Below are 57,483 nucleotides of genomic sequence, written 5' to 3'. Positions count from 1 at the left end.
GGTGCGGTTAAGGTATATCGACCATTCGACCCAGAGCCAGCGCCAAAAGCCGTTAAACGTGAACGTGCAGCTTGAACTTGGATTTGTGCTTGGCGATAGGCATTGTAAGCACGTTGGTATTCTTGCTTAGCTGAAATTCCTTGTGACCATAAGCTTCGTTCACGCTCATAATCTTGCTTTGCAAGCTCCAAATTGGTTTGCGCAATTTGCAAGTTGGCTTGTTGATCAACCAAATCTGGCACGAGAAGATTTGCCAATGCTTGACCACGTTTCACTTGTTGCCCTAATTCGACATAAACCGATTCAACTCGTCCCGCAAAACTTGGTGACACATGAGCTTGTCGATCCGTATTAACAACCAGTTTCGCAGGATAACTTTGAATCTGATTGACCTCACCCATAGCCACCTGAGCAAGCTTCAAGTTATGCTGTTGCATTTGCTCTAAGGTCAAACTCAGACCATCTTCATCATGCTCCCCTGCTGATGCATCATTTGTATGTTCATCTGCTTCATTTTCCTGATGAGAATGACCTTGTTCGCTTTGTGGCTTACTGCCTTTTTCCCAGAGTAAAACTGTTGCGAGAAAACCTGTAACAACAAGGATGACTACAATCCAAACCCATTGCTTAGGCATTTTTGATTTCATCTTCATTACATTATTCTCCGACTTGGCTTGGGAAAGCACTTGCTTGTTGCCACATGCGTTGGTTGAGTTGCATCAATGCATCTTTAGCAGTGATCTGATCTGAGGAAAGCCCCATACGTGCCGTTTGCACATCGATATTGAGTTGCCATGCTTGCTTGAGCAGTTGGACTTTACGCAAACGAACGTCTTGTAGCTGGATTGTGGCTTGCTGAACATCTGTCACGGAAAACTTACCCAACCGAAAACCTTGCAAGGTTTTTTGTTGAACTTGTATCGCTAACGGTATTTGCTGATCACTCAATTGTTGATATTGGCTTTGCAAGGCTTTTAACTCAGTCATGCGAAGATCGATATCCAACTGATTTTGCTGACGATAAAAACGCTGTTGTTGTTGAATTAAGGTCTGTTTAGCTTGCGCAATTTGGATTCCATATTTTTGTGAATTAAAAATATTGAGTGGGATCTCTACGCCTAATCGAATTTGACTTTCAGTATTTTGGTCTGCCGAACGCGTACGATTTACCCCCAAAGTCATCGTTGGTTGAGGACGCGACTGCGCTTTGAGCTGCTCAATATGCGCCTGTTGACGCTGCGTTTCGAGCTGTAAGCCTTGTTCAAAAAGGTTCTGATTTTGTTCAGACACAGTTTGAATGGTCATTGCCTGCGTCCAAAGCTCATTTACATTGGGCTGAATCGAAAAAGATGGCGTGCTTTCCCCCCATAATCCAGCCAACTGTTTTTGCGCAACTTGGAGCTGTAAATCTGCTTGTTGGCTAAGTCGCTGGTTCTCAAGATGTGCCATACGAACCCGCTCAACATCAACTTGGGCAATACTCCCAGCTTGATAACGTTTTTCAGTTGCCTCTAAGTTCTGCTGACTCACCTGTAATTGCTCAGCGATCGCTGCCTTTTCCAATTGCAATAACGCGACTTGAGACCATACATATTCAACAATTAATTCCAATTCAGCGTTATAACGCTGCTGTGACAAATCTACTTGGTGAGCAGAAAGCTTCGCGACCTTTTGCGCGGCCTTTCGCTGCCCAAATAGATCTAAAGGTTGTGAAATACCAATCGACAGTTCGCGATCCTGATCACTTTGCAAGCCTGTTTGTTCGACCGAAAGACTAGGATTGGCCCACAGAGCACTTTGCTTAAGTTGCACACTCGCCATTTGTTGCTGTGTTTGCCAACTGGATTGTTGATTTTGATAGTTGCGAACGCGCGCTAACACCCCGTCAAAGCTCGCATTTTGCTGTGCGATAGTGATCGATGATTGATTCGCATTTAATAATGATTCCGCCAAAACGGATTGGCTGGAAAGCACCGCAATTAAAGCCAATACCGAATATTTCAAAGCAATGGAATGCGTCGCAGGATTGAGCGTGTGATTTTTCAACGTACCGATACGCTGAGATAGATTAAAAGACATATAAAGCCCCGCAAATAAAAGAAGATGCGGTGGGCTATTTTTCGGCTACCCCACCTATAGCGGGGTTAGTAGCGGCGGCGGATTTAATCCAGATAGATGCGGAGACTGATAAGAATTAGACCAATAATATTTTTGCTTTGTCTCATGATCACTCAAAACAAGATGATCAAGCTGTTGCTGTGCTTCAGTAACCACCACATGAAAACAGGATGGCAAATGATCATGGTGATCTTGCAAACTTAATGGCATCGGCAAATCACTTGAATCTTGATTTATCTTCAAGACAGATATTTCCGTCACATCTATATTTTCTGGTACATGATGACCGAAATGACCAACAGAAACAGTTTGCTGCGTTGTACTTTCATGACCACAATAAGCTGCCGCCACATTCCAAAGGCTTTGGAATATGAAAAGGCTGAGCAAGACGGTTATAAAAATACTTGATCGACGCAAAGTTTTCTCTTTAGTCAAAAATTGCACAACTGAACTATAGCAAGGAAGTTTGATGTAATAAAATTACATCTCTCCATTCAGCACTAAAATCTTTTTTAAAAACGCAAGATTCACAAAAACTAATCAATACATTTTGACAGTCGGGGACTGCTCACTTGCCGAGCAGTCCCCTAAAAAATTAACCCGATGATTTACACTTATGCTTGGTGTTGCTGTGCTTAATGTCATGTTCGACATTTGCTTTCATTTCTTGCTGAGACTGAAGATTTCTTTCTAAGAAAATCAAACCTCCATCTGCATTTGCCAAGCTTGCTGAAAGGAATAGCACCATAAAACATAGTTTTTTATTAAATTGAATTGACATCATCTTCACCTGATTTAAATGTTTTTTGATTCATCTGATTCGAGGATTTGACCTCCAAACAAAATGAATAAAATTGTTCATTTATGATCTACTTCAATCATTTACCTAGCAAAATGGTGAAATGACGTATTGAAATAGAGAGCTTTCTGGTGAGTATTTTGAAACTACCCCACCAATAGTGGGGCAAAGACTGGAGGGGGATTTAAGCTTGTTAGATATGGCGACTGGTAATGATTGGACCAGTTATATTTTTGTTCTAATTCATGTATCCGTAGAATTGGTTGCTTCAATTGCTGTTGTTCTTGAATAACAATTGCATGAAAACATGTTGGCAAATGATCGTGATGATCTTGCACGTTCAACAACCATGAAGCATCGGCCTCTTGAACTGCGACTAAAGAATTCGTTTGCTCTTTAGAATTATCCAACGCATGATGACCAAAATGATTAACCGAAACGGTCTGCTGAGTTGTAACTTCATGACCACAATACGCGGCCGCCACGTTCCAAATACTTTGGAACATGAACAAACTTAGCAAGAGTGTCATGAATACAAGTGAACGTCTCATGTTTGATCAACTGTTCAAAATCAGATTAACTATAGCAACGAAGGCTGATGTAATAAAATTACATTAAACAAAAACTAAATAATTTTAAATTTTAGGCCTAAACTATCAATATTTCCCTCTGCTCAAAAATAATAATTTTCTTATGCATATCAACCCCGACCACTATTTAGAAACTGTCGCTGGTAGAGTCTTCACAAGTGAACGAAATCAGATGGCATGGGCAAAATGCTTTCATGACTTGGAAAATGAAATCATTAATAACTCAAGCGTACAAATCGTTTATGTCTTGATTGGTTGCCAAGCTACTGGTAAAAGTACTTGGGCTGACAAAAAAATAAAGGAAGAGCCTTATAATATTATTTTTGATGCCATCTTAGTCAAAAAAGAGGAAAGAGCACCTATTCTAGAAATCGCACGTTTCCATAATATTGAATGTGTGGCAGTGATGTTCAAAACCCCTTTATCGATTTGTCTAGAGCGAAATAGCACAAGAACATTAGATACCAAAGTTGATGAACAAGCTCTCAAGAATGTTTTCGCAGCCATAGAATCCCCAACACTAGATGAAGGATTTACAAGTATCATTTTTGTATAAAAGTAAAAAACCAGCCCTCAGGCTGGTTTTTTATCAATCAGGTCTTAGCCCGAAATTTTCTTATATTTAGAGCGTTTCGTTGTTGCAGCATCACCCAAACGTGACTGACGATATGCTTCATATTCTGCATAGTTACCTGTGTAGAATTCAGGCTGCTCATTTTCAAATGACAGAATATGCGTTGCAATACGGTCAAGGAACCAACGGTCATGCGATACCACCATCACAGTACCAGGGAATACAAGAATTGCATCCTCAAGTGCACGTAAAGTTTCGATATCCAAGTCGTTTGATGGTTCATCCAGTAAGATCACATTTGCACCCATCTGTAAGATCTTCGCAAGTTGTAAACGGTTACGTTCACCACCCGACAATTCACCTACGCGTTTCTGCTGATCTTGACCTTTAAAGTTAAAGCGACCGATATAAGCACGTGATGCAATTTCGTAATCACCAATTTTCAGGATATCTAAACCGCCAGAAACTTCTTCCCAAACCGTTTTGTTGTTATCCAAGGTGTCACGAATCTGACCGACATAAGCGACTTTAACTGATTCACCTAAAGTCACAGTACCGGTATCAGGTTGCTGTTCACCAGTCATCATACGGAATAAAGTGGTTTTACCCGCACCGTTTGGACCAACGATACCCACAATTGCTGTTGGAGGTACACTGAAGCTTAAGTTTTCATACAATAAGCGACCATCGAATGATTTGCTGATCCCTTCCACTTCCACAACCTTGTTGCCTAAACGTGGACCAGGTGGAATATAGATTTCAGACGTTTCATTACGTTGTTGGAATTCTTTAGAGTTAAGCTCTTCAAAACGCTCCATACGTGCTTTGTTTTTCTTCTGCTGGCCTTTCGCATTTGAACGAACCCATTCAAGTTCTTTTTTCAATGCTTTTGCAAAAGATTCTTCTTGCTTCTGTTCCTGCTCTAAACGCGCATTTTTCTGTTCAAGCCAAGAAGTATAGTTGCCTTGGTATGGAATACCATGCCCACGGTCAAGCTCAAGAATCCACTCAGCAACGTTATCCAAGAAATAACGGTCATGCGTAATCGCAACGATCGTGCCAGGGAAATCTTTCAAGAAGCGTTCTAACCACGATACAGACTCTGCATCCAAGTGGTTCGTCGGTTCGTCAAGAAGCAACATATCTGGCTTCGAAAGCAATAAGCGGCACAACGCAACACGACGACGCTCACCACCTGAAAGTAAGGATACGTCTGCATCCCATGCAGGTAGGTTCAAAGCACCTGCTGCGATTTCAAGCTGATTATTGAGGTTATGTGCATCCCAAGCATGGATGATGGATTCTAATTTTTCTTGCTCTTTTGCAAGCGCATCAAAATCTGCATCAGGATCCGCATATTCAGCAAAAACTTGGTCAAGACGTTCTAAAGCATCAAGCGCTTCACGCACGCCATCTTCAACGTTACCACGAACATCTTTGGTTGGATCTAATGGCGGCTCTTGCTCTAAGTAACCGATTTTGATTCCAGGTTGCGCGCGTGCTTCACCTGAGAAATCTTTATCTACGCCCGCCATAATACGGAGCAAAGTAGATTTACCCGCACCGTTTAAACCAAGCACACCAATTTTTGCACCTGGGAAAAATGATAAAGAGATGTCTTTTAAGATTTCGCGCTTTGGCGGAACCATTTTAGACACTCGGTTCATCGTATAAATATATTGGGCCACGCAGGACTCCTCAATTGAAAAACCAACACATCGCAAAAAGCGAAAAATAATCGCACGTATTATACGCTGAAAACCCAATCAACATGAAGTTAAGTTAGATTTTGTTTGGGACAAATAAAAGGATTTTCTATTTCAAGACATTACGCGGTTGCTTTGGACAGATAAGCCAAAACTCATAGGAAGATAAGCTGCTATACATATCATTAAAAACGCAATAAATCGCATAAATTGTGCACCATTTTGGACAGATTTTCGGCTACACTCGATCATTATTTAACTCACATAGATGATGTAAACATGACTTATAAAGACGAAACTTTAGCCATTCATGCGGGATATTCACCAGAAGCAACCACCAAAGCAGTCGCAGTACCCATTTATCAAACCACGTCTTATGCCTTTGATAACACACAACATGGGGCAGACTTATTCGATTTAAAAGTTCAGGGAAATATCTACACTCGGATCATGAATCCAACCACCGCTGTGCTGGAGCAACGTCTCGCAGCGCTTGAAGGTGGTATTGGCGCTTTAGCTTTAGCCTCTGGTATGGCAGCAATCACTTACTCGATTCAAACGATTGCTGAAGCAGGCGACAATATTGCTTCTGTTTCAACTTTATACGGTGGGACCTATAATTTATTTGCCCATACTTTACCGAAACAAGGTATCGAAGTACGCTTCTTTGATTATCAGAATCCAGAAGCATTACGTTCAATTATTGATGAGAAAACCAAATTAGTTTTTGTGGAATCAATTGGTAATCCACTCGGTAATATTATTGACCTTGAAGCGATCTCAAAAATTGCGCATGAATATGGCGTACCCGTGATTGTGGACAATACCGTGGCAACGCCTGCCCTACTCAAACCATTTGAATTTGGTGCCGATATCGTAATTCATTCACTCACTAAATATATCGGCGGTCATGGCAATAGCATTGGCGGCATCATTGTGGATAGTGGGAAGTTTCCTTGGGGTAAGTATCCAGAACGTTTCAAGGCATTAAATACCCCTGACCCAAGCTATCACGGCGTCAATTATGTGGAAGCACTTGGAGAAGCTGCTTATATTGCACGCGCGCGCGTCGTTCCATTACGTAATACAGGCGCAGCAATTAGCCCTTTGAGTGTGTTCTTAATTCTACAAGGATTAGAAACTTTAAATCTTCGTATGGAACGTCATACTGAAAATGCAATCAGAATTGCGGAATATTTAAAACAACACCCAAAAGTAAAATGGGTGAACTATGCAGGTTTAGAAGATCATCCACAGCATGATTTGGCACAAAAATATGTGAAAGGGAAACCTTCTGCGATCCTCTCATTCGGTGTCCAAGATGGATTAGAAGGTGGAACTCGTTTTATTGATGCATTACAGCTATTTACCCGCCTTGTAAACATCGGTGATGCAAAAAGTTTAGCGTGTCATCCTGCCACCACAACTCATCGTCAATTGAATGCAGAAGAACTTAAATCGGCAGGTGTCAGTGAAGACCTAGTACGCTTGTCTATTGGCATTGAGCATATCGATGACCTCATTGCTGATCTTGAACAGGCTCTCGCACAGGTTTAATCGCATTGAAATCAATGAGCCTCCTGATGGGGGCTTATTTTTTGTTCAAACCAAGCAGAATATGATTGCTTTTTCAACTATTACAATATCTTGTTTTAGAGTTTTTACTCTAAAAAACTATTATTTTTCAAATATTTACACTAGACAAACAAAAAATATCGGTTAATATTAATACAAAATAAAGTGCAATGTTTAATCGCAACAAGGATACATTGCAAACAACAGCTCGATTAATGTAGGACACTTACATGAACGCAAAACTCAAAAAACTTTTTCAGCAAAAAGTCGACGGGAAAACAATCATTGTCACAGGTGCTTCAAGTGGTATTGGTTTAACGGTTTCAAAATACCTTGCTCAAGCAGGCGCACATGTCTTATTGATTGCTCGTACCAAAGAAAAGTTGGATGAGGTAAAAGCTGAGATTGAAGCTGAGGGCGGCAAAGCAACTGTATTTCCATGTGATTTGAATGACATGGAATCTATCGATGCCGTTTCAAAGGACATCTTAGCGGCTGTAGATCATATTGATATTCTTGTAAATAATGCAGGACGCTCAATCCGCCGTGCAGTTCATGAATCGATTGATCGTTTCCATGATTTTGAACGCACCATGCAACTCAATTATTTTGGTGCAGTCCGTTTGGTGTTGAATCTTCTTCCACATATGATGCAACGCAAAAATGGGCAAATCATCAATATTAGTTCAATCGGTGTTCTCGCAAATGCAACGCGTTTTTCTGCTTATGTTGCATCAAAAGCCGCTTTAGATGCTTTTAGTCGTTGTTTATCTGCTGAAGTACATTCACATAAAATCGCGATTACTTCGATTTATATGCCTTTAGTACGTACGCCAATGATCGCACCGACAAAGATTTATAAATATGTACCAACGCTTTCTCCAGAAGAAGCTGCGGATCTGATTGCGTATGCAATCGTGAAACGTCCGAAGAAAATCGCAACCAATCTTGGACGCTTAGCTTCAATTACTTATGCTGTTGCTCCAGACATTAATAATATCTTGATGTCGATTGGTTTCAATTTATTCCCAAGCTCAACTGCATCTGTCGGTAAGCAAGAGAAGCTCAATCTTATGCAACGTGCCTATGCACGTTTGTTCCCAGGTGAACATTGGTAATCTGATTGTGAACAAAGACCTTTCTCTCTGAGGAAGGTCTTTTTTTATTGATCTTCAAAATGTGTATAAGTTTAAACTTATCCACAAGTTTGTTGTTTTAATCGGCAACTAGCTATGTTGATAAATCCATTGACTGGTCTTTGTTAAAGATTTCTCCAAATCAGACTCCTGAATATTCCACTTTTGAATCAAAGTTTTTAGTTCAGAAACATTCAATGGTTCTGTTCGAATAAAATCCAACATTTCTTCAGACATTTCTAATTTCTGCGCCAGCCATTTCCATTTCAAAATCATTCTTAATAAATCTAACGAAACATATCGAGTTGGAGCTTTTTGACCCACTTGTGCAGCCATAATATTAAACATGTCTGCAAGCGTTAAACGTTGTTCATGAGCAACCAATAATTCAGATCGAGCTAAACGAGTTTCAGTCGCTGCATAACCTATTACTTTGACTAAATAATCAATACTAACCAAAGGCAAATAATGTTGTGGTGTTGCTGGAATTGCACTCATTTTCTTTCGCTTTAATAGACTAATCATGTGTGCAATCGGTTGATTAACTGGTATTTCCCCAGTGACTTCATCACTAATCACCGTTGCAGGATGAATAACGGTCCAGTCTAAACCCAAGCTTTGCGCTTGTTTAATCCACGCATAATGCGCTTCGATCTTAGAAGCTTCATATGTACCTAATTGCTGATAAACCCATTGCCAATTGGTTTGTTCAGGTTGATCAATACAGACACCAGCTTGGCGTAAATGATCTTGTAATGTCAGCATATAACCAGACACATGTACCACACGTACTAGATCACAATGTTGATTTACACAGGTTAATAAATTCAAAGCACCTTCTACATTTACCCTTCGTCCTTCACGCATACTCAGATTCCATGCAAACAATGCACTTGCGTTATATAAGATATTGACTGTTGTAAGTTTCTCCCAGTCTTTTGGATTAATTGCCAGATCTTCTTGCGTAATGTCCCCTTGAATGAATCTAAGCTGATCAAATGCGATATTTTTATTTTTTAACCAGTTTTCCATATCTTTTTGCTGCTTTGCTCGATCACGAACAAGTGCGAAGACCTGATGGCCTTGACTAAGTAATTCAGCAATGAGGAAACGTCCAATAAAGCCTGTTGCTCCAGCCACTAAAGCGATCTGAAACTGATTAAATTGGGTTTGCTTATTCTCCATCTTTATAACTCCTATTTTTAAAGATAGGTATAGGCTAAAGGATGGAGTACACTCAAAGGTCAAGTAGTTTTTATCACAGACATATAATAATGGTGACCTCATGTTGATTGGAGAATTGGCAAAACAAGCCCAGTTAAGCAGAGATACGATTCGCTTCTATGAAAAAATAAAATTAATTCAATCTATTACACGAAATAATGGATATAAAGATTATCCCGAGCAAACACTGCAGCAATTACAATTGATTCGTACCGCTAAGCACCTAGGTTTTTCATTAAGTGAAATTCAACAAATTCTACAAATGACTGAACAAAATGAAATTCCAGCCCCCCAAGTTCAAAATATCTTTCAAGAAAAACTAAACATGATTGATGAAAAAATTGCACAGTTAAATCAAATTAAAAATATGCTCAATCGATTTACACAAGGCGAAGCCTGTCCCTTAAGAAGAGATTGTACAGTTCCCCAAATAGATTGATTCATTTCAACCCAATACCTAATCACATCGTTTTCATGCTGATGATCTCTGTCTTGAAAAACTTATAATTTAAAATACGATCACCCTTGTGACTGAATCATTGAGCTAAACCAGTTTTGTTCTCACAAGATCATTTTTGCCTCAATCATGATAAGGATTAAAACGAACCAACTGCTTAAAACCACTTTGAACTACCATCGCTGTACGCGATTTTGGTCGAACAAGTGCTTCATGTTGGGTAAATTCAATCATCTGCTGATTAAAGTCCAAGCGCGGATATTGTGCATATAATTGTTGTCTAAATTGCGTAGAAAACTCAAAACCCCGACTTCCAATCACATCACAACTGGCTGCTTGTTGCAGTAAATGTGCTTCGATCCCTTCATCAACCGCAACATAAGGATTCATGTGCATACTGATCACATCAAATAATTGCTCAGCACGTGGTGTTTGCCATCCTTGCACTAAAGACCAGTCCTTTGCAGCATAAGCCCCCTGTCCTGCAAAACAACGACAATTTTCATGATGCTGATAATGCGGTTCCGTCATCCCCAAGTCATGTAGTAAACACGAGACTGCCAATAACTCCTCATCATGGCTCAAGCCTTGTAACTTGGAAAATGCTACAGCGTAATACCATGTTCGTAAACAATGATTCTGCAAACTCACTGAACTACAGGATCGCATCTTTTCGATCGCCTGTTTGACATCACAACTATCAGGCAAATGTAAATCCTCTACACTCAAAAGCTGCTGAGCGTTCAGCTTGGAACGACCTGCTAACGCATACATCTTGATGCTTTGTTTAAGTACTGGGAATAGGCTATGACGTAATAAAGCCATCCGATCTTTTAAAGACAAATCGCCTGAAGTTTGAGCCACCCATGCTTGTCGACCTATGTGCATTTTTATCCACCTATAAAATTAGAGTAATTACTCTAATTTTTAGTTTTACTGTAAATTTTTCTCCATGTCAAAGTGATCTGAGGTATTGTTCTGATAGAAGTTAAAGTAGTTTTTTTAAATGTTGCTCTAACCAGTCAATAAAGTCTTGGAAATATTTTGGGCGATATTGTCGATCCGTCAGCAAAATATTTACAGGCAATTCCAAGCATGGAATATCTGAAAAAAGCCGCTGTAATTGTCCTTGCTCCACATAAGTTTTCGCATCAAATTCAGGGATCTGAATCAAGCCAAGGCCAGTTAAACCTGCTTGAATATAGGCTTCTGTATTTTCAACCAGTAAACGATAAGGCATGTTAATCCGATGATTTTGAAATGCTAACTCACTCCGTTCTCGATAATGTTTTGCCACATGGTAATCCACAGCAAAATGCCGTTCTAACGCATCAAAATGCTTCGGCTCACCATATTCCGCCAAATATTGTGGCGATGCCAAAGTCCAGATTTGCGTCTGTTTAATCGGTCGAATCAGTAAATATTCATCCTGAACCTGCCCAACGCGCACCACACAGTCCAGTTGTTGTTCAATCAAATTTGAAAAATCATCGCTGCCATTAATCAACACTTTGACTTTAGGATAGCGTTGATAAAATGCGGATAGATGAGGAATCAACACTTGTGTTGCCAAGCGTTTCGGCATACCAATACTGATTTTACCTTCTTGACTACGCACCTGTGTTTTAAAACGATTTAGCTCTTTAAGTTGGGCAACCAGACGTATTGCCTCCTCATAAAACAAACTGCCTTCATGTGTTAATGCAACTTTGCGTGTGGTTCGATAAAACAGTAATACTTCATATTCTTTTTCCAAAGCTTGAATCGCATAAGTCACATTTGAACGAGGCAAACCCAATTGCAGTGCAGCTTGGGCAAAAGATTGTTTCTCAGCCACCAGACAAAAAATCTTTAAACGCTCAATTTTATCCATTTTATTATTCAACTTTTTTGCACAATCAGTTCAATACTAACAACTATTTCAAACAAATAAATTCAATTAGGATGTTTTTTATGCAAAAACAACATGAGGAATAAAGCAATGTCACAACATGATCTAAAAGGAAAAACGGTACTGATTACCGGCGGTGCAAAAAACTTAGGTGGATTAATTTCACGTAAATTTGCTGAACAAGGGGCAAATTTATTGATTCATTACAACAGTGCAGCAACGCAATCAGATGCTGAAGAAACCTTAAAAGCGGTACAAGCATTAGGGGTTAAAGCAATCTTGGTACAAGCAGATTTATCTAACATCCAGAACATTGAAGACTTATTTGTAAAAGCCAAAACAGAGTTTGGCGGTGTAGATATTGCGATTAATACTGTCGGACGTGTGCTCAAAAAACCATATTTAGACACCACCGAACAAGAGTTTGATGGCATGAATGACATCAACAATAAAATTGCCTATTTCTTTATTCAAGCGGCTGGCCGCCATCTCAATCCAAATGGAAAAATCTGTACCATTGTCACCAGCTTACTTGCCGCTTATACAGGTCTTTATTCAACCTATGAAGGATTAAAAGCGCCTGTGGAACACTACACACGCGCTGCATCGAAAGAGTTTGGTGAACGCGGTATTTCTGTTACTGCTGTTGCTCCTGGCCCGATGGATACACCATTTTTCTACGGCCAAGAATCACCTGAAGCAGTGGCGTATCATAAGTCAGCATCAGCTTTGGGCGGTTTAACCAAAATCGAAGATATCGAACCACTGGTACGTTTCTTAGTCACTGATGGCTGGTGGATTACTGGACAAACCATTTTCGCCAATGGTGGGTACACCACGCGTTAAGGCATTGGCAACAAAAACTGGGAGCATAATCTATATGCTCCCAAGCTTTTAATTTAACCAAAACACCAATCCATAAAAACATGCCAAACTCAAAATAATCGTCAACAAAGTATGACGGACTTTATACGCAATCAAAATCGTTAAAATCGTCGCCAGAAAATAAGGATTCAATAAAGTTTCACGAAATACACCATGTTCATCCATAAAAACAATGGGTGTTGCGATTGCCGTCAACAAACACGGGGCGGAGTATTGCAAAGATTGTTGAAACCATTTGGGTAAACGCAAAGGCAGATTCGGCTCGAGCAAAATATAGCGATTCACAAACACCACCAATGCCAGAATAATCAGGACAAACCAAGTCATGCTTTACGCTCCCGAAAATTCTGTAAGCAGGTTGCTGTAAACATTCCAATCACCCCTGCCATAATCGCCGCACTTTTAAAGCCTAAACTTAGGAATACAACCGTTAAAGTGACTGAAACGAGTACACCAACCAAAGTATTTAAGTTTTTTATAAATGGAATCACGATTGCGATGAACGTCGCAACGATGGAAAAATCGAGATGATATTGGTCTAAATTGGGAACAGCGGAGGCTAGAAAGACCCCACAAATACTAAATAATACCCAACACAAATAAAAGCAAAGCCCAGCACCAAGCAGATAATGAATATAATGCGGTTGCTTTTTAATACTCACTGCAAACAATTCATCCGTCAGCAAAAAGCCCAACATTAACCGATCTTTTAAAGGTTGCTTAGAAATATCTTCACGTAAATACAGTGCATATAAATAATGCTGCGTGGTAATCAGAAAAACGGAAATGATAATGGTTATTGCAGGTGTTCCTGCCATGACTAAACCTAAGGTCATCAATTGTGCAGCACCAGCAAAGACCAGTGCCGACATCCCAATAGCTTGTAAAGTCGTAAGCCCCGCTTGAATCGCCATTGAACCTGCCAGCAAGCCCCACGGCAATACCGCTAAACACAACGGCAGTATCTTGATTGCGCCATTCAAAAATGCCCGTGATTCGGACATCTGCGTATCATCTATGCTTTCACCTAACATTTACATCACAACAGTTCATTAAAAACCTAGTGACTATGCCAAAAATCAACCGCTGGAGATTGCATAAAATTGCTATTTTTATTTGAGGTAAGCGATATAACCGCCCGGTGTAATTCCAAAAGTTTGACGAAAATGTCGACTAAAATGACTTTGATCCGAGAAACCACACTGCTGCGATACCTCGGATAAATTCAAACCTTGTCTTAATAATTTTTGTGACTTCTGTAAACGTGCTTGGATCAACCACGCATGCGGAGAGAGTCCGATATGCTTTTTGAATTGACGTAAGAAATGCCACTGACTCAAATTTGCCATTTCCGCCAATTCGATGAGTGAAAACTCTTGCTCAGGCATACTCGCCATTAAATCTTTAATATTTAAAATGCGCTGTTTGGTATTACCCAAATCTGTGGCAAGTGGTTTAGTTTGACTATACTTTGACACCAACCAAGCAATCGTAGATAAGAACAAGGTTTGTTTGAGTAAGGTATTATTCGGTTGTTCAAGTAAATCAAAGAGAAATCGGAATTGCTGTGCTAAACCTTCGTCATGCAACACGGCGTCTCTAAACCATGGTGCTGTACCATGTACTGTCGTCAGATCACGGGTTAATTCATGGAAAATCTCTGGTGTCGGATAAATTGCCCGATAACGCCAACCAGTTTCTACAGCTGACGAGCCGGTATGCACTTCATCGGCATTCACTAAAATAATATCGCCTTGTGGTGCGACATGGTTGCCACCTGTGCGATAGAACCGTTGTGCACCCTCTTCAATCACACCAATACAAAATCCTTCATGGACATGCCGAGAGAACTCCTGCTGAAAGTAACTGGCTTTCAACATTTCTAAACCACCGAGTTCTTCGAGGTGTAAGTAATCGACTTGTTCTCGAGGTCTACGTGACATCACGACCTCCTTTGGATTTTCACATCAAATCAGGTTAACGCAATAGGATACGATTTATAGAATAAAATTGCTGTTTTATATTCCATTATCAATCTATCACTTAATCCGCCCAAACAAAAAACCTTCCCGAAGGAAGGTTTTGTAAGTGAGCTAGATTAGATTATTTAGATCCTTTAATGCCAGCTTGTAATAACAAGGCACCCAAACCACCAATTTTTTGCTCTTGTGGCTTGTCATTTTTTGGCTTGTTATGTTGCGGACGTTTAAAGTCACCATCTTTACGTGGCGGACGTTGACCTTGTGGCTTACGCTCTGAACGTTCAGGACGATCCTGCTGTGCACGTTGCTGGCGTGGTGCTTTAACAGGCGCAGAACCTTCTGCACGCATACTCAAGTTGACGCGATTACGCTCCACATCCACTTGCATCACACGGACTTGGACGATTTGACCTGGTTTCACCACTTTATGTGGATCAGAAACAAATTCATTTGCCAATTCAGAGATATGTACTAAACCGTCTTGATGTACACCTACATCCACGAATGCACCGAAGTTGGTCACATTGGTCACTACACCTTCAAGCTGCATGCCTTCAGTGAGTTGAGCAACTTCAGTAATGTCTTCACGGAACTTCGCTGTACGGAACTCTGGACGTGGATCACGACCTGGTTTTTCCAATTCTGCTAAAACGTCTTGAATGGTTGGTAATCCGAATTTGTCATCAACAAACTCATCCGCTTTGACTTGGCGAATGATTTCAGTATTGCCAATGATGTCTTTTACCGTGGTTGCTTTTGCTGCAACGATTTTTTCGACTAGACCATAACTTTCAGGGTGGACTGCTGACGCATCCAATGGCTCAGAACCATTTTGAACACGTAAGAAACCTGCTGATTGTTCAAAAGTACGCTCACCTAAACGTGGTACTTTTTTCAAGGCTTGACGGTTATCAAAACGACCATGCTCTTTGCGGTATTCAACGATTTGCTGAGCAATTGCTTTGTTCAAGCCTGCAATATACGCCAAAATCGCTGGTGACGCGGTATTCACATCAACACCGACCGCATTCACACAGTCTTCAACCACAGCATCCAATGTTTTTGCTAAACCTGTTTGATTCACATCATGCTGATATTGACCAACACCAATTGATTTAGGGTCAATTTTTACCAGCTCAGCCAATGGATCTTGTAAACGGCGCGCAATTGAAACCGCGCCACGAATAGATACATCAAGTTCTGGAAGTTCTTGTGCAGCCAGTTCACTTGCAGAATAAACAGATGCACCTGCTTCACTTACAGTGATACGTGTTAATTTCAGATCCGTATTTGCCGCCATCATTTCAGCAACAACAGCTTCTGTTTCACGGCTTGCTGTTCCATTACCAATCGCAATAAGTTCCACGTGGAACTCTCTGCATAAACGCGCGAGTTCTGTAATAGAACCTTCCTTGTCTTCTTTCGGTGCGAAAGGATAAATGGTGCTGTGTGCCAGAACATCACCCGCATCACTCACCACAGCAAGCTTCACGCCTGTGCGAATACCAGGATCCACACCCAATGTCGTGCGGCTACCTGCTGGCGCAGAAAGTAACAAATGGCGTAAGTTTTCTGCAAATACATCCATTGCTTCAGCTTCAGCAGCCAAACGCTTATCCGTGAGTAATGAGTGCTCAATTTGTGGACGCACTTTACCCAGCCAGAATAGTTTTGCAGTTTGCTTCAAATAATCCTGACGGCTTTGTGGTTGAATTTGTTCAAGATTATACTCAGTCTCAATACGTGCTAATGGTGCATCATCTTCACCATCCACTTTTAAGCCTAAGACATTTTCTTGACGACCACGTAACATCGCTAATAAACGATGTGAAGGTACTTTGTTTAAATTCTCTGAAAACTCAAAATAATCACGGAATTTCTTACCGACTTCTTTCTTCTCTTCAGAAGCCACTGCACTTTTCAAGACCGCAGTTTTAGCGAAGGTTTGTTTTAATTCAGTGGTCAACGCAATATTTTGCGCCCAATCGTCAATCAAGATATGTTGAATCGCATCCAGTTGGCTTTCAACATCTGGATAATCTTCATGGCTAAAACCAGCCAATGCTTCGATTGGGTCAATTTGTTCAGCAATAATTTTTTCTGCGATCGGACCTAAACCCGCTTCTTTTGCTTTAAAAGATTTACTGGTGCGTTTTGGTCGATATGGCGCGTAAATTTCTTCTAATGCATTTTTGGTTTCTGCCGCATTAACACGTGCCAATAAATCATCACTTAATTTATCTTGTTCTGTTAAAGACTGAATCACTTTTTCACGACGTTCGTATAAATCACGCAAATACGTTAAACGTGTATCGAGTTGGCGCAATTGGGTATCGTCTAAGCCTTGCGTGACCTCTTTACGGTAACGTGCGATAAAAGGAACACTGGCGCCTTCATCAATTAAACGAATAGCAGCTTCTACTTGGTTTGGACGTACGGCAAGTTCATTTGCCAACTGCTGAACTATGTCAGTCATCGTGATTGATTCCACAAGGGTTAAGTCTAAAAGCACTGATTATAAAGTCCATGACCATAAAATCCACTATTGTTTTTTTAAAATATTGTGCACAGGCCCCATTCTTTTCTGAAAAAGCCTACAGTTTATGCTAATTCACCAATGTTTCTAAAATACCGTGCTTTTTTTGCCTATCTATTGAAAAATAGATTGATTGTCATAATTTTACCTGTATATATTTGGTATCTTTCTCTTGATTTTATTGGCAATATTTGTTGCTTTATAACATAGTCAAATCTGTGCAATGAATCGTATACTCGTGGGTCTACGGATACTTCATAATTGAATTATCAATACTTCATATAGCATTGCATAAAGACGATGACAATAAACGATAAAGGAGCACAGCATGAGTTTAGTTGTACCTGCCGAATCGACGGAAACTGTTCAGCATGAAACAGACCGCGTCGAACGCATTTTAGTGGTCGATGACGATGTGCGTTTGCGTACGCTTTTACAACGCTTCCTCGAAGACAAAGGTTTCGTCGTTAAAACTGCCCATGACGCAACACAAATGGATCGTTTGCTACAACGCGAATTATTCTCGCTGATTGTTCTTGATTTTATGTTACCTGTTGAAGATGGTCTCAGTATTTGCCGTCGTTTGCGCCAATCCAATATTGATACTCCGATCATCATGCTGACAGCACGTGGCAGCGACTCGGATCGTATTGCAGGCTTAGAAGCGGGTGCTGATGACTATTTACCAAAGCCATTTAACCCAAATGAGTTACTTGCACGTATTCGTGCGGTATTACGTCGCCAAGTTCGCGAAGTTCCAGGCGCACCGAGCCAACAAGTTGAAGTAGTCAGCTTTGGTCCTTGGGCACTTGATCTATCTACCCGTACCTTAACGCGTGAAGGTCAGGTCGTCACCTTAACCACAGGTGAATTCGCAGTATTAAAAGCATTGGTTCAGCATCCACGCGAACCCTTAACCCGTGATAAGTTAATGAACTTAGCCCGCGGTCGTGAATGGGGTGCCATGGAACGCTCAATTGACGTTCAGGTTTCTCGCTTACGCCGCTTAATTGAAGACAACCCTGCTCGTGCTCGCTACATCCAAACCGTTTGGGGTGTAGGCTATGTATTTGTTCCAGATGGTGCTGAATAAGTTCAGGAAATTTAGACGTTGAAACTTGAACCTATCGATCCACAAGAGTTTACTGATTTCGTGGCCTATTCAGAGCGGCCACGGACCAAATGGGAACGCTTTTTAGATAAAATCAAACCTCGTTCCGCAGCCATGCGTACCACGATCTTGGTACTGCTCATGGTTTTTTTCAGTCTTTTTATGTCGTTATGGTTCTTTTGGCGTACCTTATATTTACCTGAATTACAGCAACATGCACGCTATCTCGCAATTGAACTTGAGCTCGTTAACAATCCTGATATCCGTATTTTGCATCGTGATACCGAAGTCGATGTGGATACATGGCTTAAAAATCGGATCGGCATTGAATACATTACTGATCCTAAAGAGTTTCCAAAAGTTGAAGATAAGTTTCTAGCTGAACTATTCACCAATCAAATCGAGGAAAAACTAGCCAAAGAATTAGGTGTAGATGACGTTACTGTCTATTTTAAATTTAAACCGATTCCAAGGATCTGGATTCAAACCCCAGAAATGAATGGCAACTGGGTACGCGAGCCATTAAAAACCTATGCCAACTACAGCGTTGAACTGATCGCAACGTGGCTATTTGGTGTGCCGATTCTTTCTTCGATTATTATCCTTATTTTGGTTCGTCAGATGAATCGTCCATTACGACGACTACAAAATGCGGCGAATACCTACAGTAAGACGGGCAAAGCCCCTTATTTAGATACCAATCACGGCCCACTGGAGATTCGTCAGGTCAATCAAGCCTTTAATCATATGGTGTATACGCTTGAGCAGACCGAACGTGATCGTCAAATCATGCTTGCAGGTATCTCACATGACTTACGTACACCACTAACACGTATCCGTCTCACCGCGGAAATGTTACCTGATGAGTTTCTGCGTGAAGGTCTGGTATACGATGTCGATGATATGGATGCGATCCTAAATCAATTCATCTCGTATATGCGTGATGGTTCGGATGAGGAACTCAGCGACACCAATATCAATACTTTATTGCAAGAACTGGTAGTACAATTCCAGCCACTCGATATCCAATTCGAGATGCAAGAGTTGCCGATTATTCCTGCACGCAGCTTGTCATTAAAACGATTGATTGCAAATTTATTGAATAATGCTAAACGCTATGGCTCAGAACCAATTGAACTATCAGCAAGCCATGTCGATGACCATATTCTGATTACTGTTGCGGATCATGGTGAGGGTATTCCACCAGATCAAGTTGAAGAACTGATGCAACCTTTCGTTCGTGGTAATTCGGCACGAACAATCCAAGGTAGTGGGCTCGGATTGGCAATCGTGAAACGAATTGTGGATATTCACCAAGGTCAGATCAATATTCGTAACCGTGAACAAGGTGGTTTAGAAGTGGTCATTTCATTACCGATCCCATCACCTGAATCAGATGAACCACAAAGTAATACCATTGATAAAATTAGACAAACACTAACGGGGCATTTTTAATCAGACAATTTCTGATCAAATATATTGTTATTCACCTTAGACCTTAGCCTAAATTCAATACACTTTTCACATTTTAGGTCTAAAATCCATTGCTGATATAAAGCAACATTGAGAATGGATGATGTCACTAAGTCGCATTCGCCTTCACAGCCTACATAACAAAGTTATGAGTGCTGATGAGGCTTCCAACTTTATTGAAAATGATATGACAGTTGGCATGAGCGGTTTCACGCGTGCAGGTGAGGCAAAAGCCGTTCCACAAGCACTGGTCAATCGTGCCAAAAAAAATCCGTTAAAAATCACATTAATTACCGGTGCAAGTTTAGGCAACGATTTAGACAAGCAGTTGACTGAAGCAGGTGTATTGGCGCGTCGTATGCCATTCCAAGTGGATAGTACATTACGTCGTGCCATCAATCATGGTGAAGTCATGTTTGTCGACCAGCATTTGTCTGAAACTGTTGAACAAATGCGTAATCAACAGCTTAAACGTCCAGATATTGCCATCATCGAAGCAGTTGCGATTACTGAACAGGGGCATATTGTCCCGACCACGTCTGTAGGTAATTCAGCAAGTTTTGCGATTTTTGCAGAAAAAGTAATTGTCGAAATCAATACCTCATTAAGTGAGAACTTTGAAGGCTTACACGATATTTATATCCCAACCTATCGTCCAACACGTACGCCAGTACCATTAACTCAAGTGGATGATCGTATTGGCTCTACAGCGATTCCGATTGATCCCGCTAAAATTGTAGGGATCGTTTTCAATGATACGGCGGACTCTCCATCCACAGTGACCGCACCAGATGTAGAAACACAGGCGATTGCCAATCACCTAATTTCATTCTTTGAAAAAGAAGTTGAAGCGGGGCGTTTGACTAAAAATTTAGGGCCATTACAAGCTGGCATCGGTTCAATCGCCAACGCTGTGCTCACTGGTCTAAAAGATTCTCCGTTTGAAGATTTAGTCATGTACTCAGAAGTGCTTCAAGACTGTACTTTTGAACTCATTGATGCAGGGAAAATCAAGTTTGCCTCAGGCAGCTCGATTACGCTATCAGCAAAATGCGGTGAGCGTGTTTTTGGTCATTTGGAACAATACAAAGACAAGTTGGTATTGCGCCCCCAAGAAATTTCAAACCATCCAGAAATCGTACGACGTTTAGGCATTATTGGGATCAATACTGCGCTTGAGTTTGACATTTATGGAAACGTAAACTCAACGCATGTTTGCGGTACAAAAATGATGAATGGAATTGGCGGTTCAGGCGATTTTGCACGTAATGCACACTTGGCTATTTTTGTGACCAAGTCCATTGCTAAAGGCGGTGATATTTCGTCAATTGTTCCAATGGCAAGCCACGTCGATCATTGTGAACATGATGTAGATATTTTAGTGACCGAGCAAGGATTAGCAGATTTGCGAGGCTTAGCACCACGTGAACGTGCTCGCGTGATTATCGATCATTGCGTACATCCACTGTATCAAGCAGCATTGAATGACTATTTTGATCGTGCTTGTGAGCGTGGCGGGCATACGCCTCATATTTTGCGTGAAGCGCTGTCATGGCATGCCAACTTTGAAGAAACAGGTCATATGCTCAACGCTTCTCAAGTCGCTAAAACAGCTTAAAAACAACCTCTACAATAAAGAAGTCGCTACATAGCGACTTCTTTTGTATTTAGCGTTATTCGATAGCATTCACCCTCGAAATCATCAACAAAACCAACAAACTTAGAGTTTACTGCATCTATAAACAGATACACGCTTATAAAATCTCAACAATCCGATAACTTGCCTGAGCAATCGGCTTAAGTTGATCATGCATTTGATAAACTTTGACATCATAAGTACCTATTTGCCATCCGGTTGGAGGCGCAGCACTTACCCAGTTTTGGGAAACATCTTGGGTAATCTTTCGTGGCGTAAACATCAACACTTCGCCAGTGTCACGGTTTAACCAACGAATAAATATTTGCTCATCCGCGGGGAACTTACCCAAAGTATCAAAATGCGCAAAAATACTCTGATTTGAATGGATCTGACTCAAATCCTCAGAGATTTGCGGCATCACAGGGGTACGTCCTAACACTAAACGACCAGATAAAGTCTGTTGATCATTATGCGAACTCAATTCTTCTAAAGCCCGTTGAGCAAACAATTTTTTATTTTGGATCGCAGTGAAATCCTGTTTGGGAAAAGCTTTATTTAAATATTCATCGATTTGCTGTTCAGATGCATGTTCAATAATCTTAGACACTTGTTCGCGTTGCTGCTCTGACAAGGTCTTAATTGATGATGCTGCGCTGTTGGTTATCGGTGATGGCACTGAAGCGACGATTGCTTGTAAATCGTTAACGACCATCGATGTACTCTTTGCATGTTTATCGAGTGGCGCAGATGAAGGGATGATTTGCTTAAAATCAGCCACTAAATACCCTAGACCAAAGCCAACGACTAAGAACAAAATATATAAATACTTTTCCATGATGGACCCCAAAATTAAAGGTGAGCGCGTCACCTTTAATTTTCATCAATATATTTAATGAGTAAGTTAGCTACAGCTCACTTTAATGCCATTTAATACGGCGCTACCCTTACTAAATGTTGCGCCTTCAGCAATTACTTTCTGTTTGGTATGACCTATGCCTGTTAGCATTTTCAATGCAGTTCCAGAACAGACATTGGTTTGTTGCGCGTTACCAATGGTTGCGATACATCCATTTTCAGTCGCTTTGACTGTGCCAGCCCCTGTGACACACTGTGCAGTAATCACAGCACCCGGTGTTGAGGTCTCACAGGCGGTACAATCGTTATTATTTTCACACGCATTGGCGGCAGACTGCGATTTACAAACATAGGTCACCCCATTTTTAGTAATGGTTTTAGAGAAAGAAGAGTTAAAATCATCACCATCTCCTCCTCCACATGCCGTTAAAGCACCTAACAATAATGCAGCAGTCGCTAATTTGATTTTGGATAACATATTAAGGCCTTTATCATTTTATCTAATTAAAAGTTTTGTTTGTTTGAGTTGTTGCACTCAAGTTTTTAATTCCGCACGCTTATTATTTTTTGAATTCACATCGTTTCACATAAGCATACTCAGCGAAATACAAGCCGAAGATTAGCTCAAAGATACATGATTAATCAACAAAATAAATTAATCAAATGGTTAAAAATCATTTTTCTAATTCAGTCAAAGCAATAAAAAAACCCCAAACTTTCGTTTGGGGTTTTTTGAATATGGTGGCGTGACCCAGGATCGAACTGGGGACACACGGATTTTCAATCCGTTGCTCTACCGACTGAGCTATCGCGCCAATGGCGTGTATTAAGCCGTATCTAGCCAAAATAGTCAATCAATATCATGAGCTTTTGATTTAAATGCTTATTTTTCAGACAAGCACTAGGCAAAAAAAATCCCTGATGGGATCAGGGATTGAAATTTGAATCTATGGTGGCGTGACCCAGGATCGAACTGGGGACACACGGATTTTCAATCCGTTGCTCTACCGACTGAGCTATCGCGCCAAAGTGGGCGTATTAAACAATGTTTGTCAAAATCCGTCAAGTATATTTATGGATTTTTCGATTGAGCGCTTAATTTTACTGCAACCCATTATCCAAGCGATTTAAATTTTACCAATATGCGATAAGCAACGATGGATTGCACCACACCCTGGTTCAAATAATTTCACCCCTTGTTCTTCCTCTATACGACACACCTCTTCTACAAGGCGTTCTGCCACACCACGACCACGATTTGCAGGATGCACCACCACATATTCCAAAACACGGCTTTCACCTTGTCCTGTCACCCAAATTGCACCTATAATTTTGCTGTTAAATTCAGCGGTATAAACTGTGGTATATTGCTGTAGATTTTGTTCAAGTTGCTCCATTGCATCTTGCCCATCACCAAACTCTGGGCTGGTGTCATAAAGTCGCTCTAGCTGGGTGCGAATTCCTAGATTTTCTAGTGAACTGTAAGCATGTACGCTAATAGGCATTGATTAACCCTCCTGAGCAAACTATGATGCTGTCACTTTTTCGTCACAGCGAAACTATTGGTTTTTAATTCAATCATTTTTGACGTTTTTTGAGGAACGTGTCCATGACGCAACGTATCAGTGAAGTGGTAAGAAATACCAACGAAACAAAAATTCGAGTTCGTCTCAATCTCGATGGTACTGGTCAAGGCACACTCAACACTGGAGTTCCATTTTTAGACCATATGATTGATCAAATCAAGCGCCATGGTCTATTTGATATCGATATTCATTGCGATGGCGACTTAGAAATCGATGATCACCATACTGTTGAAGATTGTGGAATCACCTTGGGACAAGCCTTTGCTCAAGCGTTAGGCGATAAAAAAGGTTTAAAACGCTACGGTCATTTTTATGCACCTTTAGATGAAGCCTTATCTCGTGTTGTGGTGGATCTTTCTGGTCGCCCTGGTTTGTTTATGGATATTCCATTTACTCGCGCACGTATCGGAACATTTGATGTCGATTTATTTTCAGAATTTTTCCAAGGTTTTGTCAATCACGCACTGATGACCTTGCATATTGATAACCTGAAAGGTAAAAACAGCCACCACCAAATTGAAAGCGTGTTTAAAGCATTGGCACGTGCGTTGCGTATGGCATGTGAAGTAGACCCTCGTGCAGAAAATACCATTGCGTCAACCAAAGGTAGTTTGTAATGACTCGTATTGCTTTACTTGACTATGGCATGGGCAATTTACATTCTGCTGCGAAAGCACTCGAACATGTCGGTGCAACTGTTGATGTCACTAATGATCCTAAGTTAGTTGCGAAAGCAGATAAAATCGTATTTCCAGGTGTAGGCGCAATGCGTGACTGTATGCAAGGCATGCACGAAGCTGGAATTGATGAAGTGGTCCGTCAGGCTGCTTTTAACAAGCCTATTCTCGCAATTTGTGTAGGCATGCAAGCCTTATTGCAAACATCAGAAGAAAATGGTGGTGTGGATGCACTTGGAATTTTTGATGGTGTGGTGAAGCATTTTCCAGAAATGCCAAACTTAAAAGTCCCTCACATGGGTTGGAATCAAGTACATCAACTTGACCCAAGCCATCCGATGTGGAACAACATCGAACAAGATGCGCGTTTTTATTTTGTCCATAGTTATTATGTTGAACCAAATGACTCGTCAGTGATTGCGGCAACTTGTGATTATGGGGTGAACTTCTGTACTGCGATTCACAAAGACAATTTATTTGCCACTCAATTCCACCCTGAAAAGAGTCATACCGCTGGTTTGCAGTTGTTGAAAAACTTTGTGGAATGGAAGATTTAATTCTTTTCAAAATATTTTTTAAATATTCAAAATCAAGCCACTTTATGTCGGCTTGATTTTTTTATAGGCTTTTGTATTTATTTTCAATTATTTTTTGCTTATTATGCAAACGCTTTGAATAAAAACCAAATAAGTTATCTTTTAAAAATTTAATTTTAAAAAATCAGCGACTACAGGAAAATAAAATGTCATCTCAACTTCAAACAAATGATTCGGGTTTTAGTGCAAGTGGACGTTTTGGCCGACTATCTTATTTAGGCTGGAATATGTTACTCACAGTCTTCGTATTCATTTTAGGTATTATCGCTGCAATATTTATCCCTGCTTTTGATACTTCATCAACAAGTTCAGCTATATATATATTAGGTGGACTCTTTGTTATTGTTTACATAGCCATGATCTACTTAAGCTTCGTTTTTTCAATTCGCCGTTTACATGACCGCAATCAAACAGGCTGGCTATCACTTTTAATGCTTATCCCATTAATAAACTTCTTATTTTTCATTTATTTAATTTGTGCGAAGGGCAACCCAGATTCTAATACATATGGCGCTCCTCGTATCACGAAAGGGTGGGAAAAAGTATTAGCATGGATATATATTATCCTTTTACCACTTAGTATTGTATTTTTAGCGGCTACTGCAATCCCAGCTTATCAAAGTTATGTTGAGCGAAGCCAACAAATTCAAATGCAATATCAACAGTACGACGCTGAATAACATTCTTTATCACCACTTCACCCAGCCAAGCTATGATGCTTGGCTTTTTTATGAACACAAATTCTAAAGAAAGATGCAGTCGTCTAACATCCAAAGCTTAGCGATTGAACAATACTTTGCTAATATGTAGCCAATTTAAACTCCATGATGACGCAAGGAGCGAAAGCATGCTAATCATCCCTGCAATTGACCTGAAAGATGGCAAATGTGTTCGTTTAAAACAAGGTCGTATGGAAGACGATACCGTTTTCTCTGATGATCCTGTCGCAACAGCACAGCACTGGGTCAATGAAGGTGCACGTCGATTACACTTAGTTGATTTAAATGGTGCTTTCGCAGGTACACCGATTCATAAACCAGTTGTCGAAGCGATTGCGCGTGCACAACCTGAACTCCCGATTCAAATCGGTGGTGGTATTCGTTCACTTGAAACCATTGAACACTATCTTGATGCGGGCGTAACTTTTGTCATTATTGGGACAAAAGCAGTGAAAGAGCCTGAGTTTGTTGAAGAAGCATGTAAACGCTTTGCAGGTCATATCATTGTGGGTATTGATGCAATCAATGGCATGGTCGCAACTGATGGTTGGGCAAATGTCACCGATGTAAAAGCCACTGATTTAGCAAAACGTTTTGCAGATGCCGGTGTATCTAGCATCGTTTACACTGATATTGCACGTGATGGCATGATGCAAGGGGTCAACGTAGAGCAAACCGTGAACCTAGCGCAATATTCTGGCTTACCGGTGATCGCTTCAGGCGGTGTAACCAACCTCGATGATGTGCGTAATTTAAAAGGCCAAAAAGGCATTTTAGGTGCGATCACAGGCCGTGCAATTTATGAAGGTACATTAAGCCTTCGTGATGCTCAGTTATTGTTGGATGAAGATCGTTTATAATTGATCAAGAGCTCTAGTGATTTAAATAATGGCTAGAGCTTTTTAAGCTTAAATGTTATCCTTGTACCGATTTTTATCTTACTCTCTAATTTTATAATGACACTTACGCCACCCTAGTTTTTACAGCCCCCTTTTGTAAATAACTCATCACTGTCTAGTGATGTGGTGTAGTCGTGTGTTTGTTATATATCACATCACTAGCCTTTTATATTTTTAATGAAATAGGCTATTTCTATGTTTTCCAATGTACGAGAACAATGGTTCTCTAATATCCGTGGCGATGTGCTGGCGGGTCTTGTGGTCGGCTTGGCCTTGATCCCTGAAGCGATTGCATTTTCCATCATCGCGGGTGTCGATCCCAAAATTGGTTTATACGCTTCTTTTTGTATCGCAGTCGTCATCTCATTTGTCGGTGGACGACCGGGTATGATCTCCGCTGCCACAGGTGCAATGGCCTTACTCATGGTCACTTTAGTCAAAGAGCATGGTTTAGAATATTTACTTGCTGCCACCATCCTGACTGGAGTGATTCAAATCATTGCGGGTTATTTAAAACTGGCAAAGTTAATGCGATTTGTCTCCAAATCTGTGGTGATTGGCTTTGTGAATGCGCTTGCTATTCTCATTTTTATGGCACAGCTTCCTGAACTGATTAATGTGACTTGGTATGTATACGCCTTAGTTGCATTTGGTTTAGCAATCATCTATTTATTTCCTTTACTGCCGAAAATCGGCAAATTAATTCCTTCTCCTTTGATGTGTATCATCATCATTACCCTGATCGCGATTAGCTTCGGTATTGATGTTCGCACCGTTGGGGATATGGGGCAATTACCAGATACCCTTCCAGTGTTTTTGTTACCTGATATCCCTTTAAACCTTGAAACATTGACGATCATCTTGCCTTATTCAATTGCACTTGCAGCCGTGGGTTTACTTGAGTCGATGATGACTGCCACAATTGTGGACGAAATGACAGATACGCCGAGTGATAAATTCCAAGAATGTAAAGGTCAAGGTATTGCCAATATTGCTTCGGGTTTTATGGGTGGTATGGCGGGATGTGCCATGATTGGTCAATCCATGATTAACGTCAAATCAGGTGGCTTAACACGATTATCTACATTTTCAGCTGGTGTTTTCCTTCTGATTTTGGTGGTATTTATTAGTGATTGGCTGAAAGTTATTCCAATGGCGGCCTTGGTTGCTGTCATGATTATGGTCTCAATCAGTACCTTTGAATGGAAGTCGCTCACCAGTTTTAAAGAAAATCCGCAAAGCAGTAACATTGTGATGATCGCAACCGTGATCGTTGTTGTGGCAACCCATAATCTTGCACTTGGGGTACTTACTGGTGTGCTGCTTTCTGCCTTGTTCCTTGCCAATAAATTGGAAAATGATATTCGTGTAGAACGCCACCTCGAAGGCTCAACTCGTGTTTATGATCTCAAAGGACAGATCTTTTTCAGCTCCGCAGAAAAGTTCATGCAGGGTTTTGACTTTAAAGAAAATATCAATGACGTCATTATTGATTTAACCCATTCTCATATTTGGGATGTCACCTCTGTGGCAATGTTGGATTCTGTGGTCAATAAGTTCCAAAGAAACGGGGTCAATGTCACAGTACGAGGGTTGAATGAAGCCAGTTCAATCATGATTGATAAATATGGTACGCATGCAAAAATTTAATTCTTATCTTCCCCAAATGGCGCTGATTTTGATTACCGTCATTTGGGGCGGGACATTTCTAGCGGTGCAATATGCACTGAATTTTAGTACGCCAATGTTTTTTGTTGGCTGTCGCTTTGCAGTGGCGGCATTCGCAATCCTCCTGATTTCATTAAAATCAATGACAGGCTTAACCTTAAAAGAAACCTTTGCAGGTACAGCAATTGGAGTCATGATCGCAATTGGCTATGGAACACAAACCATTGGTTTGCAAAGTATACTCAGTAGTGAATCCGCCTTTTTGACGGCATTGTATGTTCCTTTAGTCCCAATTTTAATGTGGATTATTTTTCAGAAGCGTCCTGCTTTGATGACATGGATCGGCACCGCCTTGGCATTTATCGGTTTGGTGTTGCTAACCGGTAATGGTTTTTCGAGTATCACCTTGAGTTATGGGCAAGTCCTGACCTTGATCTGTGCATTTGTGATTGCCTTAGAAATTATCTTGATTGGCTTTTTTGCTGGCAAGGTCAATTTAAGACGTGTCACTGTTGTCCAACTCATCGTTGCCTCGGTTTTGTCATTTGCTTGCATGCCGCTTGTGGGTGAACATCAACTTCCTGCATTTTCATGGCCACTGGTCTTTATTGCCGTTGGCTTAGGACTTGCAAGCGCATTGATTCAATTTGTTATGAACTGGGCGCAAAAAATGGTTGATCCAACACGTGCTGCGATCATTTATGCGGGTGAACCCGTTTGGGCAGGGTTATTTGGACGCATTGCTGGCGAACGTTTACCACTGTTGGCTTTGTTTGGTGGATTACTCGTAGTTCTAGGTGTATTGATCAGTGAATTGAAATTTAAATTCTTTGAAAATAAAAAAGAGAGCTAAAAAGCTCTCTTCACCAATTCTTCAATTAAAAATAAATTACGAATACATTGGTTTATTATCATTGAGTGCGATCAAACCACGAATGGCACGATACACAATCCAAACCCATGCGACGAACACCACAGCAAACGCGAATGTAACCGCAGAAAGTGCAACACCTGCAAATACGTTCGGATTATCACCTGTAAAAAACAGGAAAAGGAACGGAATAAAGGCGATAATATTCCATGCAAGATACCACCAAAAAGTGCGGATCTGCCATGTAAAATGACTCTCAAAAATTGAGCCTTGCACATCACGACGTTTGACATAGTTAATGATCAAAGCCACGATTGCTAACAAACCACCAGTAAAAATCGCAATAATATAAAGAACATAAAGAATTAAGGTCAAGGTGCGATTCGGATCTTGATCAACAGAATAATTCATTTTTTATTTCTCCAGGACGAACCAACTCCCCTTAATTTAGTAAAAAACATTAAGAGGAGAAATTAACCAACATATCAACAATATATGAAAAGCTATGGTACAGAAATATATCTGACGAAACGGTTGTTTTTGTGTTTTATGTCTCAGTTTTTGCTGAGCGTACCAACCAGCGCACCATCCACCCAAAGCATCGACAATATGTAAAGTCTGTTCAGGTACACGACGATTGCCCAACTGCGCCGCTTCTTTATCTTGAGCATATAGCCAATAACTTAGTGCATTCATCAAGCTCACAAACAGTAAGCTATATGGCGGCAACCATTTGGCTAAACTGGCAATTACCATAAAGCAAATATAGACCAAGATTCCAATTTTCATCGGTGTCCATGTCTGTTTCTGCTGAGATTTGGTCGGTGCTGCCTTATGCTCAATCACTTGCGATGCTTTCAAATAAGTGACTTGTTGTGCACGATAACGCCCACGTTCATCCAAAATCACAAGGTATTCCAACGCACAACCAACGATAGGACGAGGCCCAGGACGAGCAAAATCTTTGATATGTAAAAAAACATGATCTTTAAATGCATCATTGGGTTGAATAAAGCCATAGCCTTTGTCATCAAACCATTCCACTAAACGTCCTTGATCTCGCATGACTTCTCCCTAAGCTGTGATCTGTTGTAAACGGTCTTGCAACATCATGCGCATTTCCATTGGATCTTTTTGCAAAATATCGCCACCTGTACGTCCATGTGCTGCATTTTTTTGCGCAACTTGCAAACGCATACTCCAAAAACGACATGCAGCCATCGCCAAAAATACATCTAAACACGCTTTCTCATCGTGGGTGAGCTCACGAATCATTTGATAAGCTTGCAAGAATGCGTCGGCTTTAGCTTGATCAAGATGAACTTGCGGATAGGCAGTACAAAAGTCATTGATACTAATCGCAATATCAAATAGCCATTCATCCTGATTCAACTCATAAAAATCTAAAATACCCTGTAATTGATTGCCTTCAAACAGCGTATTGTCTCGAAACAAATCTGAATGAATAAAACCTATTGGTCGATCTGGATGCTGCTGAGTAATGTCTGCAAATTGTTGAAAAACCTGCGCCAATAAGTCCTGATCCGCTTGATTCATGTGAGGTTGCAACTGTTCAGCAACGTCAGTCCAATACTGATGATTGCGATTAAAATCACGCACTAAAGGAAAATTTTTTAAAGCCAAATGCATTTTTGCTTGTGCTTGAGCGATCGCTTGAATCTGTTCTATCGTGGCATCTTCGGGATGTACGCCCATCAAACGAGGTGCAATTTGGGCGGGTTTATTTGCAATACTATGAATCGCTTGACCATGGTGCTTGAGTGGTACCGCGACAGCGACACCAGCCTCACCCAAGCAGTCCAATACAGGGACCAACTCACCCGCACCTTCCGCATCTAACTCTTCAAACACCGTTAACACATATTGCTTTTGTGTTTGATCCACCAAAAAATAATTGGTGTTTTGAATACCGCCTTGGATTGGAATCAGATCAATCACTGCCAAACCATAAGGCTCAGCAAAGGCTTGAACTTCATCTAAACTCAACGGGGTATAAACCGACATGGAAAACCTGCAAAAAATAGCTGTGAAGTTTGATAGAATACCCTTTCCCACCATGAAGGTGTAGCACCTAAGTCGGTCTCCTTTCTTTATTGGCGATTTTTTGGAAAATTTTATGCTCGCAAAACGTATTATCCCTTGCTTAGATGTTGATAATGGTCGAGTCGTCAAAGGCGTTCAATTCCTTGATATTCGTGATGCAGGTGATCCTGTAGAAGTTGCTCGTCGTTATAACGAACAAGGTGCCGACGAAATTACCTTTTTAGATATTACTGCCACCCATCATGGACGTGATACGACTTATCGTACCGTAGAGCGAATGGCAGAAAGCGTCTTCGTTCCTTTAACTGTAGGCGGTGGTGTCCGTAAAGTTGAGGATATTCGCTTATTGCTCAACGCAGGTGCGGATAAAGTCAGTATTAACTCAGCGGCGGTGTTTACCCCAGAGTTTGTTCAAGAAGCATCACAACGTTTTGGTGCACAATGCATCGTGGTCGCAATCGATGCAAAGCAAACAGGCGAAAATAAGTGGGAAATCTTTACCCATGGCGGCCGCAAGCCAACAGGTATCGATGCCATTGAATGGGCGGTCAAAATGGCAGACTTCGGTGCGGGTGAGTTGTTAATTACCAGTATGGATGCTGATGGCACTAAAGCAGGCTATGATATTGCCTTGATGCGCCAAATTAATGATCGTGTCAGCATTCCAACCATTGCTTCTGGTGGCGTTGGAAACTTACAACATTTAGCAGATGGGATTTTAAAAGGCGGCGCAGATGCAGTATTGGCAGCCTCTATTTTTCACTTTGGTCAACATACTATTCCAGAAGCGAAACAATATCTGGCTGATCAAGGCATTGAAATGCGTTTATAAGCATTAAAGTGATAAACAGCAGCCTCCCAGCATGATCGCTTGGGAGGTTTTTTATTCGAGAAATTTTAGTCAAAAAAATACCTTGCTATGCAAGGTATAGAAACTGCGTTTATTCAACGCCAGAGGGTAACTTCAACAACAATAACACTGGATTAATCTGAAACATTCACGCTGCTTGTACTAACATAGCGATAATCAAGTGGTAAATATTGACAGTAAAACCCTATATTATTGACAATTCACGACATAAGCACATGGTCATCATCATATTTTATCCCAAATACCCTCTTTGCATTTTTCATCAAGATGCCACCGATACTGTTTCAGTGTCCTTTACCTGAGCGGTAGTCACTAATTTCGGCTTTTGCTCCACCCATTTAGCAGGAAAAATGGATTCAATCGCTTGCGTTAGTACTTTAGAAATAGGCGCTGGCAATGGCAAGCCAAGTGGATTGGCTTCTTTTAAATCAGCAGAAGATACCACCCGCGTTCCCATGACGTAGTCAAACCAAGGACGTGTCACACACCAATTGGCATCTTGATTTGAATTCATATGATGATCATAGTGCCAAGGAATGGTACGTCGTGCCCAATCTGGCTCTAAATGCGCACGACGATGTACATAATAATAATTCCCAGCGCTATAAAGTGCAGCGAGTGACATTCCTTTTGAAAATGGATAGAACGCCACACTTGCCACTCCAGCCACAACGGCCAAGGACATCACTTCGTTACGTGTGCGCCAATGTTCAAATCCTTGTACATAGCATTCATCCGAAAATTCCTGTTTACGGACTTCACGATGATGTGCCCAGTGTGATTCCATGCTTTTTGGTACAGGGCTATAACGTGGCTGTCCTGGTCGATGAACACCATGCAAAATATATTTATGTGCAAACCACTCAAATGCATTGGCAACTGCCAAACCTGCGATGAACCCCTTGAACATGGTTTTCTCCTGATATTTCCTTCTTCTTATTTAAGATATAAATTTTTATAGGCGAAGTATTGACGATACGATATATTAATATTGACAAAACACGACAAGATGGGAACGGACAGGATGTCTCAACTCAAAAACTATACAGGTTCTGTTTTCGGTGGTTTAGGGCATTTATTAAAAGCCTACTGTGAAGCGAAACATATCGCTATTCCAGAACAATTACAGCGTGTTCAAAATCAAGAACGCTTCGACTATGTCATTTGGCGAGATTTGCTGGAAGACCTCAATCGCATACATCCCACCACCGCCTTAGGGCTGGAAATCGCTGAATATGTTCAGCCCAAACATTTAGGCATCATTGCTTATCTGGCACTGTCATGTGAAAACCTAGGCGAAGCGTTGGCTCGTTATCATGATTTTCATCGTCTTATTTATGATGGTAGTCCCTTGATTGTAGAGTTTGATCATCCTTATGCATCTATCCGTTGGGAAGCACCAGAGCCTCACCCCACCCAACTTACAGATGAAATTGCGATTGCCTTAATGGTGCAATTTCTCAAATTATTTATGTCTGGCGAAACAATTCATTTACACGAAGTTCATTTCGTCAATATTGCACCCAAGAACATACATATTTACGAGCAATATTTCCGTTGTAAAGTCCGCTTTGAACAACCGAAAACACAGCTTCTTTTACCCGTGACCGAAGCATTTAAACCGCTAAAAACAGGTGATCACACACTACAGCAATTGTTATTGCAACAAGCCCAAGCCTTATTGGAAAAGCTTCCGAACTCCACACAACTCGACCAACGTTTACAGCATGCCATTTTGACCGGTCTGCAAAAGGACCAATATCAAATTGACTTTATTGCTGAAAAGCTAGGGCTTTCAGTTCGACAGCTACAACGACACTTGCAACAGCAAGACACCACTTTTCAAGAGCGTGTCCAGCAAGTTCGCTTTATGTTGGCAACAGAATATTTAAAAGACCCCCACCTTAGTCTGCAAGAAATCGCCTTATTACTTTGTTATTCGGAACAAAGTGCTTTTCAACGTGCTTTTAAGCTTTGGACAGGGAAAACACCGCAACAGTGGCGGAACAACAACACAATTTACAATTCGTAATAAAACTCAATTCAAACTTACGGTTTCACAACTGTTCATTGTTTTTACAGCATTTATACAAGAGCGTAGAACCTGTGTGAATTAATTCACATTTTTTTCACAGGTCATCAGAAAATCCATAATAAATTTTTTGGATGTTTTTTTATTTTTTATACATGGTTTGGTGATAACAATGAACAAATATTTAGCAGAATTTCTAGGTACCTTTTGGCTTGTTTTTGGTGGTTGTGGTAGTGCTGTTTTAGCAGCAGCTTATCCAGAACTTGGTATTGGCTTTGCGGGCGTAGCACTTGCATTCGGTCTTACTGTATTAACAGGTGCATATGCATTTGGGCATATTTCTGGAGGACATTTTAACCCTGCTGTCAGCGTTGGCTTGTGGGTGGGTGGTCGTTTTGAAGCCAAAGAACTTGCACCATATATTATTTCACAAGTGATTGGTGCAACAGTTGCAGCCTTGGTGCTTTACATCATTGTCCAAGGTCAAGCTGGCTTTGCAGGTACAGGTGGTTTCGCGAGTAATGGTTTTGGTGATTTATCCCCAAATAATTTCTCACTCGGCTCAGCCTTTATTATCGAGGTGGTATTAACTGCATTCTTCTTAATCATCATTATGGGAGCAACTGATCGTCGTGCACCTGCTGGCTTTGCACCTATCGCGATTGGTTTGGCATTAACCTTAATTCACTTAATCAGTATTCCAGTGACCAATACATCTGTAAACCCTGCACGTAGTACAGGGGTTGCTTTCTTTGCCGAAACAGCGGCGTTAGGTCAACTTTGGTTATTCTGGGTTGCCCCAATTATCGGTGCTGTGATTGGTGCTGTGATCTATAAATTGGTTGGACGTGAAAATAACTAAATCATGATGAAGTTCCAACAATTTATGATTAAAAAATGCCTCCTTTAAAAGGAGGCATTTTTATTGTGCTTATAAAAATGGATTATCTATTTCCTTTTCAGGCAAACGCTCAATCTTTTCGGGTAAGTCGTCTTTCTCTAATGCGATGACCACATCATTGATGAACTGCTGTAGTGCTTTTGCTGTTTGCAATCCCACCTGATCTTTGGTGATCTGCAAATTCCCATACAAACTGACGCAATCCACCTGATTTTCCAAAGTCAGATCATCAATCACCGAAGATTCATTGCCATTTTCAAACGGTTTAAACATTTCAGCCTCACATTGTTATTTTATTTGAGATAGCCTGCGCTGTGCATTCTTGCTTTGCAAGTGATCCTACATTATCTCAACACTTGTAAAAAATACTGCACCAGCATATCCACCAACTGTCGAATAACTTCTTGCTTTGCTTCCTCATCTATTGACGACACTGGGCGTTCAGCCGTTAGCGTTGAGTTATTCGTAAACTGACGTTGTTGTGCCTGAATACTATCTGCACTGGCATCTTCTGCGCATTGGCTTTGACCATCCCAATGCAAATACTTCAACTCGCTCTGTGCTTTGACCTGCTGTGCTGAGGTAGGTAATTGATAGACATTACGCTTCTGTTGTTCTGTTAATTGGGGAAATAGGTTAATGCCTAATTTCTCTTCCAAATAACACACACTGACTACTTTTACCTGTAGCGAATTATTATTCGGAGCATAATACGCCCCAATAATCCCCTGCTTCGGCAAATACACCGCTTTATAAACTGCAGTTGGAACAATGACACCATTACCAATGGTTTTTAGTCTTTGCCCTTCAAATACTGGGCCTGTAATCACATAAGCATCTTTATGCTGCTTACTCACCACTGCACGTACTGCTTCCTCAACTTTACGCCAAACTTCCTGATTATTTTTAGGCGCTTGCGGTACCATATTTGCCAAGGAAAAACTATCGTACTGCGCGGCCTTATTATTCATATCGCCGTTTGGTGCCATATGTCCACGGTCATAACCTGAACCACGATAGTCTGATAGCAAAGCACGATGACGTTCCGCTACACGTGTTTCTTCATGGAAATTGTCTTCACGTTTGATTTTGATACTCAAACGTTCTGGGGTCAGATAGGCTGCTGACCAAAGTGGTGTTTTGGACACCCCTGAATACATCACATTAAAATCATTAAAACACAGTGCATAACTGTCTTTTTGCAAACTGGCTTTGCTGAGTAAGGGCGGAACATCACGATAAAATTGCTTTAAACAAGTGGGATTACCACTGCTTTGCAAGGGAATAAATTTGGCAATTTTTTCATTGCCAAAAGCTATCGCAAAACTACTTGTTGCAAGCAGCGCTAATACGATCTTTCCAAAATTTTGGCTCAAAAAAGCGAATTTCGCTTTACTCTTCCTGCTCGTTCTTCTTGCCATAACCATATCAAAATCAACATGAACGCGCAGCTTATCAAGTCAAACCCTTACTGTACATTGAACAGCGGCTTAGAACGACACTTTATGTCGTAAATCTGAACACTCAATCATCAAACATAAAAAATGGCACCCGATGGTGCCATTTTTATCGATCCAAGTTTAGATTTCGATCTGACTTCCTAACTCAACCACACGGTTGGTTGGAATCTGATAAAAGTCGCTGACTGGACTGGTATTACGTTGCATCGAAATAAACAGCTTTTCGCGCCAAGGAGACATTCCGTCACCCACCGTATGTACAATACGATCTCGTGAAATAAAGAAACTCATTTGCATCATATCAAACTCAAAATCAAGCTCTTGATATGCTTGTTCTAACGCATTTGGAATATTTGGTTGATCTTTAAAACCATAATACATATAGATACGATAGAAATGATCATCGAGTTTCTCGACTTTGATTCGATCTTCTCGTGCCACATATGGAATATCTTGGGTATATACCGTAACGATTACATTGCGTTCATGCAGTACTTTATTGTGCTTAATATTATGCAACATCGCATGAGGCACAATATTTGGCGTTCCTGTCAAAAAGATCGCTTCACCTGGAACAAATTGTGTTTCCTTGCTCATTCCAATACTTTTGATGAACAATTCAATCGATAAAGCATTTGTCTCCATGCGCTTGAAAACAATCTCACGACCACGCTTCCATGTCATCAAAATGGTATAGACCACCGCACCAATTAAAATTGGCACCCAACCTCCTGCCAAGATTTTTAATGAAGTTGATGCAACAAAAACTAAGTCCAATAGTAAAAATGGGATGGCCAGCAATGCCACTTTCCACCATGACCAACGCCAAACACCATATGCCAAAGTCGAGATCAGAATGGTGCCACACAACATGGTCATGGTCACCGCGACACCATAAGCACTGGCTAATTCGGTACTACTTTCAAAAAGTAAAATCAAAATGAAGACCGAAATAAACAACACCCAGTTGATAAATGGCAAATAAATCTGACCTTGCTCCACATCAGAGGTGTGATGCACGGTTAATCTCGGTAAATAACGGAGTTGCATCGCCTGATTGGCAACTGAAAATACCCCCGTGATCACCGCTTGAGATGCAATAACCGCGGCAGCCGTTGCCAATCCAATCATCGGGAATAACGCCCAATCTGGAACCAAAAGGTAGAATGGATTTTCAATTGCTGCTGGATTACGCAGTAGTAATGCACCTTGACCAGCATAGTTGAAGAGCAAGCATGGCAGTACGATACAGAACCAAGCTAATTTGATCGGCATACGACCAAAGTGTCCCATATCCGCATATAGTGCTTCACCACCCGTCATGGTCAAGATCACTGCTCCCATGGTGATAAATGCAATGGTCGGCTGTTCATAAACAAAGTTAAATGCCCAGTAAGGATTGATCATCATCAAGACATAAGGGGTTTGAATAATACTCCACAATCCCACTAGACCGATCGAGATAAACCATAACAGGGTAACTGGACCAAAAAGTTTCCCCATCGTTGCAGTACCATGGCGCTGTACCATGAACAACCCTGTAAGAATCCCTAATGCAATCGGAACTAACCATTGGTTAAACGCTGGGGTGACAATACTCAGACCTTCAATTGCAGATAGGACTGAGATTGCAGGGGTAATAATACCATCACCGAAGAAAAGCGATGCACCGATAAAGCCGAGTGCAATTAGATAGATTTTATTTTTATCTGAAAATACTTTTGAGCGAAGGTTTAACGCCAGTAAAGAAATAATCCCACCTTCACCATTGTTATCTGCACGCATGATCACGGAAACATATTTAAAGCTAATGGTTAAGTTCATGCACCAAAAGATTAGCGATAATATCCCAAGTACCGATGCTTCACTGATCGCCATATGTCCTGTGTTAAAACATTCTCGTATGGCATATAACGGACTTGTTCCAATGTCTCCAAAGACCACCCCTAAGGCTGCCAATGTCATCACTGGCAATGCGGCTTTTTTTGCAGAACTTTGCATATATTTCAATCAAATCAACTTTGAGATCGTGCCATATTACCACTAGCTCAAAACTTTTTCTGCAAATCTGTTTGGTGATAACTTGGCAGCTGGCTTTTTTTTGGTTACTATCGCACACCTTGGTGAGGTGTCCGAGTGGCTGAAGGAGCACGCCTGGAAAGTGTGTATACGTTTGCGCGTATCGAGGGTTCGAATCCCTCTCTCACCGCCAAATTCGACTTTTACGGTAGTTTACCGTAGTGCAAAAGGCTTGATCCTAAAGGGGTTAAGCCTTTTTTTATGCCCGATGCACTACGATGGATAACGGTAGTATACCGACAACTTTGTCGGTATATTTGTCGGTATAAATCCAAATCAGCTAATTTTTGACCGAAAACTCTCCAAAAGTGCTGATTTTATACCGACAACCAGGAGAAATAAGCATGGCAAAACAGTCTAATAAACTGACTGCTAAAGAGGTTAAAAACCTTAGCTTTGATGTGAGTGGTGCAAAGAAGCAAAGACACCCAGACGGTGGTGGACTGTATTTATTGATTGATGAAACAGAAGCGAAATACTGGCGAATGGATTACCGTCGGCCAGTAACACAGAAATATAACACCCTGGCAATCGGCACTTACCCCACGATCAGTCTTGAGCAAGCAAGATCCAAACGTGATGAATTTAAGAAGATGCTGGCAAATGGCATCGATCCAGCTGAGCAACGTAATAATAAGAAACGTGAGCAGCTCCAAACCTTAGAGAATACTTTCAGTAAATTCGCTGCAGAATGGTTAGATATCCGCAAACATGAGGGAAAGGTGGACCATGAAACTATTCGCAAACTGAATAGAGATATATTGCCGTTTATTGGAAAGTTACCAGTTGCAGAGCTGACCACTGAACAACTGGAACGTGATGTGACTGATGCACTCGTTGAACGTGGTGCACTTGAATCAGCAAGACGCATTAAGTCCATTATAAACATGGTACTGAAGCTTCCATTGAAGCGAAGAATCATTACCTACAACCCTGCTCCAGACATCATTCTTCCCCAGCCGACTAAAGGCAATCATAACGCTGTGACGGATGAGAAAGAACTGGCAGATCTACTACGTAAAACATGGCGTTTAACCAAAGACTTTCCACGTACGAGAATTAGAACTGAGTTAGCAATAAAGCTATCGGCATATATCTACCAGCGCCCTGGGGAAGTCAGAACCCTACTTTGGGAATCGGTAGACTTTGAAAATAGATGCCTGTCCTTTGCAGCAAGTAAAACCAATCAAGACCACATCGTACCGTTATCAATTCAAGCGTATGACATTCTCAAAGAACTTGAAGAATTGCGGACCACTTCAAAATACGTTTTTCCAAGTGTTAAAACTTCATCTGAATGCATGAGTACAGACACCCTTACCCAGGTATTAAAACGATTAGGTTTTAAAGGAAAACATACAGCTCATGGATTCCGGGCGACGGCGCGAACACTACTGGATGAAGAAATCGAATATAGAACCGATATTGTAGAGCACCAGCTTGCTCACAAGGTTAAAGACCCTAATGGCACAGCTTATAACCGAACCAAATTTTTACGCCGTCGACGCGAAATGATGCAGCTCTGGGCAGATTACCTCGACACACTTCGTCAAGGTGGGGATGTGTCTAAGTTCAAGCCAAACAACGATAGTGAAAATTTAATTCACTTTAAACCTAATACCAAGATGGCATAGCTCTGCTGCGTTTTCTAAAAGGATAAATGGTCATGAGTAATATTAAAGATATTAAAAATCCAGCTCCTTTCTATACATTGAAGGATGCAGCGAAAGAGTTAAACCGAGTCTTAGAAGTTGATTACTATGATGCAAAGAAGCTATTAAATATGGCCTTGGTATATGACCTGCAACTCTACATTTTTGTAAGAGGCTGGGAAGGTTATGCAGCCTACGGCGAAGAAATGTCAGAAGCCTGGGAAGAGTATGCAGATGTAGATAAACATGGGGGGTATACACAGCTGCATTTCGATATGGATGCCACATTAGAGGCCATTATTACGGCAAGACTTAATTTAGCTTTACGTGAAGGATGTCTGCTTGAGGCAAAACTAGAATTAATTAATGAATTAATTTTAAGAAAAAATATTATTGCTGATGGCAGCTCAGGTATCTTTTTCAACAATATTCTAGATATTCAGGATTCTTTTACAGGAAATCCCAAAAACCTTTTTTTAGAAGTCTTTAAACAACAGCCTTCTCATGAACTGATACACGAGCTCGGTAAATGTACGCTTTCTGCAGATGTTATAGCTTCTGTAGAAAACATTAATATTGCTTGGATTCAGCTTTTGAAGGAAAACAGGTTTTTTCACCATAATACTGTCACACCTCCCCCTGTAATCGATACTACAATTGAAAAAGAAGGAGAGCCTGCTGTTTTCCAAGCAATATCTAGAACAGATCTTCTAATAACCCATTATCAACTTTCTAGAATTATTGAAGGCTCTTTAACACTTAGAGGCAGAAAAGTTGAAACGATTGAAACTTTAATTGAAAAACAAATTCAAAAGCCCCGAGGGAAAAGCCGAGCCAAAGAACACGCACAATTAGCCGCTAAAGCAATTGCAATACACGAATGGAAAAATGATAGAGAGAAGCAGATAAAAATAGGTGAAATGTGTGAAATCGTATGGAGCACATTGATTGAAACTGAACATATGCAAGAGCTACCAAGTAAGCCAGAATCTTTGAAAGACTGGATTAAAAGAGTAGCTCCCGCATATGCTCAAGAGCCTGGCAGACCAAAAAGAAATATATAGCAAGTGAAACTTAATCTATATTAAGTGCCAGTTGCTTTCTATTAATAAATAAAAAACAACAACATACTACCTCTAACGCCGTTGCAGTACGGCACATAGTTAGAGGTTTTTTTCATGTCTACTCAACAACAAACTACGGCGCCAAAAGGCTTTTATCGCATGTCACAACTTGCAACTACGGCTGCACGTAAAGAACGCAAGTACATCGCTAAAGATGGAACAACCCGGATCATCAAAGCACGTCCTGAGCGCCAGGGTTTACTGCCAATGGGTGAAACAACTATATGGGACAAAGTGCGCGCTGGAGAGTTCCCTACCCCAATTAAATTAACTGAGCGTATCACTGCATGGCGCATTGAAGATATTGAAGCATGGATGGCTTCTAAAGGGTTGGAGGCTTAATTATGAATACTTCCATCACTTCCTTTTTGCCATCGCAACAGATGCTTAGTTCGGATATCGCAGCTATTACGAAAATACGCCTAGATTCTGTAAAAAGGACTATCGAACGTTTAGCTGAACGTCTCGTTATAGCTTTACCACCAACGGTGGAAAAGCCTACAAACGGTCGCACAAGTACTGAATATGTGTTTTCTGGCGAACAAGGAAAGCTTGATTCAATTACTGTGGTTGCCCAGCTCTGCCCGGAGTTTACCGCAGCAATTGTAAAACGGTGGTATGAGCTTGAGCAGCAGACTCCGGCATTCGATATCAGCAATCCTCAGCATCTCCTGCAGGCGATTGAAGTCCAAGCTAAACAGAATCTCCAGTTAAGTGCTGAAAACCAAGTACTGTCAAAAGCCATCGAAACTATTACTCATACTGAACACGGCGTTAAGTTTCAGCAAGCCTGCAAAATTTTGAATGTGAAGCAGCAAGAACTGGCTGAATGGCTTCGGAAACATAATTGGGATCGGTATCTAAACAATGCCAGGGCTTCAACTTATTACAGTGAAAACCGCGGGTATTGTGAAACTAAGTATTCACTCAAAGAAGGTGTAAAGCCTTCAGGTCAATCATACAGCTACACACAGACTGAGTTCTTCATATTGCCAAAAGGTATGCAGATCCTAGCTAAAAGGTTTGGGGAGCGGCCATGAGTTTTCAAAATATTTTCTGGTTGAGGCTTCTCAAATCAAAAATGATCGGCTATATTGATCTTGTTCGGTGCAAAATCACTGAATCAGCTTTGGTCGGCTGCAAAAGTAACATAGGCGCACAGTCCGCTCTTCGGGCTTTTTTTGTGCGTAAAATCTCTATGCATCCGCATGTTATGGCGGAGCTGGAGAGGGACATCTTCGGATGTGCAGGTTCCCTATGTTACCTGTCGACCAACCCTTTTCAGCTTCGTCTCCAAAATCATTTGGTCGTGATTGACGAAGCTCCAAACAACATAGGAGCGCATTCATCATGAACGCTAAAGTACAAATTCAATTTCCAGAACAATTAATTCCTTTTTACAGTGTCGCTGATATTATCAGTGCTTACTCAATTGCATCTGAAGCTGCCACACAGCTTCGAACTTTGGCTAACCAAATCAACAAAGCAACGGCTTTCGTTAAAACATTTGTACAAGAAAATGATAGAGCCGACTCCTCTGCTTTTGCTGAACTAGAAAATCTAATCATAATTTCCTACCAGCTTGCCGATAGCCAGGCAGACACTTACATACGTGAACTTAACAGACATACGCATAAGCCTGATGATCAGTACGGTGCTGGTGATCTGCACGATGCATATTCATTAGCTTATGAAAATACATCATGGCTTGAGACCATGTTTTATCAAGTTAAAGATGAAGTCGAAGTAGTCAAAGAAGCCATTAAGCAAAACACTCATGGCGCCGTCTTTGCAACTCTTGAACGCTTAATTCATATTGCTGCGTATTGGGCAGAGAGCCATAGCAATACATTCGACATTGAACGCGAAAAGTATGAAGCAGAATGGGAGGCTACTAAAAATGGATAAGCCTTCTATTTCATCAGAGAAAACTAAAGTACAGCCAGAGCCAGTTGTTAATCAGACAACAATGCCCTCATCAGCTGCATATGTGGAATCAGTACATATTACCGAAGAACGTCTCTGGAATGCTGTACTGAAGAACTATCAGCAAGGAGGGCCTAGTGAGCATTGATGCAACACGCTGGGCTTGGACTGCTCCAGTTAATAACTCATCACAACGTCTCGTTCTGCTTTCATTGGCAGATCGGGCCGGTGAAGAGCATACGGCTTGGCCAAGCATAGAACGCTTAGCCAAAGATACCGTGCTGGATAAGAAGACAGTTCAGAAAGTTATTTTAGAGTTAATCAACCTTGGTCTGGTAAAAGATACCGGTGACCGTACAGGACCGACTAAGCGTGTTCGCGTTCTCAAACTCAACGGCGTTACGGGACGAGAAGAATATCTTCAAAAACGAGATGACTCTAATACACCCAAAAATGGGAACATTAAACAATCCCAAAAACGGAATGATTCCAAAAATGGGAATGATCCCGAAAACAGTGCTTTGAATAACCCCAAAAACGGGATTTTAAATGATCCCCAAAACGGGGTACAGAATCTACCAATGAATCTCTCTCAAGAGCATGACTGGATTCCTGATGTAGATCAGCTGTCAACAAAGATAAAAATGGCAGGGTATGGGAATAGTCTTGACCTGATCTTTGGTTTGCCTAGTTTTGAGTTCGAGCTTAGTGCATTTAACTCTCATTTTGACAGTCAGGCTCTATCTGAAGGTAAAAAGCTTCATAAGTTCACAGCTTGGATCGTAGATAAGTTTGAGCGCTACAAAAAGCAGAATCCTGAATACGGAAATATAACGCCGTACTCGACTTTAGACCCTCAAAACTTTCAAGCTGACATGGGGGATTGGTAATGATCGAAATTCATAACAACGCCATCGAGCAATGTGTACTTGCTGCACTGATGACAGTTCAGAACTCACTTGAAACTGTAATGAATGATCTGGATGAAAATTGCTTTTTTGCTACGCGCCATCAAGAGATCTACAAGGCCATTACCGACCTTGCTAACGAGAACAAGCCGTATGACGTGGTTTTCGTGGAGCAGAAGCTGAATGAGAAAAATTCACTGGTTGGCGTAACGCCTGCTGAATACCTGATGACACTGATGGCAGATGCACCATCGAGTTTCTATAACCTGGAATCTTATGTCGCTGAACTCAACAAGCTGAAAGCGCATCGTGAAGTTGAAAAGATGGGCCGAAGCATCCAGGAGGTGGCAAGAGATTTAACCGTACCTGATGTGCATAACGCTGCTGAAAATATCCTGAACAAGGCGACCACCAATGAAAAATTGGAGAAGTCCAGTTTCACATTTGCTGAAGCATTAAAACGCGCTGGTGATCAGTTAATCCAGAAAGCAGAGGCTAAGGCTAACAAGCAGTACACAGGGGTTAAGTTCAACCTACCTCATTTGGACAACGTAGTGGGCACCATTCAACGCGGACACTTTTGTGTCATCGGTGGTAGACCAGGATCTGGAAAGTCCACTCTGGCGCAAATGGTGGCGATTCAAACCGCTATGCAGTTCAAGGAAGCGGTATTGGTTGTATCTGCCGAGATGGATGTTGAGACATTCACGAATCGCTGTATCTCAGCTTTGACCCAGATTCCATATGACAACATCCACAATGCCGAGCTGTATGACGGGATGATTCAGGAATTTGCGTATGCGCAGGATCGTTTTAGCCGCCTTCCAATTCACATTGAAGATAAGCAAAAGCCGACCATTGCAGAGATTCACTCTTATGCACGCAAGGCTAAGCGTAACTACAAGAAATTGGGCTGCATCATCATTGATTACCTGCAACTGGTACGTGATCCAACCAAGAAAGACCGCTATCAGGAAGTGAGTTCAATCAGTCGCGATTTGAAGGCGATGGCAAAGGAATTCGATTGCCCTATCATCGCCCTGGCACAGCTCAACCGTGAGTCTGAAAAGGGTAAACGTCCAAAGGCATCCGACCTGAAAGAGTCTGGCCAGATTGAGCAAGACGCGGATCAAATTCTATTGGCCCATCCAATTCTGAACAATGATGATGAAATGCCGAGTGGTATTACAGAAATCATTATTGCTAAAAACCGCCATGGCAAGAAAGGCGTAGTTCGCGTGATGGATCGTTTAGATATCTGTCGCTTTGCATCGGCGCGAGTGGAAGAGTGAGAACAATACATGTGCCATAAATCAATCCACTTGGGCCGTTGTTCACTTAATCAAATCCAGGGGAATACAATATGATGTTTATCCAAGGTGACCGCGTAGATTCTACTGCATCAGGCAGGTCACAAACCGAAAGGTTCAAAAACTTAAGAACCAAAAAAAAAGTAAAGGAATTCATTGTTAAACGCCGTGGCTATAAACGTCCAGACTTCAACAGAATGATCCTGGACTTGGTCAAATGCGGCTGGACACACGAAAAGATTGCATTCGTCTTACCGGTATCTGGTGCTTCTACAGTATCTGAATGGGCACGTGGGGGTATTCCGAATTATGAGAACGGTGAAGCCTTAATTGAGCTATGGCGATCTGAAACGGGTATTAGCCGTGAACCTCGTGAAGGTGAATGGGGAACTTATCAATATAAAATTGGACAGTTAGAGTTACTTTGATTGTCAGCAATATTCTTATGAATGATTAGACTGCGAAAGATGATTCATGTTATGGCGATCGTACGACTGACCGTCGCCCAGGTGGTAAATAATTCTTTCTATCAAAGAAAAGGGCTGCATTAGGCAGCCCTTTTCTTACAAACTTTATATTATGCAATAGCCTGTTCAGACCATCCGCCTTGTTTCTGGTGGGAAAAGCTAGCTTTCTTTTCACCCATTTGCCGATCAAGATGCGCAATCTTGTCAAGCATGTTTCTAATATCACTACCTTTCTCAACACTACCCTTATACATAACTCGCAAAAGGCGGTCACTAGGTTTAGGGATTTTAGAGCGGTGAGTTTCCCAAGCTCGAACACTTGATTCAGAAACACCTAAAATTTCAGCTAATCCATTTTGGGACAGATTCATTTCTTTGCGTAAAAAACGAACCTCAGCACCTGATAGACGAGGCTTATGAGTTACTAAGTTAATTCCAATCACACGATGTAAGCCTTCTACATCTTCAAAAGAAACAACCTTTCCATAGGGTGTTTCTTTTGCGATGTAACCATTTACCAACCAAACATCGCGTAAACCGCTTTCGGTGTAATGGTACATAATTAACCTCTAATTACCGTGATCACAATACTGTGATCCTTGGTTATATCATCGTAGTCCAGTACTACGACTACACTAATGACATCACCTGCTGAAATAACAGATAATTTCATTTTCCAAGATCCATTAGTTTCTCTATAAGGACCTTCTTCAAACTGACCATGCTCCATACAGCAAAGTATTTGGGAAGGTGTAATTTTTCTCTGCTTCATGCGCTTACGAGCATGCTCAGTGTAAAACACCTTACTTGAATCTTTTGCTAACTCTCTAAGCTTTGACCTGGCAGCAGCTTCAGAGAGATCTGAAAACATTATTATATTGTCGGGTTGTTCCATATGCGCACCGTCAGTTTCTGACGGTATTATTGAATAATTAAAACGTTCATGCAATAGGTGAAAGTAAATTATTGTAATAAGACAAAGGCTGCAAATGCAGCCTTATTTTTATGATCGTTTCTTTCTACCTATAAAGGCTAAGATTGGCCAAAGAACAATTGCTAAAGCCAGAGCACCCATAAAATAAAAAGTTAAAATCTTATTTACTATATAATCCTGATCGCCACTTATTAAGAAAACCATGGCAATAGGTCCGGCAAATAACGAATAAATGTAAAAGGTTACCACCTTTTCCCAAAGCCTTTTCATCCCTCCATAATCCTCTTAAATCTATTAGGTAAATATTTATTTTGGTGAACAATGCTTTCAACTTCGTTTAGTAATTTATGCGTATAAGTCGATTATAAAACTGAAAAATAGTAAGCATATATAACAGTCTTAATTAACTTTAAATTTCATAGGCTGAAAGTCATCAATATGAACTTTCTTAGCCTTTAATAAATCTTCTCTTTTACCATCTGTGACTAAGACGGCGCGCTTGACCTGAACTGTCCAGCTACGATCCGCTCCACACATCGTTTCAGATTCAAGAAAAACATTTCCAAATGCTTTACCTTGAAGGTTTTGTATATCGCCGTAGGTTATTACATTCTCAGAAGTCCCCTGCACTCTACCGGCCTTATCCTTTGCCATCAGGTCTAAATACAACTTGTCATTGGTCCCAAGAAAATCATGGATCGTCACATCCACCACGGCGGAACAGATCCCTGAGTTCACATAGCTGGTCTTGGAATGCTGAAGTGTAATTGGGATGGCCAAAGAGACTGAGCTTATAAGACTCATTAGAGAGAACGCTATTATCTTCTTCATGATGCGAAATTCCTTTTTATACTAAAATTATGAATGCGGTGTTATCAAAGGCTGTATTTCAAGCGAGTCAAGCAATCCACTGTCTCTTTCCCAGGTATCAACCGCTTTTATCCCGTAACGGCTACTTGAACGTCCATGAGCCTTAATCACTGGCTCAGGGAAGTTCTTTTTATTACGCCAACTGATCAATGTTCCTTTAGTAATTCCATAACGTTTTAATAGCTCAGGTGTTGAGATATATAGGTTCATCAATTATTCCTCAAAGTGTAGTCATACCAATCAAGCTATTCAGCAATAACTGCAACTTTGAATTGTATTTCACATTCATTCTTCACATGTTCTTAGTGGGAATGTATAGCTGTAAAGCTCCATAAAATCGCTATTAATTACTTTAAAAGAAAAATGAGTGCCATTTACCCTATAAACTTGAGAAGTGCCAATAGCTGAGGAACAAGTGTAATTTCTAATTAATTGACTAAACTTTTCCAAGTCTATTTTTTCTGATAAATCCCTTTTAGTTTCAATATCTCTTAGCGCATAAGTCTGAGAAATTAAAGGTCTGCTTAACACCATGGTTAATAGCTCTGTATCAGCATCAACCTTTCTAGGTAACGTCGAAACTACTTCATTGGTGATTTGACGAGTAAGATCGTTAAAGCTATCAATATCAATAATTTCATATTTCTCATTGATTATCTTGGCATTGATTAACGAGCGATCAAATCCATTCTCTGCTAAAGCTACTGTTGAATACCCTAAAAGCAATATGGGTAAAACTCTACCAATCATATCCCCCCCTCTTAATTGTCTCATCACATCATTTGATGTTGAATTTTGGCTATTTATAAATATCAATACAACATAGTAATCTAAAAATTAAAAAAGGAGCCGAAGCTCCTAATTTTATTCTTCTGATAAATCCCACCAGTAACTATTACCTAAGTTCTCCAGTCGCTGCTGGGTTCTCGGCAAATAATCAGGATCAATCATATTCTGCATTTTTGAATACAGCATTCGATCTACGACCAGCTTACTGTACCAAAGATTCTGCAATGGAATATTGCTCTTCAGAGTATTGGCCACTTCCATCATCCGGGTAGATTCCTTGCCCTCAATGATATTGTTGCCCATGCCTGTTAGCAGCATACCCAGCTTCATGCTCTGGCCTAAGAGTGGGCCACTGATAAAGTCTGATGCACTTCGACCGGTTGGGTCTGAAAGTGCAGACATGATGTCCCCCAGGAAGGAAAGCCCACCACCTTTAAGAAGTGACTTACCAAAGAAATCAATCGTAAATACCGGCTCTGGATTCTTACCATTGGCCAAGTTCTGGGTCTGAACGATCAATGCACCTGCTAAAGTTTGATAAGCCAGTAGCGAAGCCAAGAACGTTACCCGGCTCTTAATATCGCCTTGAGCAAAGGCACGATGACCAATACGGAACATATAAGCCAATGGGAAGCCCTTGAACTGGAATAAGGTACGACCCAATTCCCCCTGGATGGTTCCGGCTTCACCTAAGTTAATGATGCTACGTTCACGTACACCTGCCTCAATGATAGCTACGGATTCCTCATTGAAGATATGAGTCTGGTATTTCATAGCAGCTTTGTACCGGAAGTCAGCCAGTGCATTAGCATTGTCCTGCTTATCCAATGGCAAAAACTGCTTAATCACATCATCAGGCGCATTAAAGAAATCATTCTGAGAGAGTACCGCCGTCCCATCTTCACGCTTACTTGGCTCCAGCTGCTGCCACAACTGCCAGTCACGTTCGGTAATACCATTCCCCTGCAGGATCTTAAGATCATCTGCACCGAGATCCTGCCAATCCGTTTTACGGGTCATTTCAGCAAGCTTATTCATATGCACCAGATTAAGTGCTCGTTTCGCTCCTGCAGTGACGGCGTTCAGTCCTGATAGTTTCATAGTCGTTGCTGCAAAAGCCTGCATACGCGCATTAAAACGGCCCGATTTTGTGGCACTACTGACAATATCTGCATCACCAAAGCGGGTCATAGATCCGGCCATTTCATTAATACCAAGGCCAAATCGTAACGCCTCGTCACGTGTGGCACCCTGTTTCAATTGCTTCATGTATTCAGGGAGAATCGATTTGGTATAGGACAGGCCCAGCATATTGGCAACTTTCTTCATGCTGGCATGGTCGCCAAACGTGGTTAATGTGGTACCGCCTAATTTAGACGCAACCATTAAGGCACGAAGGCCCCCCATGACGTTACCTAAGGTTGAGTCAATCGCCCGGGTATTGGCATCCAAGGTGTTATACATCGACATAGCGCGGTGTGCTTGCTTATCAATCTCACCATGTTTCATCCCATTCTGTGGATCTGCTTTCAGTTTGATCTTGGCTTCATCCAATAGCGACTCAAATGTATTGCGAGGATTGGATCCAAGGTTCTGCATCATGGCCACTTCTGTACTCATGCGGTGAGTATGGTTTTTCAGAATCTCATGAAACCCTGCTTCATCATAAGTTCCATATTTCTTCTGATACGCCAGCCATGCGTCACCATCCTTGAAATGCAAAGCACGTGATTCCTGATGACGATTTGCCATCTTTGAACGACCACCTACAGGTGATGCACCTGCTTTGGCCTGTTTATTCAGTATCAGTAAGTCTTTGTTGGCGCCGTTGGTTGAGATAGTTTTATAAATCTCCTCGAGCATGGATTTAAGCTCCAGCTCATCCATCAACTCACCAGTCTCTTTGACATACTGATTACGATCTACTCCAGCCAATGCATCGTTCACCCACTCTGATTGATCTGTTAGGGCTACTTTCTTCTGATCATGTGAGGTCATAAAGCCAAAGTTATCGAGCTTCTTAATATTCCCACCAGCCCGGTTGAAGGCTAAACGCATTTCCTCCAGGGCTGCACTTACTTCCTTGGCCATCGCCGTAATTTCTGGATTATCAGACTTGCCACCAAACATGACCCGGATAATGTCATCAGTCATGGCTTTGTTCACTGACATGCCAAAGCGCTCTTGTGTTTTGGTAAACACATCAGCAACTAATGACATCCAGCGACTGTGTAAGGCTTGGGATTGCTTCTCTATGGACTGGATACCACTCTGATCTGAAAAGTATGCAATCTTCCGCATTAAAGCCTGAACTGGGTTCAATTTAGGATGGTTATAGATTTCGTTCTGTAGCTGGGCCTTGATGATGGCATCCCGGGCAATGTTCTGATTGTTCTTGGCGATCTGGACGGCGAGATCCGTAGCAGTTTTCTGCGCAATCGCTTCAGCACGCTCAGCGGGACTTTTGAACATCCAATCAGGATCTGTTCTGGCCAGAGTATTTTGTGCCCGGATATACAGTGATGAAATACGATTACTATCAGCTGCACTTAATTTTCTTTTACCTAATGCTTTTGCAACTTGTTCTCTACATTCAGCTCTCATGCTGCTTCACTCCCAAATCTTAATGCGCAGCTTGCCAATGCTTTCACTGCCTGAATTTCATCTTTTGCGATTTCTTCTTGCTCTTTGACATAGTCCAATAGATCTCGGGATGACATCGTCACGATTTCCTCATTCCCATTTTCATCCAGGCGCGTGAAGGTCACTTCCATGTCAGGATCTGCTTCCAGAATTGAAACCGCTTCCCTACCGTCTGCTGTATCAGTAAATGCGCCGTATTCCCCTTTACTGGACTTGGTCAAGTCTGGTGCACCATCAACCTTAGTCTTGCCCGGTTTCCAAAACTCACGTTCTAATGCCTGGGTAGCTTTGTGCTGTACCGCAGTTAATTCAGGGCTATCTGCTTTGCCATTGGCAGGATGAGCAAACAGTTCATCTCCATTACGTGTGGCCTTTACCGGGCTAATGGTGCCATCCTGATTGATCTGACGCTGGAATGTCGTGTTAGAGGTCTTATTGTGTAGCTCTTGAATGATGCTCCCACCATCAACTGAGCGTTCTCGTTTAAGGTAATTTTGAGACCTGGTAGGAGTCCAATTATCTATACCTTCAGCGATAGAGTTTTGCGGAATATTCGGATCAGATGTTCTGGTACTGAGATCTGAAATATTTGACTCAGGCTCTGCAACAATAACTCTTTGTTGTTCTGGCTCAAGCTGGTAAAGGTCGGATTCCAGTGTATCCAAAGTACGATTTGCGCTATTACCAGGCCCAGATAAATCAACCTGAGGTTCAACATACGGCGTCCGGTAAGCACCGCCATCAGAATATTGATAATGCGCCGTAGCCTTGAGGTATTCCAGATCCTCTTTAGTCAATGGAGAGGATAGAGCATCAAACTCTTCCTGGAGTGATTTAACACTATGTTCATCTGCACTGAACACAAAAGGCATTGCCTCAATTTCAGCATCAGATTGGGATTTGTATGCAGGAGGTGCAGCTATATCAGACTCAAACTCTGGAAACTCTGATTCACTTCCACGGACTTCGGTAGACCGCACTGTGGTTTGTGCCCCCACATCACTATAAAGACTGGCTATTTCATTCCAGCGTTTCTCGTATTTGGCCTTTACCTGCCCTACAGTCATACCATTGAATTTATGGCTTGAAGTGATACCTTCTGCAATCTGTCTTGCAGTCTTTTTCTGATTGCCTTTACTCCAGCGTGTGGCCACATCTACAAAAAGCTCATTATCTTTCGCCTTTAAAAATACTGGTCCACCACCCTCACCGAAGAAATGCAGATAGTAAAGTTCTAAGCCATTAGGATCCCGATTAAAGTGGCCACGGAAAACTTTGGCATTATGCTCGTAGTAGTTCAAACCAGCCTTAATTTGATCATTACCATCAAACTTGTTCTTACCTCCCATACGGGCAAAGGTGCTATCCAAAGTCTGAAATAAGCCGGTGGCCGATGAAAGTAACTCCCCATCTCTACCCTTTGGCTGGATTGAAGTACTGAAGGTGCCGCCAGTTTCCAAATGGGAAATGATTAAGGCATCTACTGGATTGATACCCCGTTTAGAGGCTTCCTGGACAATCGTTTTTGTCCAAGGTTTTTTATCAAATACAGGGTTAGTCAAAAGCTCCGCCATTACTGGCACTTTATGTTCATCAGTATTGATAGTGCCGGGTCTCACAATGGCTTTAGGTGTACCTGTTATTGGTACCACTGGTGTACTGGTTACGATTGCTTTGGGTGTTCCGCTCACTGGTGCTTTTAAGCTGACCAGCTCATCATTTAGTGCACTCTCCATTGCACTATCCAATGCATCAAAGTGTGAATTGGCCTCTTTTGCATTAGTTGGGCTAAATGGATTCGTACCCTCTGCATGCTCGATGTTGGCCTGAATGTGAGCCGCATCATTCATAGTATCTACATTACTATGGTCTTTAATCTGCTCTGGCCGTAAACGCCCCTTGTTGGCCCATAGGTTGAGTAGTAAGGCCATCCCGCCATTTGCTGCCAATGTGGACGGACTGGTTGCATTTTCCTTTAATGCTTCGCCGTATTGAGCAACCTTCTTATTTTCATTGTTTTCAAGAAATGAACCTTCAAGATAATCACCAGCTACGCCAGCTCCAGTAGCCAGCGCAGTAGTGGCCACAGCATCGGCCACTACTGATTTAGCAACACCATGAGTAGGAATAGCAAAACCTAAAGCATCTGTAACCCCTTTAATCGCTCCACCAGTACGGGCTGTTTTTATATCGGCCCCTTTATTCAGTAAGTCTGATTTCTCTGCTTCAAAGGTCTGGTACCCGAATAATCCTGAATTCAATGCCAAGCCTGGCACACCGCCTGTTCCTAAAGTAGTGACGGCGTTCCATCCAATACGGGTAAAGTCTTTAGTCAGGCCATAGGTAAACTCGCCCACTCCACCCAAGTCATCAGGCTTAAAAATCTCAAGGTTCTGCGCTCTTAGAGCTGCTGCTTTCTTGTCACCACGTATCAAGGCATCTGGTGCGGTGGCTGCCTCAATGGTACCCATTGCCACACCAGAAACAGTACCTAACACGCCGTCGCTAAATCCACCACGCTCACTTTTAGGTTTAAAGCGAGGGTCATCCTGATTTAACGTTAATTCATCATCTGCTAAAAATTCCATCTCTACCTCATCTCACTTTAAAAGTTAAGCGTGTTTGACGCTTCTTATCGGTGGCATCCATTACGTACTTGGTGCCATTCTTGAAGTAATAGAGATAGGGGTTTTTCGGATCTTGTTCTAAAGGCAGATCCAAGAAGAAGTCTTTGTCAGATCCGCCATAGTTACGGGCATTACGAGAGTTAAAGCTCTCCAGCTGCTCACGGAATGCTTTCTCACCTACCGTATGCGGCCGTAGCACAACTGATTTGCTTCCGAAGAATCCGCCTGATGTGAATTTACCGCCTGTGACATTCTTAGCCGCTTTATTAAAAAGCTCTTCATCAATAGTTTTGTTTAGAAGATTACCTTTCGTATCTGTGACCTTCTCAGATTTCTGAACCAAATAAGCATAGTTAGCTTTGACTGCATCCAAATAGATTTGAAAGTCAGGTTTACCTGGTGAAGTGATACCGGCCAAATATGCCTCGGTATGTTTTGTTAAACCGCTCTCATCTACTTTGACCAAACTCTTTTCCAGTAGATCCTGACCGGTAATGATCTGCCCGGCAATATCTTGAAGGCCTCGGTTATTAAGTGAAGCCGATAAACGATAGGCACCGCTTTCGCCGGCAATGCTATTAATCATATCTCTGGATGCATTGGCATTACCTGCACTGGATTTATAAAGACTGGTTAGCAAGCTCAACTTGTCCCCTGGTCTAGCTTTTTCCCAGAACTGTTTTAATTCAGCTTGCTGTTGGGTAGAAAAAGGATTTAAAGACCCTACAGTCCCGTTCAATACATTGTTCGCATGAATAGATTTGATGTTCTTGGATAGAGCCGCAATGGCTTCAGGATTGCCACTAAGAATTGCATTTGTCGGTACTACTGTCAGCTCTTGACCAGTCTTAATAGAGTAGGCCAAAGTGGAGTTATTTTTCTCATAGCCGAGCATATTCTCATGCGTTTTAGAGAGCAGATTTAATTTCCAGCTCACATCTCTAGCATTATCTTGCGCCGTATTTTGAGCTTCTGAACGCTTTTTACTGAGGTATGCTTCACGCTCATCCGCTCCCAGTCTCATGAACTGCTGTACTTCAACCAAAGCGCCGCTGTACTGAACAAACTCAGACTCTTTTCCCGTACCCTTAACACGTGCCAAACGAGATTTGATGACGTCTTCACTTGGAATTAATCCAGTCTCGATGTCCGCCTTCATCTCATTAACAGCATCTTTGGCATCATCTTCTAACTGCTTTTGCTGTAAGGCAACTGCCCGGTTATTCTGGTCGATTTGACTTGATACCCGTCCACTCCAGTAGACGGCTTGTTCCTGAGTCAAGTTGGGATGTTTTTTTAAAACAGCTTCAGGAGTTGTTAGTTCAGTCAGCTTTTCATTGTCCGACTTATTTCCTAAATAAAATGCAGCTACATCATTACTGGAGCGATTATTTTTATATTCGTTAAAATTGTCTTTTACATGTGCTAAAGCTAAGTTTTTAGACTGTCCATATGTAGCTAAACCATTCCAAACCTCTTGCTCGGAAGCATTCGGATTCTTTAAATAGTTTTCCTTCATCTCCTTAAGCTGGACAATTGCCTGTTGCTGTTCTGACTTCTGCGCAATCGGCAGATACTTCGATGCACTCTGATAAGAATGCTGTTCGAAGTAATTATTAAAGTTTTGCTCAAACTGCTTAGGTACCACAGTTTTATACTGTTTCTTGATTGACTCAAGGCTATCCTGTCTTTGCTTTACTGCCTCTTCATATGGCAGCCCTTCACTCTGCATTTTGAGTATTAAGTCATTATCTACAACGCTGATATCAGCGCCAATCTTAGATGACTGTAATGCAAAATCAGCCTTCTCTGTTTTATCCTTTTCCTCTTTACGTGCCTCAAGCACACCATCAATAGCTTTACCAATATTGCCGAGTCCGGTTATTGGTGTATGTTGCTGCAATGTTGGCCGTGATACTGTTCGGCCTTGTGACCGTGGAATTAATGCCATTGTCTTTCTCGAAGTAATTTACTCAATACTTCAAAATTAAATGGTTATGTGTCCTCAAAAAATGGGTATATTTAGTCCAGAAAAAAGGAGCCTAAATAGCTCCTATCTCTCGATTAAAATCAGGCTGTACGCTTCGTTTGATGAAAGCAACGATTGATATTTTTCACTCCAGACTTACGACCAATAAAAAGCGATTCCAGCACACGTTTTATAAACTGGATCTTCTTCACGATCTGCCCTAACTCAAACTCGAATGTATTCCGATTAAGAAGGCGTTTAAATTCTTGATCAGGATCCAAATAGTGTGCCGTAATAATTAAAGTATTCGGACAGCTATTCAAGTTAATTAAAATTGTATAGAGATGATTATAGTAAAAAGCTCTATTGTTCTTGGCTGTTAAGTACGCAAGGCGATGGATTAGTTCTTCCAAGTGAGAAGCAACTTTTAGTAAATGATCTTTATACTTAACATTGAACAACTGTGCTGGTTCCTTGCCATTGATCTCCCTTCGAAACTCATCAATCAAGTATTCAATCCCATTACATAGCTGGATTGATCTTTCCATATCATCACAGTCTAAAGGCTTAAAAGCCGGAACTGTTGGTCGTTGCATGCTTATATGCTCCAGTTATTAACCCTTGGGATATCTTGGTTTGTTTTATCAGTGAGCGCTTTCCAAAGCTCAATAAATGCTTCTCCTGCTTCATAGTTAGGAGTACCGTTACGCATCCATTCAGCCACACTACTAGGACCGGAGATTGGTAATAGATACGCAATCTTTTCGTTAGTCATTTCATGATGTTTTTTTAGCTCATCAATCATCTTTTTATAATTAGGTGCGCCGTACTTAACTTCTGCTTTGAGAAAAAGAAGATTTTTGGGCACTTCAAAATTACTAAGCTCAATATAAATTCCCATAGCCCCTCCAATAATTTTCAAGTTATTAAGAGGTGATTTAAGTCATCAAAAAATGGGTATATTTAGACAAAACGCGCGCGCGCGAGGGAGAGTGCAAAACCCTATATTTTTAGCTACCTTTCCTCCATGTCATTGCATTCAAACAAGTGACTTATCTTGGACAACTACGGCGACCATGGCCTAATCAAATAGCTCTAAACTACAGGTACTCATATAACGCTCTAGTTTGCTCTACAAGCTCACTAACAATATTGATGTACCTTTGCATGTTTTTCTTATAAAAGTTACTCAGTGGTGAAATGGGTGTGAAATTCCCCTATAGATTTACCCACCTTTAGATATTCCTCATTAAAAAGATAGGAATTGTCAAAATAGCAGTTTCGAAATAC

Annotated in this window: 60 protein-coding genes and 3 tRNA genes (1 of these 63 only partly in view); 27 read left to right on the top strand and 36 right to left on the bottom strand. The window is 41.3% G+C overall.

What is annotated here, in order from left to right; translation table 11 throughout:
- The 5 genes from HMPREF0023_RS02645 to HMPREF0023_RS02625 form a co-directional block, all read right to left on the bottom strand.
- Window positions 1–653 carry the 5' portion of an efflux RND transporter periplasmic adaptor subunit gene (locus HMPREF0023_RS02645; protein WP_008941129.1) on the bottom strand. Its footprint begins 589 nt before the window's first position, so only the first 653 of its 1,242 coding nucleotides appear in the window; its start codon is at window positions 651–653; its stop codon lies off the left edge, out of view.
- A gap of 4 nt (window positions 654–657) precedes the next feature.
- Window positions 658–2,079, bottom strand: coding sequence for a TolC family protein (locus HMPREF0023_RS02640; protein WP_008941128.1), 1,422 nt, complete (start codon window positions 2,077–2,079; stop codon window positions 658–660).
- 54 nt (window positions 2,080–2,133) lie between these two features.
- On the bottom strand, window positions 2,134–2,562 hold the full coding sequence (locus tag HMPREF0023_RS02635) for a cation efflux protein, CzcI-like (RefSeq protein WP_008941127.1): 429 nt from the start codon (window positions 2,560–2,562) through the stop codon (window positions 2,134–2,136).
- Window positions 2,563–2,713: 151 nt separating this feature from the next.
- The gene (locus HMPREF0023_RS02630) at window positions 2,714–2,899 is read right to left on the bottom strand and encodes a hypothetical protein (RefSeq protein ID WP_017396588.1); all 186 of its coding nucleotides are present in this window, start codon (window positions 2,897–2,899) and stop codon (window positions 2,714–2,716) included.
- Between the two features lie 164 nt (window positions 2,900–3,063).
- Window positions 3,064–3,468: a cation efflux protein, CzcI-like gene (locus HMPREF0023_RS02625; protein WP_346772086.1), complete on the bottom strand. Its 405-nt coding sequence runs from the start codon at window positions 3,466–3,468 to the stop codon at window positions 3,064–3,066.
- A gap of 211 nt (window positions 3,469–3,679) precedes the next feature.
- Between HMPREF0023_RS02625 and HMPREF0023_RS02620 the strand changes: the two genes are divergently transcribed.
- Window positions 3,680–4,063, top strand: coding sequence for an AAA family ATPase (locus HMPREF0023_RS02620; RefSeq protein WP_017396590.1), 384 nt, complete (start codon window positions 3,680–3,682; stop codon window positions 4,061–4,063).
- A 44-nt stretch (window positions 4,064–4,107) separates the two neighbouring features.
- Here the strand turns inward: HMPREF0023_RS02620 and ettA are convergent, their stop codons facing one another.
- Window positions 4,108–5,769, bottom strand: a complete 1,662-nt coding sequence (gene ettA, locus HMPREF0023_RS02615) for an energy-dependent translational throttle protein EttA (protein WP_004641376.1) — start codon at window positions 5,767–5,769, stop codon at window positions 4,108–4,110.
- 297 nt (window positions 5,770–6,066) lie between these two features.
- On the opposite strand from ettA, the gene HMPREF0023_RS02610 reads away from it, so the two are divergent.
- Together HMPREF0023_RS02610 and HMPREF0023_RS02605 are read left to right on the top strand one after the other, a co-directional pair.
- On the top strand, window positions 6,067–7,344 hold the full coding sequence (locus HMPREF0023_RS02610) for an O-acetylhomoserine aminocarboxypropyltransferase/cysteine synthase family protein (RefSeq protein WP_004641379.1): 1,278 nt from the start codon (window positions 6,067–6,069) through the stop codon (window positions 7,342–7,344).
- Window positions 7,345–7,592: 248 nt separating this feature from the next.
- On the top strand, window positions 7,593–8,480 hold the full coding sequence (locus HMPREF0023_RS02605; protein WP_004641380.1) for an SDR family NAD(P)-dependent oxidoreductase: 888 nt from the start codon (window positions 7,593–7,595) through the stop codon (window positions 8,478–8,480).
- Window positions 8,481–8,588: 108 nt separating this feature from the next.
- Here HMPREF0023_RS02605 and HMPREF0023_RS02600 read toward each other — a convergent pair whose 3' ends face one another.
- Window positions 8,589–9,683 carry an SDR family oxidoreductase gene (locus HMPREF0023_RS02600; RefSeq protein ID WP_008941122.1) on the bottom strand — a complete coding sequence of 365 codons (1,095 nt, stop codon included), beginning with the start codon at window positions 9,681–9,683 and terminating at the stop codon, window positions 8,589–8,591.
- Window positions 9,684–9,783: 100 nt separating this feature from the next.
- Between HMPREF0023_RS02600 and HMPREF0023_RS02595 the strand changes: the two genes are divergently transcribed.
- Complete coding sequence (locus HMPREF0023_RS02595) at window positions 9,784–10,161, top strand: MerR family DNA-binding protein (RefSeq protein ID WP_005088550.1); 378 nt, start codon at window positions 9,784–9,786, stop codon at window positions 10,159–10,161.
- Window positions 10,162–10,302: 141 nt separating this feature from the next.
- Here the strand turns inward: HMPREF0023_RS02595 and HMPREF0023_RS02590 are convergent, their stop codons facing one another.
- Window positions 10,303–11,067 (bottom strand): HD domain-containing protein, encoded by a 765-nt coding sequence (locus HMPREF0023_RS02590; RefSeq protein ID WP_005088552.1) that lies wholly within the window; start codon window positions 11,065–11,067, stop codon window positions 10,303–10,305.
- A gap of 100 nt (window positions 11,068–11,167) precedes the next feature.
- The gene (locus HMPREF0023_RS02585; protein WP_005088554.1) at window positions 11,168–12,052 is read right to left on the bottom strand and encodes a LysR family transcriptional regulator; all 885 of its coding nucleotides are present in this window, start codon (window positions 12,050–12,052) and stop codon (window positions 11,168–11,170) included.
- Between the two features lie 108 nt (window positions 12,053–12,160).
- Here HMPREF0023_RS02585 and HMPREF0023_RS02580 point away from each other — a divergent pair, with 108 nt between their 5' ends.
- Window positions 12,161–12,916, top strand: coding sequence for an SDR family oxidoreductase (locus HMPREF0023_RS02580; protein WP_005088555.1), 756 nt, complete (start codon window positions 12,161–12,163; stop codon window positions 12,914–12,916).
- A 48-nt stretch (window positions 12,917–12,964) separates the two neighbouring features.
- On the opposite strand, the gene HMPREF0023_RS02575 is transcribed toward HMPREF0023_RS02580, so the two are convergent.
- The 4 genes from HMPREF0023_RS02575 to HMPREF0023_RS02560 form a co-directional block, all read right to left on the bottom strand.
- The gene (locus tag HMPREF0023_RS02575) at window positions 12,965–13,282 is read right to left on the bottom strand and encodes an AzlD domain-containing protein (protein ID WP_005088557.1); all 318 of its coding nucleotides are present in this window, start codon (window positions 13,280–13,282) and stop codon (window positions 12,965–12,967) included.
- On the bottom strand, window positions 13,279–13,989 hold the full coding sequence (locus HMPREF0023_RS02570) for an AzlC family ABC transporter permease (RefSeq protein ID WP_005088560.1): 711 nt from the start codon (window positions 13,987–13,989) through the stop codon (window positions 13,279–13,281). Before HMPREF0023_RS02570 ends, HMPREF0023_RS02575 begins: the two co-directional genes overlap by 4 nt.
- Before the next feature lie 78 nt (window positions 13,990–14,067).
- Window positions 14,068–14,898, bottom strand: coding sequence for an AraC family transcriptional regulator (locus HMPREF0023_RS02565; protein ID WP_005088563.1), 831 nt, complete (start codon window positions 14,896–14,898; stop codon window positions 14,068–14,070).
- Window positions 14,899–15,058: 160 nt separating this feature from the next.
- On the bottom strand, window positions 15,059–17,413 hold the full coding sequence (locus HMPREF0023_RS02560; protein WP_005088565.1) for a Tex family protein: 2,355 nt from the start codon (window positions 17,411–17,413) through the stop codon (window positions 15,059–15,061).
- Window positions 17,414–17,801: 388 nt separating this feature from the next.
- Between HMPREF0023_RS02560 and ompR the strand changes: the two genes are divergently transcribed.
- The 3 genes from ompR to HMPREF0023_RS02545 all read left to right on the top strand — a co-directional run bounded on the left by ompR (window position 17,802) and on the right by HMPREF0023_RS02545 (window position 21,675).
- Window positions 17,802–18,566, top strand: coding sequence for a two-component system response regulator OmpR (ompR, locus tag HMPREF0023_RS02555; RefSeq protein ID WP_004641409.1), 765 nt, complete (start codon window positions 17,802–17,804; stop codon window positions 18,564–18,566).
- A gap of 18 nt (window positions 18,567–18,584) precedes the next feature.
- Entirely contained in the window at window positions 18,585–20,039 is a 1,455-nt protein-coding gene (locus HMPREF0023_RS02550; protein WP_004641411.1) for an ATP-binding protein, read from the top strand.
- 121 nt (window positions 20,040–20,160) lie between these two features.
- On the top strand, window positions 20,161–21,675 hold the full coding sequence (locus HMPREF0023_RS02545; RefSeq protein ID WP_017396591.1) for an acetyl-CoA hydrolase/transferase family protein: 1,515 nt from the start codon (window positions 20,161–20,163) through the stop codon (window positions 21,673–21,675).
- A gap of 136 nt (window positions 21,676–21,811) precedes the next feature.
- On the opposite strand, the gene HMPREF0023_RS02540 is transcribed toward HMPREF0023_RS02545, so the two are convergent.
- The 5 genes from HMPREF0023_RS02540 to HMPREF0023_RS02520 all read right to left on the bottom strand — a co-directional run bounded on the left by HMPREF0023_RS02540 (window position 21,812) and on the right by HMPREF0023_RS02520 (window position 24,056).
- Complete coding sequence (locus HMPREF0023_RS02540; protein ID WP_004641416.1) at window positions 21,812–22,531, bottom strand: hypothetical protein; 720 nt, start codon at window positions 22,529–22,531, stop codon at window positions 21,812–21,814.
- Between the two features lie 66 nt (window positions 22,532–22,597).
- Complete coding sequence (locus tag HMPREF0023_RS02535) at window positions 22,598–23,029, bottom strand: hypothetical protein (RefSeq protein WP_004641419.1); 432 nt, start codon at window positions 23,027–23,029, stop codon at window positions 22,598–22,600.
- Window positions 23,030–23,290: 261 nt separating this feature from the next.
- Window positions 23,291–23,366, bottom strand: a tRNA-Phe gene (locus HMPREF0023_RS02530).
- 135 nt (window positions 23,367–23,501) lie between these two features.
- Window positions 23,502–23,577 (bottom strand) — tRNA-Phe (locus HMPREF0023_RS02525).
- 101 nt (window positions 23,578–23,678) lie between these two features.
- Window positions 23,679–24,056: a GNAT family N-acetyltransferase gene (locus HMPREF0023_RS02520; protein ID WP_004641423.1), complete on the bottom strand. Its 378-nt coding sequence runs from the start codon at window positions 24,054–24,056 to the stop codon at window positions 23,679–23,681.
- Between the two features lie 104 nt (window positions 24,057–24,160).
- Between HMPREF0023_RS02520 and hisB the strand changes: the two genes are divergently transcribed.
- The 6 genes from hisB to HMPREF0023_RS02490 all read left to right on the top strand — a co-directional run bounded on the left by hisB (window position 24,161) and on the right by HMPREF0023_RS02490 (window position 29,549).
- Window positions 24,161–24,754, top strand: a complete 594-nt coding sequence (gene hisB, locus HMPREF0023_RS02515) for an imidazoleglycerol-phosphate dehydratase HisB (RefSeq protein WP_002116767.1) — start codon at window positions 24,161–24,163, stop codon at window positions 24,752–24,754.
- On the top strand, window positions 24,754–25,371 hold the full coding sequence (gene hisH / locus HMPREF0023_RS02510) for an imidazole glycerol phosphate synthase subunit HisH (protein ID WP_008941119.1): 618 nt from the start codon (window positions 24,754–24,756) through the stop codon (window positions 25,369–25,371). The genes hisB and hisH overlap by 1 nt, the downstream gene beginning before the upstream one ends.
- 185 nt (window positions 25,372–25,556) lie before the next feature.
- Window positions 25,557–26,090 carry a DUF805 domain-containing protein gene (locus HMPREF0023_RS02505; protein WP_008941118.1) on the top strand — a complete coding sequence of 178 codons (534 nt, stop codon included), beginning with the start codon at window positions 25,557–25,559 and terminating at the stop codon, window positions 26,088–26,090.
- Between the two features lie 167 nt (window positions 26,091–26,257).
- A complete protein-coding gene (gene hisA / locus HMPREF0023_RS02500; protein ID WP_008941117.1) occupies window positions 26,258–26,989 on the top strand; it encodes a 1-(5-phosphoribosyl)-5-[(5-phosphoribosylamino)methylideneamino]imidazole-4-carboxamide isomerase in 732 nt (243 codons plus the stop codon).
- A gap of 234 nt (window positions 26,990–27,223) precedes the next feature.
- Window positions 27,224–28,678, top strand: coding sequence for a SulP family inorganic anion transporter (locus HMPREF0023_RS02495; protein ID WP_008941116.1), 1,455 nt, complete (start codon window positions 27,224–27,226; stop codon window positions 28,676–28,678).
- Complete coding sequence (locus HMPREF0023_RS02490; protein ID WP_008941115.1) at window positions 28,665–29,549, top strand: DMT family transporter; 885 nt, start codon at window positions 28,665–28,667, stop codon at window positions 29,547–29,549. The genes HMPREF0023_RS02495 and HMPREF0023_RS02490 overlap by 14 nt, the downstream gene beginning before the upstream one ends.
- Window positions 29,550–29,585: 36 nt before the next feature.
- Here the strand turns inward: HMPREF0023_RS02490 and HMPREF0023_RS02485 are convergent, their stop codons facing one another.
- The 3 genes from HMPREF0023_RS02485 to HMPREF0023_RS02475 are packed head-to-tail and all read right to left on the bottom strand — an operon-like array spanning window position 29,586 to window position 31,592.
- On the bottom strand, window positions 29,586–29,978 hold the full coding sequence (locus HMPREF0023_RS02485; protein WP_004641431.1) for a DUF4870 family protein: 393 nt from the start codon (window positions 29,976–29,978) through the stop codon (window positions 29,586–29,588).
- Between the two features lie 36 nt (window positions 29,979–30,014).
- Complete coding sequence (locus HMPREF0023_RS02480; protein WP_008941114.1) at window positions 30,015–30,632, bottom strand: DUF1294 domain-containing protein; 618 nt, start codon at window positions 30,630–30,632, stop codon at window positions 30,015–30,017.
- Window positions 30,633–30,641: 9 nt separating this feature from the next.
- Window positions 30,642–31,592: a homoserine kinase gene (locus tag HMPREF0023_RS02475; RefSeq protein WP_017396592.1), complete on the bottom strand. Its 951-nt coding sequence runs from the start codon at window positions 31,590–31,592 to the stop codon at window positions 30,642–30,644.
- 112 nt (window positions 31,593–31,704) lie between these two features.
- Here HMPREF0023_RS02475 and hisF point away from each other — a divergent pair, with 112 nt between their 5' ends.
- On the top strand, window positions 31,705–32,463 hold the full coding sequence (gene hisF / locus HMPREF0023_RS02470) for an imidazole glycerol phosphate synthase subunit HisF (protein WP_004641438.1): 759 nt from the start codon (window positions 31,705–31,707) through the stop codon (window positions 32,461–32,463).
- 301 nt (window positions 32,464–32,764) lie between these two features.
- Here the strand turns inward: hisF and HMPREF0023_RS02465 are convergent, their stop codons facing one another.
- On the bottom strand, window positions 32,765–33,412 hold the full coding sequence (locus HMPREF0023_RS02465) for a sterol desaturase family protein (RefSeq protein WP_005087092.1): 648 nt from the start codon (window positions 33,410–33,412) through the stop codon (window positions 32,765–32,767).
- Window positions 33,413–33,526: 114 nt separating this feature from the next.
- Between HMPREF0023_RS02465 and HMPREF0023_RS02460 the strand changes: the two genes are divergently transcribed.
- Window positions 33,527–34,534: an AraC family transcriptional regulator gene (locus HMPREF0023_RS02460; RefSeq protein WP_017396593.1), complete on the top strand. Its 1,008-nt coding sequence runs from the start codon at window positions 33,527–33,529 to the stop codon at window positions 34,532–34,534.
- Window positions 34,535–34,706: 172 nt separating this feature from the next.
- On the top strand, window positions 34,707–35,396 hold the full coding sequence (gene aqpZ, locus HMPREF0023_RS02455; protein WP_004641445.1) for an aquaporin Z: 690 nt from the start codon (window positions 34,707–34,709) through the stop codon (window positions 35,394–35,396).
- Between the two features lie 69 nt (window positions 35,397–35,465).
- Here aqpZ and HMPREF0023_RS02450 read toward each other — a convergent pair whose 3' ends face one another.
- From HMPREF0023_RS02450 to HMPREF0023_RS02440, 3 genes are all read right to left on the bottom strand, one after another.
- Window positions 35,466–35,708, bottom strand: coding sequence for a hypothetical protein (locus tag HMPREF0023_RS02450; protein WP_008941111.1), 243 nt, complete (start codon window positions 35,706–35,708; stop codon window positions 35,466–35,468).
- 71 nt (window positions 35,709–35,779) lie between these two features.
- Window positions 35,780–36,856, bottom strand: a complete 1,077-nt coding sequence (locus HMPREF0023_RS02445; RefSeq protein WP_017396594.1) for a DNA/RNA non-specific endonuclease — start codon at window positions 36,854–36,856, stop codon at window positions 35,780–35,782.
- Window positions 36,857–37,015: 159 nt separating this feature from the next.
- Window positions 37,016–38,896: a potassium transporter Kup gene (locus HMPREF0023_RS02440; protein ID WP_008941109.1), complete on the bottom strand. Its 1,881-nt coding sequence runs from the start codon at window positions 38,894–38,896 to the stop codon at window positions 37,016–37,018.
- A 121-nt stretch (window positions 38,897–39,017) separates the two neighbouring features.
- Between HMPREF0023_RS02440 and HMPREF0023_RS02435 the strand changes: the two genes are divergently transcribed.
- The 10 genes from HMPREF0023_RS02435 (at window position 39,018) to HMPREF0023_RS02390 (ending at window position 46,322) form a co-directional block, all read left to right on the top strand.
- Window positions 39,018–39,107: transfer RNA gene (locus HMPREF0023_RS02435), tRNA-Ser, on the top strand.
- A 211-nt stretch (window positions 39,108–39,318) separates the two neighbouring features.
- Window positions 39,319–40,608, top strand: a complete 1,290-nt coding sequence (locus HMPREF0023_RS02430; protein ID WP_008941108.1) for a tyrosine-type recombinase/integrase — start codon at window positions 39,319–39,321, stop codon at window positions 40,606–40,608.
- Between the two features lie 32 nt (window positions 40,609–40,640).
- On the top strand, window positions 40,641–41,690 hold the full coding sequence (locus tag HMPREF0023_RS02425; RefSeq protein WP_017396595.1) for a hypothetical protein: 1,050 nt from the start codon (window positions 40,641–40,643) through the stop codon (window positions 41,688–41,690).
- Between the two features lie 114 nt (window positions 41,691–41,804).
- On the top strand, window positions 41,805–42,092 hold the full coding sequence (locus HMPREF0023_RS02420) for a helix-turn-helix transcriptional regulator (RefSeq protein ID WP_008941106.1): 288 nt from the start codon (window positions 41,805–41,807) through the stop codon (window positions 42,090–42,092).
- A 2-nt stretch (window positions 42,093–42,094) separates the two neighbouring features.
- Entirely contained in the window at window positions 42,095–42,790 is a 696-nt protein-coding gene (locus HMPREF0023_RS02415; protein WP_008941105.1) for a phage antirepressor KilAC domain-containing protein, read from the top strand.
- Window positions 42,787–43,104: a hypothetical protein gene (locus HMPREF0023_RS02410; RefSeq protein ID WP_008941104.1), complete on the top strand. Its 318-nt coding sequence runs from the start codon at window positions 42,787–42,789 to the stop codon at window positions 43,102–43,104. The genes HMPREF0023_RS02415 and HMPREF0023_RS02410 overlap by 4 nt, the downstream gene beginning before the upstream one ends.
- Entirely contained in the window at window positions 43,101–43,658 is a 558-nt protein-coding gene (locus HMPREF0023_RS02405; RefSeq protein ID WP_008941103.1) for a hypothetical protein, read from the top strand. Before HMPREF0023_RS02410 ends, HMPREF0023_RS02405 begins: the two co-directional genes overlap by 4 nt.
- 155 nt (window positions 43,659–43,813) lie before the next feature.
- Window positions 43,814–44,566 (top strand): helix-turn-helix domain-containing protein, encoded by a 753-nt coding sequence (locus tag HMPREF0023_RS02400; protein WP_008941101.1) that lies wholly within the window; start codon window positions 43,814–43,816, stop codon window positions 44,564–44,566.
- Entirely contained in the window at window positions 44,566–45,876 is a 1,311-nt protein-coding gene (locus tag HMPREF0023_RS02395) for a replicative DNA helicase (RefSeq protein WP_008941100.1), read from the top strand. Before HMPREF0023_RS02400 ends, HMPREF0023_RS02395 begins: the two co-directional genes overlap by 1 nt.
- Before the next feature lie 71 nt (window positions 45,877–45,947).
- The gene (locus HMPREF0023_RS02390; RefSeq protein ID WP_008941099.1) at window positions 45,948–46,322 is read left to right on the top strand and encodes a hypothetical protein; all 375 of its coding nucleotides are present in this window, start codon (window positions 45,948–45,950) and stop codon (window positions 46,320–46,322) included.
- Window positions 46,323–46,471: 149 nt separating this feature from the next.
- On the opposite strand, the gene HMPREF0023_RS02385 is transcribed toward HMPREF0023_RS02390, so the two are convergent.
- From HMPREF0023_RS02385 to HMPREF0023_RS02335, 11 genes are all read right to left on the bottom strand, one after another.
- Entirely contained in the window at window positions 46,472–46,921 is a 450-nt protein-coding gene (locus tag HMPREF0023_RS02385; RefSeq protein WP_008941098.1) for a helix-turn-helix domain-containing protein, read from the bottom strand.
- A gap of 2 nt (window positions 46,922–46,923) precedes the next feature.
- Entirely contained in the window at window positions 46,924–47,256 is a 333-nt protein-coding gene (locus tag HMPREF0023_RS02380; protein WP_008941097.1) for a DUF4258 domain-containing protein, read from the bottom strand.
- Window positions 47,257–47,364: 108 nt separating this feature from the next.
- A complete protein-coding gene (locus tag HMPREF0023_RS02375; protein ID WP_008941096.1) occupies window positions 47,365–47,565 on the bottom strand; it encodes a hypothetical protein in 201 nt (66 codons plus the stop codon).
- 129 nt (window positions 47,566–47,694) lie between these two features.
- The gene (locus tag HMPREF0023_RS02370) at window positions 47,695–48,126 is read right to left on the bottom strand and encodes an IrmA family protein (RefSeq protein WP_008941095.1); all 432 of its coding nucleotides are present in this window, start codon (window positions 48,124–48,126) and stop codon (window positions 47,695–47,697) included.
- A gap of 27 nt (window positions 48,127–48,153) precedes the next feature.
- Window positions 48,154–48,375, bottom strand: coding sequence for a hypothetical protein (locus HMPREF0023_RS02365; protein ID WP_008941094.1), 222 nt, complete (start codon window positions 48,373–48,375; stop codon window positions 48,154–48,156).
- 75 nt (window positions 48,376–48,450) lie between these two features.
- On the bottom strand, window positions 48,451–48,915 hold the full coding sequence (locus HMPREF0023_RS02360) for a hypothetical protein (protein WP_017396596.1): 465 nt from the start codon (window positions 48,913–48,915) through the stop codon (window positions 48,451–48,453).
- Window positions 48,916–49,029: 114 nt separating this feature from the next.
- Entirely contained in the window at window positions 49,030–51,558 is a 2,529-nt protein-coding gene (locus HMPREF0023_RS02355; protein WP_008941092.1) for a hypothetical protein, read from the bottom strand.
- A complete protein-coding gene (locus HMPREF0023_RS02350) occupies window positions 51,555–54,185 on the bottom strand; it encodes a hypothetical protein (protein WP_008941091.1) in 2,631 nt (876 codons plus the stop codon). Before HMPREF0023_RS02350 ends, HMPREF0023_RS02355 begins: the two co-directional genes overlap by 4 nt.
- Before the next feature lie 7 nt (window positions 54,186–54,192).
- The gene (locus HMPREF0023_RS02345) at window positions 54,193–56,175 is read right to left on the bottom strand and encodes a hypothetical protein (protein WP_008941090.1); all 1,983 of its coding nucleotides are present in this window, start codon (window positions 56,173–56,175) and stop codon (window positions 54,193–54,195) included.
- Window positions 56,176–56,294: 119 nt separating this feature from the next.
- Window positions 56,295–56,789: a hypothetical protein gene (locus tag HMPREF0023_RS02340; RefSeq protein WP_008941089.1), complete on the bottom strand. Its 495-nt coding sequence runs from the start codon at window positions 56,787–56,789 to the stop codon at window positions 56,295–56,297.
- A 2-nt stretch (window positions 56,790–56,791) separates the two neighbouring features.
- Complete coding sequence (locus tag HMPREF0023_RS02335; RefSeq protein WP_017396597.1) at window positions 56,792–57,094, bottom strand: hypothetical protein; 303 nt, start codon at window positions 57,092–57,094, stop codon at window positions 56,792–56,794.
- Window positions 57,095–57,483: the final 389 nt, after the last annotated feature.

Origin of the sequence: Acinetobacter sp. ATCC 27244, assembly GCF_000156555.1 — a bacterium.
Taxonomy (GTDB): domain Bacteria; phylum Pseudomonadota; class Gammaproteobacteria; order Pseudomonadales; family Moraxellaceae; genus Acinetobacter; species Acinetobacter haemolyticus.
Note: the sequence above shows the minus strand (reverse complement) of the source record. Positions and strands in the feature narration are given on the sequence as shown.

Coding starts and splice junctions, on each gene's coding strand:
- HMPREF0023_RS02495 (WP_008941116.1), top strand. CDS start 27,224: ATGTTTTCCAATGTACGAGAACAATGGTTCTCTAATATCCGTGGCGAT.
- HMPREF0023_RS02430 (WP_008941108.1), top strand. CDS start 39,319: ATGGCAAAACAGTCTAATAAACTGACTGCTAAAGAGGTTAAAAACCTT.
- HMPREF0023_RS02490 (WP_008941115.1), top strand. CDS start 28,665: ATGCAAAAATTTAATTCTTATCTTCCCCAAATGGCGCTGATTTTGATT.
- HMPREF0023_RS02370 (WP_008941095.1), bottom strand. CDS start 48,126: ATGAAGAAGATAATAGCGTTCTCTCTAATGAGTCTTATAAGCTCAGTC.
- HMPREF0023_RS02420 (WP_008941106.1), top strand. CDS start 41,805: ATGTCTACTCAACAACAAACTACGGCGCCAAAAGGCTTTTATCGCATG.
- HMPREF0023_RS02415 (WP_008941105.1), top strand. CDS start 42,095: ATGAATACTTCCATCACTTCCTTTTTGCCATCGCAACAGATGCTTAGT.
- HMPREF0023_RS02570 (WP_005088560.1), bottom strand. CDS start 13,989: ATGTTAGGTGAAAGCATAGATGATACGCAGATGTCCGAATCACGGGCA.
- aqpZ (WP_004641445.1), top strand. CDS start 34,707: ATGAACAAATATTTAGCAGAATTTCTAGGTACCTTTTGGCTTGTTTTT.
- HMPREF0023_RS02560 (WP_005088565.1), bottom strand. CDS start 17,413: ATGACTGACATAGTTCAGCAGTTGGCAAATGAACTTGCCGTACGTCCA.
- HMPREF0023_RS02335 (WP_017396597.1), bottom strand. CDS start 57,094: ATGGGAATTTATATTGAGCTTAGTAATTTTGAAGTGCCCAAAAATCTT.
- HMPREF0023_RS02350 (WP_008941091.1), bottom strand. CDS start 54,185: ATGGAATTTTTAGCAGATGATGAATTAACGTTAAATCAGGATGACCCT.
- HMPREF0023_RS02580 (WP_005088555.1), top strand. CDS start 12,161: ATGTCACAACATGATCTAAAAGGAAAAACGGTACTGATTACCGGCGGT.
- HMPREF0023_RS02610 (WP_004641379.1), top strand. CDS start 6,067: ATGACTTATAAAGACGAAACTTTAGCCATTCATGCGGGATATTCACCA.
- HMPREF0023_RS02340 (WP_008941089.1), bottom strand. CDS start 56,789: ATGCAACGACCAACAGTTCCGGCTTTTAAGCCTTTAGACTGTGATGAT.
- HMPREF0023_RS02460 (WP_017396593.1), top strand. CDS start 33,527: ATGTCTCAACTCAAAAACTATACAGGTTCTGTTTTCGGTGGTTTAGGG.
- HMPREF0023_RS02545 (WP_017396591.1), top strand. CDS start 20,161: ATGTCACTAAGTCGCATTCGCCTTCACAGCCTACATAACAAAGTTATG.
- HMPREF0023_RS02360 (WP_017396596.1), bottom strand. CDS start 48,915: ATGATTGGTAGAGTTTTACCCATATTGCTTTTAGGGTATTCAACAGTA.
- HMPREF0023_RS02390 (WP_008941099.1), top strand. CDS start 45,948: ATGATGTTTATCCAAGGTGACCGCGTAGATTCTACTGCATCAGGCAGG.
- hisB (WP_002116767.1), top strand. CDS start 24,161: ATGACGCAACGTATCAGTGAAGTGGTAAGAAATACCAACGAAACAAAA.
- HMPREF0023_RS02465 (WP_005087092.1), bottom strand. CDS start 33,412: ATGTTCAAGGGGTTCATCGCAGGTTTGGCAGTTGCCAATGCATTTGAG.
- HMPREF0023_RS02410 (WP_008941104.1), top strand. CDS start 42,787: ATGAGTTTTCAAAATATTTTCTGGTTGAGGCTTCTCAAATCAAAAATG.
- HMPREF0023_RS02535 (WP_004641419.1), bottom strand. CDS start 23,029: ATGTTATCCAAAATCAAATTAGCGACTGCTGCATTATTGTTAGGTGCT.
- hisH (WP_008941119.1), top strand. CDS start 24,754: ATGACTCGTATTGCTTTACTTGACTATGGCATGGGCAATTTACATTCT.
- HMPREF0023_RS02450 (WP_008941111.1), bottom strand. CDS start 35,708: ATGTTTAAACCGTTTGAAAATGGCAATGAATCTTCGGTGATTGATGAT.
- HMPREF0023_RS02475 (WP_017396592.1), bottom strand. CDS start 31,592: ATGTCGGTTTATACCCCGTTGAGTTTAGATGAAGTTCAAGCCTTTGCT.
- HMPREF0023_RS02630 (WP_017396588.1), bottom strand. CDS start 2,899: ATGTCAATTCAATTTAATAAAAAACTATGTTTTATGGTGCTATTCCTT.
- HMPREF0023_RS02345 (WP_008941090.1), bottom strand. CDS start 56,175: ATGGCATTAATTCCACGGTCACAAGGCCGAACAGTATCACGGCCAACA.
- HMPREF0023_RS02590 (WP_005088552.1), bottom strand. CDS start 11,067: ATGCACATAGGTCGACAAGCATGGGTGGCTCAAACTTCAGGCGATTTG.
- HMPREF0023_RS02640 (WP_008941128.1), bottom strand. CDS start 2,079: ATGTCTTTTAATCTATCTCAGCGTATCGGTACGTTGAAAAATCACACG.
- HMPREF0023_RS02605 (WP_004641380.1), top strand. CDS start 7,593: ATGAACGCAAAACTCAAAAAACTTTTTCAGCAAAAAGTCGACGGGAAA.
- ompR (WP_004641409.1), top strand. CDS start 17,802: ATGAGTTTAGTTGTACCTGCCGAATCGACGGAAACTGTTCAGCATGAA.
- HMPREF0023_RS02520 (WP_004641423.1), bottom strand. CDS start 24,056: ATGCCTATTAGCGTACATGCTTACAGTTCACTAGAAAATCTAGGAATT.
- HMPREF0023_RS02575 (WP_005088557.1), bottom strand. CDS start 13,282: ATGACTTGGTTTGTCCTGATTATTCTGGCATTGGTGGTGTTTGTGAAT.
- HMPREF0023_RS02385 (WP_008941098.1), bottom strand. CDS start 46,921: ATGTACCATTACACCGAAAGCGGTTTACGCGATGTTTGGTTGGTAAAT.
- HMPREF0023_RS02445 (WP_017396594.1), bottom strand. CDS start 36,856: ATGGCAAGAAGAACGAGCAGGAAGAGTAAAGCGAAATTCGCTTTTTTG.
- HMPREF0023_RS02485 (WP_004641431.1), bottom strand. CDS start 29,978: ATGAATTATTCTGTTGATCAAGATCCGAATCGCACCTTGACCTTAATT.
- hisF (WP_004641438.1), top strand. CDS start 31,705: ATGCTCGCAAAACGTATTATCCCTTGCTTAGATGTTGATAATGGTCGA.
- HMPREF0023_RS02595 (WP_005088550.1), top strand. CDS start 9,784: ATGTTGATTGGAGAATTGGCAAAACAAGCCCAGTTAAGCAGAGATACG.
- HMPREF0023_RS02395 (WP_008941100.1), top strand. CDS start 44,566: ATGATCGAAATTCATAACAACGCCATCGAGCAATGTGTACTTGCTGCA.
- HMPREF0023_RS02375 (WP_008941096.1), bottom strand. CDS start 47,565: ATGAAAAGGCTTTGGGAAAAGGTGGTAACCTTTTACATTTATTCGTTA.
- HMPREF0023_RS02585 (WP_005088554.1), bottom strand. CDS start 12,052: ATGGATAAAATTGAGCGTTTAAAGATTTTTTGTCTGGTGGCTGAGAAA.
- HMPREF0023_RS02365 (WP_008941094.1), bottom strand. CDS start 48,375: ATGAACCTATATATCTCAACACCTGAGCTATTAAAACGTTATGGAATT.
- HMPREF0023_RS02625 (WP_346772086.1), bottom strand. CDS start 3,468: ATGAGACGTTCACTTGTATTCATGACACTCTTGCTAAGTTTGTTCATG.
- HMPREF0023_RS02380 (WP_008941097.1), bottom strand. CDS start 47,256: ATGGAACAACCCGACAATATAATAATGTTTTCAGATCTCTCTGAAGCT.
- HMPREF0023_RS02405 (WP_008941103.1), top strand. CDS start 43,101: ATGAACGCTAAAGTACAAATTCAATTTCCAGAACAATTAATTCCTTTT.
- hisA (WP_008941117.1), top strand. CDS start 26,258: ATGCTAATCATCCCTGCAATTGACCTGAAAGATGGCAAATGTGTTCGT.
- HMPREF0023_RS02480 (WP_008941114.1), bottom strand. CDS start 30,632: ATGCGAGATCAAGGACGTTTAGTGGAATGGTTTGATGACAAAGGCTAT.
- HMPREF0023_RS02600 (WP_008941122.1), bottom strand. CDS start 9,683: ATGGAGAATAAGCAAACCCAATTTAATCAGTTTCAGATCGCTTTAGTG.
- HMPREF0023_RS02440 (WP_008941109.1), bottom strand. CDS start 38,896: ATGCAAAGTTCTGCAAAAAAAGCCGCATTGCCAGTGATGACATTGGCA.
- HMPREF0023_RS02540 (WP_004641416.1), bottom strand. CDS start 22,531: ATGGAAAAGTATTTATATATTTTGTTCTTAGTCGTTGGCTTTGGTCTA.
- HMPREF0023_RS02620 (WP_017396590.1), top strand. CDS start 3,680: ATGGCATGGGCAAAATGCTTTCATGACTTGGAAAATGAAATCATTAAT.
- HMPREF0023_RS02565 (WP_005088563.1), bottom strand. CDS start 14,898: ATGTCACGTAGACCTCGAGAACAAGTCGATTACTTACACCTCGAAGAA.
- HMPREF0023_RS02505 (WP_008941118.1), top strand. CDS start 25,557: ATGTCATCTCAACTTCAAACAAATGATTCGGGTTTTAGTGCAAGTGGA.
- HMPREF0023_RS02355 (WP_008941092.1), bottom strand. CDS start 51,558: ATGAGAGCTGAATGTAGAGAACAAGTTGCAAAAGCATTAGGTAAAAGA.
- HMPREF0023_RS02425 (WP_017396595.1), top strand. CDS start 40,641: ATGAGTAATATTAAAGATATTAAAAATCCAGCTCCTTTCTATACATTG.